This is a genomic window from Mycobacterium sp. (assembly GCF_046330795.1).
Taxonomy (GTDB): Bacteria; Actinomycetota; Actinomycetes; order Mycobacteriales; family Mycobacteriaceae; genus Mycobacterium.
Genome location: NZ_JAXLSA010000004.1, coordinates 114,835 through 172,505, shown reverse-complemented (window position 1 = coordinate 172,505; position 57,671 = coordinate 114,835). Strand labels below are relative to the sequence as shown.

The 57,671-nt window shown below is 68.1% G+C and carries 40 protein-coding genes (2 of these 40 only partly in view); 19 read left to right on the top strand and 21 right to left on the bottom strand.

What is annotated here, in order from left to right:
- Positions 1–5,773, bottom strand: partial view of a hybrid non-ribosomal peptide synthetase/type I polyketide synthase gene (locus U0R18_RS15315; protein ID WP_526369848.1) — the 5' portion only. It extends 986 nt beyond the left edge of the window; 5,773 of the gene's 6,759 nt are visible here — the first part of the coding sequence; its start codon is at positions 5,771–5,773; its stop codon lies beyond the left edge, outside the window.
- A 4-nt stretch (positions 5,774–5,777) separates the two neighbouring features.
- A complete protein-coding gene (locus tag U0R18_RS15310) occupies positions 5,778–9,032 on the bottom strand; it encodes a non-ribosomal peptide synthetase (RefSeq protein ID WP_526369846.1) in 3,255 nt (1,084 codons plus the stop codon).
- A 907-nt stretch (positions 9,033–9,939) separates the two neighbouring features.
- Here U0R18_RS15310 and U0R18_RS15305 point away from each other — a divergent pair.
- Complete coding sequence (locus U0R18_RS15305) at positions 9,940–10,830, top strand: hypothetical protein (protein WP_526369844.1); 891 nt, start codon at positions 9,940–9,942, stop codon at positions 10,828–10,830.
- A gap of 4 nt (positions 10,831–10,834) precedes the next feature.
- Here the strand turns inward: U0R18_RS15305 and U0R18_RS15300 are convergent, their stop codons facing one another.
- The 3 genes from U0R18_RS15300 to kstD all read right to left on the bottom strand — a co-directional run bounded on the left by U0R18_RS15300 (position 10,835) and on the right by kstD (position 14,416).
- Positions 10,835–11,764 carry a DUF1942 domain-containing protein gene (locus U0R18_RS15300; RefSeq protein ID WP_526369842.1) on the bottom strand — a complete coding sequence of 310 codons (930 nt, stop codon included), beginning with the start codon at positions 11,762–11,764 and terminating at the stop codon, positions 10,835–10,837.
- Positions 11,765–11,868: 104 nt separating this feature from the next.
- Positions 11,869–12,729 (bottom strand): enoyl-CoA hydratase ChsH3, encoded by an 861-nt coding sequence (gene chsH3, locus U0R18_RS15295; RefSeq protein ID WP_526369840.1) that lies wholly within the window; start codon positions 12,727–12,729, stop codon positions 11,869–11,871.
- Positions 12,730–12,733: 4 nt separating this feature from the next.
- Positions 12,734–14,416, bottom strand: coding sequence for a 3-oxosteroid 1-dehydrogenase (gene kstD / locus U0R18_RS15290; protein ID WP_526369838.1), 1,683 nt, complete (start codon positions 14,414–14,416; stop codon positions 12,734–12,736).
- A 72-nt stretch (positions 14,417–14,488) separates the two neighbouring features.
- Here kstD and U0R18_RS15285 point away from each other — a divergent pair, with 72 nt between their 5' ends.
- From U0R18_RS15285 to U0R18_RS15260, 6 genes are all read left to right on the top strand, one after another.
- A complete protein-coding gene (locus tag U0R18_RS15285; protein ID WP_526369836.1) occupies positions 14,489–15,274 on the top strand; it encodes a 2-keto-4-pentenoate hydratase in 786 nt (261 codons plus the stop codon).
- 27 nt (positions 15,275–15,301) lie between these two features.
- Positions 15,302–16,219: an acetaldehyde dehydrogenase (acetylating) gene (locus U0R18_RS15280; protein ID WP_526369834.1), complete on the top strand. Its 918-nt coding sequence runs from the start codon at positions 15,302–15,304 to the stop codon at positions 16,217–16,219.
- A gap of 66 nt (positions 16,220–16,285) precedes the next feature.
- Positions 16,286–17,350, top strand: a complete 1,065-nt coding sequence (gene dmpG, locus U0R18_RS15275) for a 4-hydroxy-2-oxovalerate aldolase (RefSeq protein WP_526369832.1) — start codon at positions 16,286–16,288, stop codon at positions 17,348–17,350.
- Between the two features lie 150 nt (positions 17,351–17,500).
- Positions 17,501–17,926 (top strand): hemophore-related protein, encoded by a 426-nt coding sequence (locus U0R18_RS15270; protein ID WP_291016607.1) that lies wholly within the window; start codon positions 17,501–17,503, stop codon positions 17,924–17,926.
- 185 nt (positions 17,927–18,111) lie between these two features.
- Entirely contained in the window at positions 18,112–18,654 is a 543-nt protein-coding gene (locus U0R18_RS15265) for a hemophore-related protein (RefSeq protein ID WP_526369829.1), read from the top strand.
- An 83-nt stretch (positions 18,655–18,737) separates the two neighbouring features.
- A complete protein-coding gene (locus U0R18_RS15260) occupies positions 18,738–21,299 on the top strand; it encodes a helix-turn-helix transcriptional regulator (RefSeq protein WP_526370406.1) in 2,562 nt (853 codons plus the stop codon).
- A 5-nt stretch (positions 21,300–21,304) separates the two neighbouring features.
- Here the strand turns inward: U0R18_RS15260 and U0R18_RS15255 are convergent, their stop codons facing one another.
- From U0R18_RS15255 to U0R18_RS15245, 3 genes are all read right to left on the bottom strand, one after another.
- Positions 21,305–25,105, bottom strand: a complete 3,801-nt coding sequence (locus U0R18_RS15255; RefSeq protein WP_526369827.1) for a cadherin-like domain-containing protein — start codon at positions 25,103–25,105, stop codon at positions 21,305–21,307.
- Positions 25,106–25,205: 100 nt separating this feature from the next.
- Complete coding sequence (locus tag U0R18_RS15250; RefSeq protein ID WP_526369825.1) at positions 25,206–26,528, bottom strand: acyltransferase; 1,323 nt, start codon at positions 26,526–26,528, stop codon at positions 25,206–25,208.
- Positions 26,513–27,892, bottom strand: coding sequence for a cytochrome P450 (locus U0R18_RS15245; RefSeq protein WP_526369823.1), 1,380 nt, complete (start codon positions 27,890–27,892; stop codon positions 26,513–26,515). Before U0R18_RS15245 ends, U0R18_RS15250 begins: the two co-directional genes overlap by 16 nt.
- 236 nt (positions 27,893–28,128) lie before the next feature.
- Between U0R18_RS15245 and U0R18_RS15240 the strand changes: the two genes are divergently transcribed.
- On the top strand, positions 28,129–28,860 hold the full coding sequence (locus U0R18_RS15240) for an ABC transporter ATP-binding protein (protein ID WP_526369821.1): 732 nt from the start codon (positions 28,129–28,131) through the stop codon (positions 28,858–28,860).
- Positions 28,818–31,415: an FtsX-like permease family protein gene (locus U0R18_RS15235; protein WP_526369819.1), complete on the top strand. Its 2,598-nt coding sequence runs from the start codon at positions 28,818–28,820 to the stop codon at positions 31,413–31,415. Before U0R18_RS15240 ends, U0R18_RS15235 begins: the two co-directional genes overlap by 43 nt.
- A gap of 78 nt (positions 31,416–31,493) precedes the next feature.
- Here the strand turns inward: U0R18_RS15235 and U0R18_RS15230 are convergent, their stop codons facing one another.
- Genes U0R18_RS15230 through U0R18_RS15220 form a run of 3 tightly spaced genes read right to left on the bottom strand, consistent with a single transcriptional unit; the run spans position 31,494 to position 35,620 of the window.
- Positions 31,494–32,066, bottom strand: coding sequence for a hypothetical protein (locus tag U0R18_RS15230; protein WP_526369817.1), 573 nt, complete (start codon positions 32,064–32,066; stop codon positions 31,494–31,496).
- Positions 32,041–34,665, bottom strand: a complete 2,625-nt coding sequence (locus U0R18_RS15225; RefSeq protein ID WP_526369815.1) for an ATP-binding protein — start codon at positions 34,663–34,665, stop codon at positions 32,041–32,043. The genes U0R18_RS15230 and U0R18_RS15225 overlap by 26 nt, the downstream gene beginning before the upstream one ends.
- A gap of 52 nt (positions 34,666–34,717) precedes the next feature.
- Positions 34,718–35,620, bottom strand: coding sequence for an IclR family transcriptional regulator (locus U0R18_RS15220; RefSeq protein ID WP_526369813.1), 903 nt, complete (start codon positions 35,618–35,620; stop codon positions 34,718–34,720).
- 120 nt (positions 35,621–35,740) lie between these two features.
- Between U0R18_RS15220 and U0R18_RS15215 the strand changes: the two genes are divergently transcribed.
- The 3 genes from U0R18_RS15215 (at position 35,741) to U0R18_RS15205 (ending at position 38,897) form a co-directional block, all read left to right on the top strand.
- A complete protein-coding gene (locus tag U0R18_RS15215) occupies positions 35,741–36,868 on the top strand; it encodes a hypothetical protein (RefSeq protein ID WP_526369811.1) in 1,128 nt (375 codons plus the stop codon).
- A 1-nt stretch (position 36,869) separates the two neighbouring features.
- A complete protein-coding gene (locus U0R18_RS15210; protein WP_526369809.1) occupies positions 36,870–37,652 on the top strand; it encodes an SDR family NAD(P)-dependent oxidoreductase in 783 nt (260 codons plus the stop codon).
- A 105-nt stretch (positions 37,653–37,757) separates the two neighbouring features.
- The gene (locus U0R18_RS15205) at positions 37,758–38,897 is read left to right on the top strand and encodes a sulfotransferase (protein WP_526369807.1); all 1,140 of its coding nucleotides are present in this window, start codon (positions 37,758–37,760) and stop codon (positions 38,895–38,897) included.
- A gap of 77 nt (positions 38,898–38,974) precedes the next feature.
- Here the strand turns inward: U0R18_RS15205 and U0R18_RS15200 are convergent, their stop codons facing one another.
- The 7 genes from U0R18_RS15200 to U0R18_RS15170 all read right to left on the bottom strand — a co-directional run bounded on the left by U0R18_RS15200 (position 38,975) and on the right by U0R18_RS15170 (position 45,653).
- Positions 38,975–39,457 (bottom strand): hypothetical protein, encoded by a 483-nt coding sequence (locus U0R18_RS15200; RefSeq protein WP_526369805.1) that lies wholly within the window; start codon positions 39,455–39,457, stop codon positions 38,975–38,977.
- Positions 39,454–40,620: a 3-ketosteroid-9-alpha-hydroxylase subunit A gene (locus U0R18_RS15195; RefSeq protein WP_526369803.1), complete on the bottom strand. Its 1,167-nt coding sequence runs from the start codon at positions 40,618–40,620 to the stop codon at positions 39,454–39,456. Before U0R18_RS15195 ends, U0R18_RS15200 begins: the two co-directional genes overlap by 4 nt.
- 117 nt (positions 40,621–40,737) lie before the next feature.
- A complete protein-coding gene (locus U0R18_RS15190) occupies positions 40,738–41,394 on the bottom strand; it encodes a hypothetical protein (protein ID WP_526369801.1) in 657 nt (218 codons plus the stop codon).
- A gap of 69 nt (positions 41,395–41,463) precedes the next feature.
- The gene (locus U0R18_RS15185) at positions 41,464–42,342 is read right to left on the bottom strand and encodes a TIGR03619 family F420-dependent LLM class oxidoreductase (protein WP_526370403.1); all 879 of its coding nucleotides are present in this window, start codon (positions 42,340–42,342) and stop codon (positions 41,464–41,466) included.
- A gap of 5 nt (positions 42,343–42,347) precedes the next feature.
- Positions 42,348–43,526: a thiolase family protein gene (locus U0R18_RS15180; protein ID WP_526369799.1), complete on the bottom strand. Its 1,179-nt coding sequence runs from the start codon at positions 43,524–43,526 to the stop codon at positions 42,348–42,350.
- Positions 43,527–43,562: 36 nt separating this feature from the next.
- Complete coding sequence (locus U0R18_RS15175; protein ID WP_526369797.1) at positions 43,563–44,630, bottom strand: beta-ketoacyl-[acyl-carrier-protein] synthase family protein; 1,068 nt, start codon at positions 44,628–44,630, stop codon at positions 43,563–43,565.
- 24 nt (positions 44,631–44,654) lie between these two features.
- Positions 44,655–45,653, bottom strand: coding sequence for a Zn-ribbon domain-containing OB-fold protein (locus U0R18_RS15170; protein ID WP_526369795.1), 999 nt, complete (start codon positions 45,651–45,653; stop codon positions 44,655–44,657).
- A 67-nt stretch (positions 45,654–45,720) separates the two neighbouring features.
- Between U0R18_RS15170 and U0R18_RS15165 the strand changes: the two genes are divergently transcribed.
- Genes U0R18_RS15165 through U0R18_RS15155 form a run of 3 tightly spaced genes read left to right on the top strand, consistent with a single transcriptional unit; the run spans position 45,721 to position 48,765 of the window.
- Complete coding sequence (locus tag U0R18_RS15165) at positions 45,721–46,761, top strand: LLM class F420-dependent oxidoreductase (RefSeq protein ID WP_526369793.1); 1,041 nt, start codon at positions 45,721–45,723, stop codon at positions 46,759–46,761.
- A 43-nt stretch (positions 46,762–46,804) separates the two neighbouring features.
- On the top strand, positions 46,805–47,539 hold the full coding sequence (locus U0R18_RS15160) for an acetoacetate decarboxylase family protein (RefSeq protein WP_526369791.1): 735 nt from the start codon (positions 46,805–46,807) through the stop codon (positions 47,537–47,539).
- On the top strand, positions 47,536–48,765 hold the full coding sequence (locus tag U0R18_RS15155) for a cytochrome P450 (RefSeq protein ID WP_526369789.1): 1,230 nt from the start codon (positions 47,536–47,538) through the stop codon (positions 48,763–48,765). The genes U0R18_RS15160 and U0R18_RS15155 overlap by 4 nt, the downstream gene beginning before the upstream one ends.
- Positions 48,766–48,803: 38 nt before the next feature.
- Here U0R18_RS15155 and U0R18_RS15150 read toward each other — a convergent pair whose 3' ends face one another.
- Positions 48,804–49,646 (bottom strand): endonuclease domain-containing protein, encoded by an 843-nt coding sequence (locus U0R18_RS15150; protein ID WP_526369787.1) that lies wholly within the window; start codon positions 49,644–49,646, stop codon positions 48,804–48,806.
- Between the two features lie 199 nt (positions 49,647–49,845).
- Here U0R18_RS15150 and fadD19 point away from each other — a divergent pair, with 199 nt between their 5' ends.
- Positions 49,846–51,501, top strand: coding sequence for a medium/long-chain-fatty-acid--CoA/3-oxocholest-4-en-26-oate--CoA ligase (gene fadD19, locus U0R18_RS15145; RefSeq protein WP_526369785.1), 1,656 nt, complete (start codon positions 49,846–49,848; stop codon positions 51,499–51,501).
- Complete coding sequence (locus U0R18_RS15140; protein WP_526369783.1) at positions 51,498–52,616, top strand: NAD(P)H-dependent flavin oxidoreductase; 1,119 nt, start codon at positions 51,498–51,500, stop codon at positions 52,614–52,616. The genes fadD19 and U0R18_RS15140 overlap by 4 nt, the downstream gene beginning before the upstream one ends.
- A 25-nt stretch (positions 52,617–52,641) precedes the next feature.
- Here the strand turns inward: U0R18_RS15140 and U0R18_RS15135 are convergent, their stop codons facing one another.
- Both U0R18_RS15135 and U0R18_RS15130 read right to left on the bottom strand, forming a co-directional pair.
- On the bottom strand, positions 52,642–54,411 hold the full coding sequence (locus U0R18_RS15135) for a sulfatase family protein (protein WP_526369781.1): 1,770 nt from the start codon (positions 54,409–54,411) through the stop codon (positions 52,642–52,644).
- Positions 54,408–55,037, bottom strand: coding sequence for a TetR/AcrR family transcriptional regulator (locus U0R18_RS15130; RefSeq protein WP_526369779.1), 630 nt, complete (start codon positions 55,035–55,037; stop codon positions 54,408–54,410). Before U0R18_RS15130 ends, U0R18_RS15135 begins: the two co-directional genes overlap by 4 nt.
- A gap of 141 nt (positions 55,038–55,178) precedes the next feature.
- Here U0R18_RS15130 and U0R18_RS15125 point away from each other — a divergent pair, with 141 nt between their 5' ends.
- Positions 55,179–56,735 (top strand): acetolactate synthase large subunit, encoded by a 1,557-nt coding sequence (locus U0R18_RS15125; protein ID WP_526369777.1) that lies wholly within the window; start codon positions 55,179–55,181, stop codon positions 56,733–56,735.
- A 63-nt stretch (positions 56,736–56,798) separates the two neighbouring features.
- Positions 56,799–57,671: the 5' portion of a Si-specific NAD(P)(+) transhydrogenase gene (gene sthA / locus U0R18_RS15120; RefSeq protein ID WP_526370401.1), read on the top strand. The gene runs 543 nt beyond the window's last position; the window shows 873 of its 1,416 coding nt (coding positions 1–873); the start codon lies at positions 56,799–56,801; the stop codon falls past the right edge of the window.

Here is a 57,671-nt window from a genome sequence, read left to right as displayed (position 1 = left end):
CCTGCTCGAGTAGCAGCCGGTACTGCTCGAGCCACCGCGCCACCGTCGTGCCGTCGAACAGGTCGGCGTTGAAGTCGCACTCGACCACGATGCGTTCGCCGTCGTCGATCGCGTTGAGGCCCAGGTCGAAGTTGTAGAACGCCTTCGGTGTCTCGATGCCGTCCACGGTGAGCTCGCCGAAATCGATCGGGGCGGCGACCTTGTCCATGTTGAAGATCACCGACACCAGCGGGGTCCGGCTCAGGTCACGGGGCAGTCCCAGCTCCTGCACCAGGGTGCCGAACGTGAGCCGGGGATGCGCGTGCGCGTCCAGGAATGTGCGGCAAGCCGAGCGCAGATGCTCGGCGAACGTCTGGCGGGCGTCGACGTGGCAGCGCAGCGGGACCATGTTGACGCCGTGGGCCACGAGGTGGCTGTTCTCCTGCAGTCCCTGACCCGCGATCGGCACACCGACGACGAACTCGTCGACCGCCGCCAAGCGCGAGACCAGCACCTCGAAAACGGCGAGCAGCATGACGAACGGTGTGGCGCCCTGCTGGGCGGCGCACCGGCGGATGGCCTGGTAGAGCGCGCTGTCCAGCTCCAGCACCCGCCGGTCGGCGGGATAGGTCTTGACCGCGGGCCGGGCGCGGTCCAGCGGCAGTTCGAAGGTCGGCACGCCGGACGCGTACTGCTGCATCCAGAATTCGAGCGCCGCGTCGGACTCCGCCATGGTCTCCGGCGACCGCTGCTGGTCCACGAAACCGCGGAACGACGCGGCCTGCGGCAGCATGGGCGTCACGCCGAAACGGCTGGCCGTGTAGCTGCCGCCCAGGTCGGCGAACACCACCGCCGACGACCACCCGTCGACGACGGCGTGGTGCGCGGTGAACACCAGGCGGTGCCGGACGGGCGCTTCCCGGATGAGTTCCGCGCGCCACAGCGGCGCGGCCCCGAGGTCGAACGGGGTGCGCATCTCGCGGTCCACCAGTCGCGCGATGGCCGCCTCCCGTTCTGGTTCGTCGAGCGCGGCGAGATCCGTGACCGGCAGCTCGACCAGACCGCCGGCGGCGGGGAGCACGCGCTGGGATTCGTCCGTCAGGTCGATCGACAGGCGCAGCGCCTCGTGGCGCCGGACCACCTCGGTGAGCGCGCGCCGCAGCGACTCCACGTCGAGTGGGCCGGTCAGCGTCAGCACGAAGCATTCGTTGTAGGCGCAGTTCGCGTCGTCCCCCATCAGCGTCGCCGCGCAGAGTTCCCGCTGACCCTCCGTCAGCGGGAACGGTGAACCCGCCTCAGGGGTGCCGGTGCGCCGGGGCAGGAAGTCGGCGTCCTGCATCTGTGCGAGCGTGGCGCCGAACGCCGCCACGATGTGGTCGAGGTCGGCGTCGTCGTGGGCGAGTGTCAAGAAGCACGGCCGACCCTCCGAGATGTACACCCCCTTCTCGCGCATCAGCGGGTAGTACATCGGCGCCAGCGGCAGATCGGGCGGGAACGACACCACGAACCACGACGAGAAGTGGGTGATCCGGATCGGCGCACCGGCGTCGTCGGCGACTCTCCTGAGCCGTTCGACCAGTTCGGTGGTCCGCAGGTTGAGGCCGCGCTGCAGCTCGGGACCGTCGCGGCGCAGGCGGTCCAGCACCGCGCGGGCGGCGGCAAGTGCGAGTGGGTGGCGCACGAAGGTGCCGGCGAAGAACGTGACGCCCACCTCCGGTCCGGAGTCGTCCCCGTACCGCCAGTCACCGCCGTCGAGCGCATCGAGGTACTTCGCGCTGCCGGCGACCATGCCGATCGGCAGGCCGCCGCCGATCACCTTCCCGTAGGTGGCGATGTCGGCGCGGACCCCGAACACCGACTGCGCGCCGCCGGGGTGCGCGCGGAACCCGGTCACCATCTCGTCGAAGATCAGGGCGGTGTCGCTCTGCGCGGTCACCGCGCGCAACTCGTGCAGGAATTCGCGCGGCTGCAGTTCGGGGCACCGGCTCTGCACCGGTTCGACGAGGACCGCGGCGAGCCGGCCCGCCAGGGACCTGATGGTCTCCAGGGCCTCCGGCGTGCCGTATTCGAGCACCAGGATGTTGTCGGCCATCGCGGCCGGAATACCGGGTGCGACGGGCACGGCGCGGCCGTCACCGCTCATGGTCGGGCGCACCAGCACCTCGTCGAAGACCCCGTGATACGAGCCCGCGAACGCGACGATCGTGTCGCGTCCCGACACCGTTCTGGCCACCCGGATCGCGGCCATGACGGCTTCGGACCCGGTGCTGCAGAACGCCGCGCGTTCCATGCCGACCATGTCGCAGAGGAGTTCGGCGACCTCGCCCGCCAGCAGTGACTGCGGTCCGATCTCGATGCCGGCCCGGTACTGCTCGCAGACGGCATCCCGGATGAACTCCGGGTTGTGGCCGAACAGGATCATGCCGAACCCGTTGGTCATGTCGACGTAGTCGTTGCCGTCCACGTCCTGCAGGTGGGCACCGGAACTGCCGACGGAGACGATCGGGTAGACCAGCTCCTTCCAGCCCTGCCGGAAGCCGGCCACTGTGCGCGGATCGGCCAGGTGCGCCCGGGCGGCCTGCGTCGCGGCCTTGGACTTCGCGGTTCTGCGGTTGTACCGCTCGATCATTGCCGCGAGGTGCCGGCCCTGGTGTTCGGTCGGCGCTCCGGACGGGCCACGCTTCGGCGGACGGTACGGCCCGAACGCCGTCGTGGCCGGGGTTGTGGGTGCCACCGCCGCCGAAGTCGTCGGGGATCGGTCCGGCGGCGATGGCACCGAGTCGGAGGACAGCGTCGGCCCCGAGTGTTCGGCCAGGAGCTCGGCCAGCAGGTTCAGTGTCGGCGCGTCGGCCAGCAGGGTCCGCACGGAAACCTTGGTCGCGAACTGCTTCTGCAGTGCGTTCGTCGCCTGGGTGAGCAGCAGCGAATCGAAGCCGAGCTCCAGGAAGTTCGCATCGGGTGTGAGGATCGCGGGGTCGACGCCCGAGAGGTCCACGAACAGCGCCCGCAGCCGCGACAGCAGCGCGTCGGCGCGGGTGTCGGTATCGGTCGGCGGTACCTCGGCCGGGACCTCGGCGGCGGGTGCGGGCCCGGCCGGCTCCGGCCGCGCAACCGGCTCGACCCAGTGCCGCTGACGCCGGAACGGGTAGGTGGGCAGCGGCACCCGGCGACGACGTCCCGGGCCGTGCAATCCACGCCAGTCGATGTCGACGCCATGCGCCCAGAGCTGACCCGCGGCCCCGAGCAGGTGCTCGACGTCGGCGTCCCAGTCCTGGCCGGGATTCAGCGACGTGGTGATGAGCTGCGTCGCGGGCCGCCGATCGTGCTGGCGTGCCAGCGTCGCGAGCGCTCCGCCGGGACCGACCTCGAGCAGTGCGTGCTCGTCGTCGATGAGCTCGCCGATCCCGCGGGCGAACTGCACGGGCTCGCGGAGTTGACGGGCCCAGTAGTACGGATCGACGGCTTCCTCGTCGGTGATCGGGCGGCCGGTTCGGCTCGAGATCCAGCGGGATTCCGGTGCGCGTCGCGGGGTCGCGGCGACGATCCCGGCGAACGGCTCGACGACGGGCTCCATCATCGGTGAGTGATACGCGTGCGACGTGTGCAGCCGCCGATGGGCGATGCCGTCCCGGTCCAGGGCCGCCGCGAACGCCGCGATCGCCTCGGCGGCTCCCGAGACGACGGTGAGGTTGGCCGAATTGATCGCCGCGATCGACACGTCCGCGGTCGATGCCGCCGCGACCACGTCGACCGGCGCCCGGACGGCGAGCATCGAGCCCGGCGGCGTGTCCTGCATGAGGCGGGCCCGGCGGGCCACCAGTACCAGCGCGTCGTCCCGCGTGAACGTGCCACCGAGGCACGCGGCGACGTACTCGCCGATGCTGTGGCCGATCATCGCGTCGGGCCGAACACCCCACGACCTCCACAGCTCGGCCAGCGCATATTCGGTGGCGAACAGCGCGGGCTGCGTGATCGCGGTCTGGGTCAGTCGCTGCCGGGCGGACTCGGTATCCGACTCGCCGGGATAGAGCACGGTGCGAAGATCGACGCCGATCTCGGGCTGCAGCACCTCTGCGCATCCGTCGATGACGTCGCGGAAAACCGGTTCGGTCTCGTAGAGCCGACGGGCCATGTTGACGTGCTGTGAACCCTGGCCCGGGAACATGAACGCGACGCCAGGGCCGTCCGCCTCGCCGGTGCAGTCCCGTACGCGGGTGCCGTCGCCGCCGCCGAGGAGTGTGATCGCGTCGTCGCGATCGCGGCAGACGATCGAACGTCGCCGGACGAACCGGCGCCGGCCGGTCTGCAGCGTGAACGCGACATCGGCGAGGTCGACCGTCACGTCCTGCACGAGGTGGTCCCGCAGCTGGAGTGCCGCACGATCCAGTGCCTCCGGATCCCGGCCCGATAGCACCAGCAGCTGCTGGCGGCGTGCGGGCGGGCCGGTCGGTGCCGGCAGCGGGGCCTCTTCGAGCACCACGTGGGCGTTGGTTCCGCCGAGGCCGAACGAACTGACGCCGGCCCGGCGCGGGGTCGGGCCCGCCGGCCAGTCGCGCTGCGCCGCGTTGACGAAGAACGGGGTGTTCTCGATGTCCAGTTTCGGGTTCGGCGACGCGTAGTTGATGCTGGCGGGCAGGGTTCGGTGATGCAGGGCGAGCGCGGTCTTGATCAGCCCCGCGACCCCGGCCGCGACGTCGAGATGCCCGATGTTCGACTTGATCGAGCCGATTGCGCAGAAGCCGTTCCCGTCGGCGCCGCCGGCCCGGAACGCCTGCGTCAGGCCCGCGATCTCGATGGGATCGCCCAGTGCGGTGCCGGTGCCGTGGGCTTCGATGTAGGAGATGGTCGCCGGATCGATCCCGCCGAGCATCTGTGCCATCGAGATCACCTGCGCGTGACCGTCGACGCTGGGTGCGGTGAATCCGACCTTGGCACTGCCGTCGTTGTTCAGCGCCGCGCCCTTGATGACCGCGTAGATCGTGTTGCCGTCCGCGAGGGCGTCGCGCAGCCGGCGCAGCACGACGATGCCGAGCCCGTTGCTGGACACCGTGCCGGCCGCGTCGGCGTCGAACGCGCGGCAGTGGCCGTCCGGCGCCAGGATCAGACCCTCTTCGTGGAGGTATCCCCGCCGTTGCGGGAGTCGGACCGACACCGCACCGGCCAGTGCCATGTCGCACTGGTAGGTCTGCAGACTCTGCACCGCGAGGCAGACGGCCACCAGCGAGGTCGAGCACGCGTTCTGGATGTTCAGCGCGGGTCCCTGCAGATCGAACTTGTAGGACACCCGCGTGGCGATGTAGTCGTTCGCGTTGCTCATCAGGACCGTCATGGGGCCCAGCGGGTCGGTCACATCGCTGCGGGAAAGCAGGTTCTGCAGGTAGTAGCTGTTGGTGGTCGCCCCGGCGAACACCCCGATCGGGCCGTCGAAACGCTGCGGGTCATGGCCCGCGTTCTCGAGGGCCTCCCACGCGGACTGCATGAACAGCCGCTGCTGCGGGTCGAGGATCTCGGCTTCCCGGGGAGTGAATCCGAAGAACTGCTCATCGAACTCGTCGGCCCCGGACAGCACGCCGCGGGCGCGCACGTAGTTCGGGTCCGACCGGACCAGCATGTCCTCCCGGTCGCCGGGCTCGAGTTCGTCGGGGGCGAACCGGGTGATGCACTCGCGGCCCGCGAGCAGGTTCTGCCAGAGCGCGGCGACGGTCGGCGAGTCGGGAAAGCGGCCGGACATCCCGACGATGGCGATGCCGTCGAGAGGGTCGTAGTCGTCGGAGTAGGGCCCGGAGTCGGACATCGGGTCAGCCCCGTCCCGCCGGATTGCGTTGCCGGGCGTAGGCCGCGCGTTGCTGACGGGCCCGCTGCTGGTGACGCGATCGGTCTTCGGACCCGCCGTCGCCGCCTGCACCGGCGAGGTGGCGGGCCAGCGAGCGCACGGTCGGGTACTGCAGGAGGGCGACCATCGACAGGTCCGCGTCGAGCCTTTCGCTGAGCTGGGCGTGCACCCGGATGGTGAGCAGCGAGTCGCCGCCGAGCTCGAAGAAGTGATCGTCGAGGCCCACCTTGTCGACGTGCAATACCCGCTTCCAGACGTCGGCGATCGCTTTTTCGGCCGGGTTGCGCGGCGCGATGTAGGGGCTGCTGGTTTCGGTGTGGGTGGGTTGGGGTGGGGGTAGGGCGTTGCGGTCGAGTTTGCCGTTGGGGGTCAGGGGGAGGTGGGGGAGGTGGTGGTAGTGGGTGGGGTGCATGTAGTCGGGGAGGTGGGTGGCGAGGTGGTGGCGTAGTTCGGTGTGCAGGTTGGGGGGTGGGGGGGTGGTGGTGACGAGGTAGGCGGTGAGTTGGTGGTGGCCGTGGGGGTGTTGGTGGGTGGTGACGGCGACGTGGTTGATGTGGGGGTGGGTGGCGATGGTGGTTTCGATTTCGGCGAGTTCGATGCGGTAGCCGCGGATTTTGATCTGGTGGTCGATGCGGCCGAGGTATTCGATGTCGCCGTTGTCGAGGCGGCGGGCCAGGTCGCCGCTGCGGTACATGTGGCCGTCGTGGAAGGGGTCGGGCAGGAAGCGTTGGGTGGTGAGGTCGGGGCGGTTGAGGTAGCCGGCGGTGACGCCGGGTCCGGCGATGTGGATTTCGCCGGTGACGCCGATGGGGACGGGGTTGCCGTGGGGGTCGAGCAGGTAGAGGCGGAGGTCGGGGATGGGTTGGCCGATGGGGCTGGTGGTGGTGTTCAGGTCGGTGGTGGTGATGGGTCGGTAGGTGGCGTGGATGGTGGTTTCGGTGATGCCGTACATGTTGATCAGTTGGGGGTGCTGGTCGCCGTAGCGCTGGATCCAGGGGGCCAGGGTGGGGGGGTGGAGGGCTTCGCCGGCGAAGATGATGTGCCGGAGTGCCCAGGTGGCCCGGGGTTGGGTGTGGTCGGCGTCGATGAGGCCGGTGAACGCGGTGGGGGTTTGGCAGTAGATGGTGACGTGGTGGTGTTGGAGCAGGGTGTGCAGGGCGGTGGGGTCGCGGCTGGTGTCCTGGGATATGACGATGAGTTGTCCGCCGTGTAGCAGGGCGCCCCAGGTTTCGAAGACGGAGACGTCGAAGGCGTAGGAGTGGAACAGGGTCCAGACGTCGGTGGGGCCGAATCCGAACCAGTGGTCGGTGGCGGCGAACAGGCGTAGCACGTTGTGGTGGGTGACGCGGACGCCTTTGGGTTGGCCGGTGGATCCGGAGGTGTACATGACGTAGGCCAGGTCGTCGCCGGTGGCGGGGGTGGCTGGTGGTGTGGTGGTGGTGGTTGGGGGGAGGGGTTCGTCGAGGTAGAGGTGTTCGATGGTGTTGGGGTCGAGTTGGTCGGCCAGGTCGCGGTGGGTCAGGACGAGGTGGGCGTGGGCGTCGGTGAGCATGAAGGTGGCGCGTTCGGGGGGGTAGATGGGGTCCAGGGGCAGGTAGGCGGCGCCGGTTTTGAGGATGGCCAGGATGGCGATGATGACCTGGGGGCTGCGGGGGAGCCGGATGCCGATGATGGTGCCGGTGCGGGCGCCGCGGGTGCGTAGGTGGGTGGCCAGGGTGTCGGCGTGGTGGTCCAGTTCGGCGTAGGTGTAGGTGATCGGGCCGGTGGGGGTGTCCATGTGCAGGGCGGTCGCGTTCGGGGTGGCCTGGGCCTGGTGGGTGAAACTGTCATGGAGCGTGGCCCGCGCCGTGGTGAACACCGGAGTCTCACCCTCACCCACCAACAACACCCGCTCGGCCTCGTCGACCGGGTCGAGTTCGCGAACGTAGGTCGCGTCCCCGCCCGAGAGCCGCATCAGCACGGTCACCAGATGGGTGAACATCCGCTCGATGGCGGCCTCGGTGAAGCGCTCGGCGGAATACTCGAGGCGCAGCAGCATCTCCTCGTCGCCGTAGACCAGCAGCGCCAGCGGATAGTTGGTCTGCCCGATGTACTCGAAGTGGCGCCCCGGCAGCTGCAGACACGAATCGAGCGTCAAGTAGTCGAACACGACCATGCTCTCGAACAGCGGGGTTCCGCGAGCCACTCCGCTCCACGCCTGGACGGCGGCCAGCGGCGTGTGCTCGAAGGGCCGCCGCGCAGTCTGCTGGGTGCGCTGGGTGCGCAACCACTCATCGATCTGCGCGTCGTCGTCGACCGCGATCCGCACGGGCAGCGTGTTGATGAACAGGCCGACCCGTGCTTCGACGTCGGCCATTCCCGTCCACCGTCCGGTGCGGGTCGCGCCGAACACGATGTCGGATTCGCCGCTGTAGCGATGCAGCAGGTAGGCCCACGCGGCCTGCACCAGCGTGTTGACCGTGACGCCCGCCCGCCCGGCCCCCTCGCGAAGCTGGTCGGATAGCGCACGCGACAGGCGTTGCGCGCGAGCGCCGAACTTCTCGTCGCCCGGCCCGAGGGTTATCTGCGTGTCGACGCCGAACGGTGTCGGCGCCCGGAAGGTGCCCAGTTCAGCGCGCCAGAATGTCTCGGCCGGGGCGAGGTCGAGCTCCCGCCGCCACTCCAGGTACTCCCGGTACGGCCGGGTCGGCGGCAGGGTCAGTGGCTCGCCGCGCTGGGCGGCGTCGTAGATCGCGAACCATTCGCGCAGCACGATGTAGGAGCGGCCATCGCCGAGCAGGTGGTGGAACGTCCAGATGACGCGGTCGGTGCCGTCCGGGAACCGCGCCACGAACAGGCGGTGCAGGGGCGCACGGGACAGGTCGAAATCGCGGTGGCGGTCGGCGCGGCGGTGCTCTTCGAATTTTCTTTCGGCCTCGTCGGGCGCGAGGTCGCGCCAGTCGGCCACCGTGGCCGTCTGTTCGGCCCGCGCCAGCACCTCCTGTCGCGGCTCGTCCACGTCGCCGAAGCGGAACCGCGTGCGCAGGACGTCGTGGCGCAGCACGACGTCGTGCAGGGCCCGTTCGAAAGCAGGTACGTCAAGCCGTTCGTGCAGCGTGACGATGATCTGTTCGATATCGACCCCGGCCCCCGGCGAACTGAGGGCGTGGACGAGCATGCCCTGCTGCATCGGCGACAACTCGTAGGTATCGACCGCGTCGTTCTCGGCAACGTCCCCCATGGCCCATCGCCGCCTACCCCGTCGGGATCCGCGCCGCGCGCGGTAGCCCCGATGGGCCCCGCCGCAGACATCCCCCGACGGGCTCTCTCCTTGCTTCCCACATGGTTCCCCCTCGAGGTTTCATGCAAGGTTTCCTCCCCGTGGCAAACTCTACGAGCAAGCGGTGATTATCGCTAGAACTTGTTTCGCGGGATCATTCCGACGCCCCCGCATCGCCCGCCCGGCGATGGCGCGGCGCCACCGGTCCGGCAACGCACACCCCACGCGCACCGCTCGCGGCCCCGGCGACGTCGGGCGCATCGCGCGGGTCGTCCGCCGGCCACCGGGCCGGCATCGGCCCGCCATCTCGCCCCGGCGGGCCGGGCCGGGCCGGGTCACCGCCGCAGCGGATCGGTGCCGCGACCCGCTCTCGCGGTTGATCGCTCGGGCTTGGACAATGTCGTAAGACCTTCTGCGCCAAGGTAATTCACTTGAATTCGGCAACCGGTGGCGCGGTACGCGGTACCGTCCCCGAGCCCGGATCGCGGCGTCGGGGCGCCGGTCGGCGGTGTGATGAACGGTCGACCCCGGCCGCGGGCGGGTCGGCGGAAACCGACATCACCTGTGCCGCAGGGGTCCTCGGCAATGCGGGTGTTCCACCGAGCCCGGACGGCCACCTGCCGATCCGGACAGCAAACGCCGGATCGGAGCACTGCCCATGGGATGATCGGTCGGCGAAAAATTTGGCCAGCGGCGTCGACGGCGGTGTGACAACCGGCGCCGCGCGGCCCGGATCGAGTACGGACCGTACTCGAACCCGGGGCGCGGCGGCGCAAACTAGGCTGCTTGCCAGAGTCCGGGCGCTGTCCGAGCCGAACCAGAATCAGGAGTCGTCCAGTTCGATGGGGAGTAACGCGGTGATTCGGAAATGACGGTTCCCGACAACCCCGATCCGGGGGCACCGGAGGATTTCGACGACGAGCGGGCCGACACCGACCCCATGATGAATTCGGCCAATCCCTACGGTGCCGGCTGGGGTGCGGGCTGGGGTGCCAGCTGGGCCGACGCGCCGGAGCCCAATGCCACCGCGCCCGATCCCCCGCCCGCCGAGCGGACGCCAGCGCCGACGCTCGGTGAGGTCGAACTTCCCTCGGCGACAGCATCTTTCGCGTTCCCCACCCAGCCCGCTCGCAGTACCGGGTCGGTTTCCGGACGGCAGATCGCGCTGGTGGTCGGTGGACTCGCGGCGCTGGCAGCGATTATCGGACTGGTTTTCTGGTCGATCAATCGCTCACCGTCGGCCACCGAGGCCACGGACGCCGGTGACAGCGGCCAGGTGAACAGCCCCGCCGCATCGACCACCGCCGACACGACCACCAGGGCGGCCCGGGACGCCGGTGCGGAAGCGAGCCTGGTCCGGATGCTGCCGCCCGGCTATCCGCCGGCAGCCTGCCGGCCGGTGGATCCGCAACAGGGGGCCGTCGCCACGGTGACCTGCGACGGAAACGTCGACCCGGGCGGCCCGCCGTCGGCCACCTACCTTCTCCTGCGTGATCGGCCGGCCCTCGATGCCGCGTTTGTGGCCGCTGTGCGCCCCGACGCCGTGGTGACGTGCCCGGGGAACATCCAATCGCCGGGCCCGTGGCGGCGGAACGCGACACCGCAGAAGGTCAGCGGGACCCTGGTGTGCGGAGTGCAGGACGGTGTGCCGACGCTCGCGTGGACCGACACCGAGCGGATGCTGGTCGGCGTGGTCCGGTCGGATTCACCCGGACCCACGCTCGACCAGCTCTACCAGTGGTGGTCCAGCCACTCCTGATCGGTCAGGATGCGGGCGTACCGGAGCTGCCCATTCCGTGCGGGACGCCGACGACCGTGGTGGTGGGCACCGACTGCACGGCGGGGGTGCCGGTGCTGCCCTCGACGGGCGCCGGGGTCCCAGCGCTGCCGGCGGCCGGCGCCGGCGCGACCGCCGGAGTGCCCTCGCTCGCCGGGGTACCGGAGCTGCCCGCGGCAGCGGGCGCCGGGGTGGCCGGGGTTCCCGCGCTGCCGGCCGGGGCCGGGGTGCCCTCGGTTGCCGGAGTGCCCTCGGTGATCGGGGTGCCCGAGCTCCCTGCGGCTGCCGGGGCCGCCGTGGTGCCCTCGGCGATAGGGGTGCCGGAGCTACCCGTGGCCGCCGGGGCTGCCGTGCCGGGCGTGGTTGCCGCCGGGGCGCTCTGCGCGGGTGCGGTCCAACTGCTGCCCGAGCCGCCGGTGGCGACGGGAGCCGGGGGCGCGGGCTTCCAGACCAGCAGATCGTGTCCGCCCGCGTTGTAGACGACCGTGTCCGGCGCAGCGCCGGTGACGTCGAAGTAGACCTTGCCCGAGGTCGAATCGCCCTGGGCGAGCGCTCCGGGGTTGACACCCTGCGGGGTGGCGACGCCGAAGAGCACCCGGTAGTTCTGGCCGTCGGCGGCCCGGGCGTTCAGGTTGGAGACGATCGGCTGGACGGATCCCTCGATGGCTTGGTTGGTGGCGGTCGCCTCCCACAGCGTTCCCTGCGGCGTGTAGGGAATGACGTCGGTGCTGGGTTTCAGTCCCGCGATGGTCCAGCCCTGGACGACGGCTCCGTCGGTCAGCCTGGCCTGCTGCCCGATGGTGGCCGTGGTGACGGCGCCCTCGTCGTCGGCAAGGGCCGCCGGTGCGGCCGCGAGACCGATGGCGGCTGCCGCGGAGGCGGCGATCAGCGCGGTCTTGATGCTGGTGGTGTTCACAGTGACTGCTCCCCTGAGTCCGGCCGCTCGCGGACACGGGCGGCTTACGTAACGCAACTGAAACTAGCAGTCGCGCTCGTTCCTATTGCCGAGCCGGGGGCGGACTAAACCGAGCGGAATTCGACATCGCCGAGGGCGACGGCGTTGTCCCGTGCGGGAACCGTGACATTTCCGACGTAACCGTCGTCGCCCTTCCAGGCCGTCACCCGCAGCGTCTCGCCGGGGAATACCACGCCGGCCATCCGCGCGCCGTAGGACCCCAACGCGGCGGCATCGCCGTCGAGCAGCGTGTCGACGAGTGCCTTGCACGTCATCCCATAGGTGCATAGGCCGTGCAGGATGGGCCGGGGAAAACCTGCGGCAGAAGCGAATTCGGGGTCGGAGTGCAACGGGTTGCGGTCGCCGCACAGCCGGTACAGCAGGGCCTGCTGCGGCAGCGTCGGCACGTCGATCTCCAGGTCTGGTTCCCGGTCGGGAATGGCGACGCCGGCCGACGGGCCGCGGTCGCCGCCGAAGCCGCCCTCGCCGCGCGCGAAGATGGACCGCTTCTGCTTCCACAGGACCTGGCCGGCCGGATCGGTGACGGTGGTCTCCGACCAGATGACCGCCGCCTTGCCCTTGTCCCAGATCTCGGTGAATCGGGTGACGGCGGTGCCGGTGCCCGCCGCCGGAATGGGCCCGGGAGCGCTGATCGCCTCGCTCGCGTGCAGCACCCGCGACAGCTCGATGTCGATGCCGGGGAACTTCACCGCCGGCGGTTCGGTCATGTGGAATGTCTGGGCCACGTTGCCGAACGTCGGCAGCACCTGCGGGGTGTTGTCGGTCAGGTAGCGCAACTCGCGCGGGTCCATCGGGTCATGGCCGGCGCCCAGTCCGAGGTGGTAGAGCTGCACGTCGGAGCTGGTCCAGCTGAACTCGACGGGGGCGAGTTCAGCGCCGATGGCCTCGTCGAGATTGATCGGCACGTGTTCAGGCCTTTCCGGCGATATGCAGTGCGGCGAGGTAACCGAACGTCATCGCGGGTCCGATGGTGCCGCCCGGCCCGGGATAGGTGTGGCCCATCACCGGCGCGCTCACGTTGCCGGCGGCGTACAGGCCCTCGATCACCGAACCGTCGTCGCGCAGCGCGCGGCCGTGCACATCGGTGACGATGCCGCCCTTGGTGCCCAGATCGCCGGGGACCAGCTTGGCCGCGTAGTACGGCGGATGGCTGATCTCACCGAGGTTCGGGTTCGGCTTGTTGGTCGGATCGCCGTAGTAGCGGTCGTAGGCGCTCTCGCCGCGGTGGAAGTCCTCGTCGACCCCGCTGCGGGCGAAGCCGTTGAACCGGTCGACGGTCGCGCGCAGCGCGTCGGCGGGCAACGAGGTCAGCTCGGCCAACTCATCCAGGGTGTCGGCCTTGACGATGACACCCGACTCCATCCACTTCGTGGGGATCCGCTGACCCGGCTGCAGGCCGGCGAAGATGTACCGGTCCCGGTACTGCTGATCGAACACCAGCCACGACGGGATGTTCTCGCCGGGGCCGGCGCCGTGGCCGTACTGACCGCCGTACATGTTGTGACCCGCCTCCACGTAAGGCATCGATTCGTTCATGAACCGCTTGCCCGACATGTTCACCATGATCGCGCCGGGTGAATTGCGTTCCGACAGGGCGATCCACGGCGCTCCCACCAGCGGCACCGTCGGGATCCACCAGGCGTCCTCCATCAACCCCAGTGCGGCGCCGAGCTTTTCGGCGGCCAGAATGCCCTCTCCGGTGTTGGCCGTCGCGCCCACGGTCCACTCTGCGTTGATCGGCGCGCGCTGATACTTGACCCGCATCTGCTCGTTGCGCTCGAAACCGCCCGAGCCGAGGATCACACCCCTGCGGGCCCGGATCAGTTGGGGCTCAGTGCTTTCGGAGTCTCCCGCACCCTTTGCGTAGATGCCACGCACCACGCCGTCCTCGACGTACAGGTCGGTCATCGCGGTGTTGAGCTGGACGGGGACGCCGGCCTCCTGGAGGCCGACGCGCAGTGGGGCGATCAGCGCCCGGCCCATGCCGACCAGATTCTTGCCGGTGGCCTGCGCCCACATGGTCCGCGCGCCCACCTTGAGGCTGCGCAGCACGCCGCGCGGGTGCCGCTTGAGCTGATTGAGGCGGACGTAATCCTGCTGCATCACAACCACATTGAGCGGAACCTTGCCGTACGGCGGTTCCAGACCGGCCAGGTCGCTGCCCAGCTTCTTGGCGTCGAAGGGCTTCGGTTCCACCGAACGTCCGCCGGCCCGACCGCCGGGGCTCTCCGGGTAGTAGTCGGAGTAGTTGGGCACCCAGCACAGCTTCAGCGGCGAATTCGCGAGGACGAACGACAGCATCTCGGGCCCGCGCTGCAGGTAGGTGTCGATGCGCTCGGCGGGCACCACGTCGCCGATGATCGAGTGCAGGTAGGTGCGGGCGGCCTCGGGGGTGTCGCTCACCCCGTCGCGCTCCAGAATCTCGTTGTTCGGGATCCACACGCCTCCGCCGGACCGCGCGGTGGAACCGCCGTAGTGCGGTGCCTTCTCGACGACTACTGTGGAGAGGCCCTGGTGAGCGGCGGTCAGCGCGGCCACCATGCCGGCGCCGCCGCTACCGACCACGACGACGTCGTACTCCTGAACGGTCATGTAGAACACGTTATAGAATTGCCCCGGTGCTGGACAACTGCGCCGGTCAAAGAAGTGAGGGGACTTCACGGAATGTTGGACGATGCGATCCGCGCCGAACTCGCGGCCGACCTGGCCGAGGCCGAGCGCAGCCGGGTGCCGATCGACCCCCTGACCGACGGCAATCCCGGGATCGACGTCGTGGACGCGTATGAGATCCAGTTGCTCAACATCCGGCAGCGGGTGGCCGAGGGCGCCCGGGTGGTGGGGCACAAGGTCGGTCTCTCCAGCGAGGCCATGCAGAAGATGATGAATGTCGACGAGCCCGACTACGGGCATCTGCTGGCCGACATGGAGGTCTTCCAGGATGTGCCCGTCAAGACGTCCGACTACCTCTATCCGCGGGTCGAGGTCGAGGTCGCGTTCATCCTCGCCGAGGACCTGCCCGGGGCGGGCTGCACCGAGGACGACGTGCTGGCCGCCACGGCCGCGTTCGCGCCGTCGATCGAACTCATCGACACCCGGATCAAGAACTGGCAGATCAAACTGTGTGACACCATCGCCGACAACGCCTCGTCGGCTGGGTGGATCCTGGGCCCGGAGCGGGTGTCCCCGAAGGATATTGACATCCGCGCCATCGACGCCGTGCTGAAGTGCAACGGCGAGACGGTGGCCGAGGGCCGCAGCGATGCGGTGCTGGGGAACCCGGTGACGGCCGTCGCCTGGCTGGCCCGCAAGGTGGACGGTTTCGGGGTGCGACTCAAGGCCGGCGACGTCGTGTTGCCGGGCGCCTGCATGCGCGCGATAGATGCACGCCCGGGGGACAGTTTCCTTGCGGAGTTCACTGGATTAGGTTCAGTCCGACTGTCTTTCGAATAGTCACGCCTTGGAGTAGGAGCACGACACATGCCAGAGAAAGCGTCCGTCGCGATCGTCGGGTCGGGGAACATCAGTACCGACCTGTTGTACAAACTGCTGCGGTCGGACTGGCTCGAGCCGCGCTGGATGATCGGCATCGATCCGGAGTCCGAGGGCCTGGCGCGCGCCCGCAAGCTCGGGTTGGAGACCAGCCACGAGGGTGTGGACTGGCTGCTGGCGCAGTCGGAGAAGCCGGACCTGGTCTTCGAGGCCACCAGCGCCTACGTGCACAAGGCCGCCGCGCCGCGGTACGAGGAAGCCGGAATCCGCGCCATCGACCTCACCCCGGCCGCCGTCGGTCCGGGCGTCATCCCGCCGGCCAACCTGCGCGCGCACTTGGATGCGCCCAACGTCAACATGGTCACCTGCGGCGGCCAGGCCACGATCCCGATGGTCTATGCCGTGTCCCGCGTGGTGGACGTGCCCTACGCCGAGATCGTGGCGTCGGTCTCGTCGGCCTCGGCAGGGCCGGGAACCCGGGCCAACATCGATGAGTTCACCAAGACCACCAGCGCCGGCGTCGAGGTCATCGGTGGCGCGAAGCGGGGCAAGGCGATCATCATCCTCAATCCCGCCGACCCGCCAATGATCATGCGCGACACGATCTTCTGCGCCATCCCCGAGGACGCCGATCGCGACGCGATCACCCAGTCCATCAAGGATGTGGTGGCCGAGGTGCAGACGTATGTGCCCGGTTACCGGTTGCTCAACGAACCGCAGTTCGACGAGCCGTCGGTGGTCAACGGCGGCAACTTCGTCGTCACCACGTTCGTCGAGGTCGAGGGTGCGGGTGACTACCTGCCGCCGTATGCGGGAAACCTGGACATCATGACCGCAGCCGCCACCAAGGTCGGCGAAGAAATCGCGAAGGAACGGGCCTCCGCAGGAACGGGAGCGCAAGCATGAGTCGCGCCAACTGGGATGCCGGGCGAAGCCGAGCGACGGGCACGAGCGATGAGGAGGAGTGGCGCCATGAGCACTGAAGTTTGGTTCGACGCGAGCTGGGACGTCCGGATGACGGACACCTCCCTGCGCGACGGCAGCCACCACAAGCGCCATCAGTTCACCAAGGACGAGGTCGGTGCGATCGTCGCCGCCCTCGATAGCGCGGGCGTCCCGGTCATCGAAGTGACCCACGGTGACGGGCTGGGCGGCTCGAGCTTCAACTACGGGTTCTCCAAGACTCCCGAGCAGGAGCTGATCAAGCTCGCGGCAGAGACGGCCAAGGAAGCCAAGATCGCCTTCCTCATGCTGCCCGGTGTGGGCACCAAGGAAGACATCAAGGAGGCCCAGGGCAACGGCGGGTCGATCTGTCGCATCGCCACCCACTGCACCGAGGCCGACGTGTCGATCCAGCACTTCGGGCTGGCCCGCGAGCTGGGCCTGGAGACCGTCGGGTTCCTGATGATGAGCCACACCATCTCGCCGGAGAAACTGGCCGCCCAAGCCCGGATCATGGCTGATGCCGGCTGCCAGTGCGTCTACGTGGTGGATTCGGCCGGCGCCCTGGTGCTCGAAGGCGTGGCCGACCGGGTGGCCGCGCTGGTCGCCGAACTCGGTGACGACGCGCAGGTTGGTTTTCATGGGCACGAGAATCTCGGCCTGGGCGTGGCCAACTCGGTCGAAGCCGTCCGCGCGGGTGCCAAGCAGATCGACGGGTCCTGCCGCCGGTTCGGCGCCGGGGCCGGCAACGCGCCGGTCGAGGCGCTGGTCGGGGTGTTCGACAAGATCGGCGTCAAGACCGGTATCGACTTCTTCGAGATCGCCGACGCCGCCGAGGAGGTTGTCGCGCCCGCCATGCCGGCAGAGTGCCTGCTGGACCGCAACGCACTGGTGATGGGCTACGCCGGGGTGTACTCCAGCTTCCTCAAACACGCGGTACGCCAGGGCGAACGCTACGGCGTGCCCGCCCATGAGCTGTTGCTGCGCGTCGGCCAGCGCAAACTGATCGGCGGCCAGGAGGACCAGCTCATCGACATCGCCCTCGAGATCAAGCGCGAGCAGGCCGGTAACCAGGCTGGCGCCGCCGCCGGCTGATTTTTTCTCGACCACCCGGTTTCCTCGGCGTGTCCTGCGCGGATACCGCCCGCGACACGCCGGTGCGGTCACCGGCGGTGTTTAGGGCAGGTGCGGTTCGGGTTAGGCCTTTGGGCGCGATCAACATCGCAGACCGAAGGAGAAATTCGAATGGTTTCGACCAATACCCGCATGACCGCCGTTCGTCGCGGCCTGTACAGCATCGGGGCCGGCGGCCTGCTCGCAACCGCGGCCGCGGGAGCTTCCCTGGCCATCCTCGCGCCCACCGCCAACGCGGCGCCCGCGCCGGCGACGCCGGATCAGTGCTCTGTCAGCGGCATCGCCACCACCAACAGCTCGGTGTCGGCGTCGATGGGGTCCTACCTGCAGGAGCACCCGGAGACCGACAAGGCGCTCACGGACATCTCGAAGCAGTCCCCGGACCAGGCCCCGCAGGCCTACCGGGTGTACTTCACCGAGAACCCGCAGGTCGCCAAGGATCTGAAGCAGATCCAGCAGCCCGTCTCGGCGCTGTCGGAGTCGTGCCACACCCAGGTGGGCACTGACGTGATCACCGACGCGCTCGGCGCGGTCTGACCTCGCATGGCGTTCGGCCCTCCCCTCGCGGGAGGGCCGAACGTGCGGTTTCGTCGACAACACTCCGGCCGGGCCGTGCTTTCCGTACGCCGGCGCCGAATCGTGTGCTCATCCGCCTCATCCGTAACGCGCGGCGTCGCCGACGCGAAGTCACTACCAAGTTGCCCCCGAACCAGGAGTAATCCATGAATCGCGACAAGACGGTGCGTGGCGCCGCATTGACCCTGCTGGCCGCCGGTGCGGCCTGCTCCGCGCTGGCCCTTCCGCTGGCCCAGGCCGAGCCGACCGCGCCCGAACCCGCCGCGCCGGTGGAGCCGGCCACGCCGTCCACCCCCGCCCCCGCACCCGGCGCCGACGCCCCGGACGCGACTCCGCTGGCCGATGCGCCGGAGCCTACCGCGCCCGCGGAACCGAGTGAATCCCCGGCCGCCGTACCGGCCGCCTCCGCCGACGGCTGCACCGCAGCCGGGCTGTCGAGCACCATCAACTCGGTCACCGGCGCGCTGTCGAAGTACTTCGAGAAGAACCCCGACGTGAACGCCGCACTCCTCGACGCCACCCGCCAACCGGCATTCGTTGCCGTCGGCCAGATGGACAGCTACTTCGCCGACCATCCGCAGCAGGCCGACGAGGTCCGTGCCATCAAGGCCCCGCTGAACGATTTCCAGAACCGGTGCGGACTGCAGGTCTCACCCGCGGAGGCACTGGTCGCGCTGTCCGACCTCTGAGCGAGTCACCCGGGTAGCCCCGGTCCAGGGCATACGCTCTGTGGGTGCACGCCACGTGGCCGCTGACCGGTCGCGCGTCGGCGATGGGGGACATCGACGCCGCGCTGTCGGATCCGGACGTCTCGGGGGTCGCCGTCTGGGGGTCCGCCGGCGCCGGCAAGAGCCGCATCGCCCGTGAGGCGATGCAGCGCGCGGCGGCACGCGGATCGGACACCCGGTGGGTGGTCGGGACGTCCGCGGGACGGTCGATTCCGCTGGGCGCGTTCACCGCGTGGACCCAGCCCGGTGTCACCGACACGGTCCAGCTGGTGCGCCGGGTGATCGAGTCCCTGACGGCGGCGGGACCGGCCACCGTGATCGTGGTCGATGACGCGCATCGATTGGACGACCTGTCGGCCTTCGTGGTGAATCAGATCGTCCAGCGGCGTACCGCACAGGTGATCCTCACCCTCCCCGACGGCGAACCGATTCCCCCTGCGGTGCAAGAGATCACGGAGGCCGGCCGGTTCACGCGAGTGGACCTGCCAACGCTCTCGCCCGCAGAGACCGAGATGCTTCTGTCGGCGGCGCTGGACTCGGCGATCGATCCGGATGCGGCGCAACGATTGTGGAATCTGACCCACGGCAACGTTCTGTACCTGCGCAACATCGTCGAACAGGAGATCAGCGACGGCCGTCTGGTTCGTCAGCGGGGATTCGTCCGGTGGCTCGGGGATCCCGTTCTACCGCGGGGACTGGTCGCGTTGATCGAGTCGCGGATGGGCGGGCTGCCGGATCCCGTGAGTGACGTGGTCGACACGCTCGCGGTCGGCGAGCCGATCGACCTCGCCGCATTGCAGCGCATCACCGACCCGGCCGCGATCGAGGAGGCCGACACCCGCGGATTGATCGTGCTCGACTCCCTGGCCGGGGGCGTGCAGGTGCGGTTGGCCCATCCACTGTTCGGACAGATCCGCCGCAAACGCGCACCCGCGACCAAGCTGCGTCGGCTGCGCGGGCTCGTCGCCGCCGAACTGGCCGGGTCCGACGACATCCGGATCGTGGTACGGCGGGCGACCCTCACGCTCGAGGCCGACGACGCGCCGGACGCGGATCTCCTGCTGCGGGCCGCACACGGAGCGGTGTGGCTGGCGGACCTGCCGCTGGCCAACCGGCTGGCCGAGGCGGCGACCCGGGCCGGAGCGGGACCCGAGCCGAACTTCGTTCGCGCGCACGCCCTTTCCTGGCTGGGCCGTGGTGAGGAAGCGGAGTCCGTGCTCGCGGGAATCCCCACCGATGGGCTGACCGACGGCGAGTGTGCCCGGCTGGCGTTCCTGCGCGCCAGCAATCTGCTCTGGGCGATCGGTGATCCCGCACGCGCAAAGGCCGTCATCGACGACGCGGCCAGGGTCGCACCCCCTGGCGCACGCACGTACATCGACGCCTTCTACACGGTGTACTGGTTCGCGACGGACCGGCCGGATCTCGCCGCCGAAGCTGCTGAACCCCTTGTCCTGCACGATCTTCCACCGGTTGTGGGTGCCGAGATCGGGTGGGTACTCACGGCCATCGCGGCGGACGCCGGCAGGACGAGCGTAGCCGTCGAGTATGCGAAGGCGGGGTACGACGCCGCCACCCGGTCCCTGGACGCGCCGCACATGCGGTTCAACATCGCCGACGCCCACGTCGGTGCGCTCCTGGTGGCCGGCTCGATCCCCGACGCACTCGAGGTGGCCGATTGGGTGCGCGGCCAGGCCGCCGACCTGCCGGGTGCTGCGCAATCGTTGGGCGCCGGAATTGCCGGCCGGGCCGCGCTCGGCGCCGGTCGCCTCGACGACGCGCGCGTGCTGTTGGAACGTGCGTCGACCGGACTGACGGCAGCCGGGTACGGCGCCGGCTGGGGTTTCCGTTACCGGGTCCCGAATGTGATGGCCCTGGCGATCAGCGATTCGACCGGCCCGGCCGTTGAAGCGCTCGCCGAACTCGACCGCGTTCGGCGGACGTTCCGTTCCCTGGATCACGAGCAGAGCCTGGCCAGGGCCTGGGTGTCGGCCGCCCAGGGGGCTGTCAGCGAAGCGATTGCCATCGTGCGTAGCGCTGCCGAAAGGGCTTCGAGCAAGGGGCAATTCGCGGTCGAGGTGATGTGTCTGCAGACTGCGGCCCAGTTCGGCGACCCGACGTGCGCGCCCCGGCTTCGTGAGCTGGAATCGGTCGTGGAGGGTCCTCGCGTCGGCCTGGCGGCGCGATTCGCCCGAGCGCTTCGGGACGGTGACGCTGCCGAGATGTCTTCCTTGTCAGAGGAATTCGAGAGCATGGGGGACGTGGTAGCGGCCACCGACGCTGCCGCTCATGCCGCGGTCCGTTACCGCGCTCAGGAACTGCGCGGATCGTCGTTGACGTGTTCGGCGCGGGCCAGTGCGCTGGCCGAACAGTGTGGTGGGTTGACCACTCCCGTGCTCTACCGAGCGGTGGAGTCATTGCCGTTCACCGACCGCGAGCGCGAGATCGTGAGCCTGCTCGCCGCGGGTCTGTCCAATCGTGAAGTGGCCGAGCGGCTGACGCTGTCCGTCCGCACCGTCGAGAGTCATATCTACCGGGCGATGAACAAGACCGGCACGGGTAGCCGCGAGGAACTGGTGAAGCTGTTGTCCGGCGGATCCACGTAGATTCCCTACGCCAGCCGAAATATCGACTGCAGGGTTTTGCCGCTGTAGTTCACCGGACCGTAGGTGTACAACAGCATCAGCTTGCCGTCGGCGGACATCACGGGGTAGTTGATCGGTCCGGGGATCAGTCCGATGGTGCTGCCGATCTGGGTTCCCGTGGTGGTGTCGATGGCTACCAGCTTGGTGGACATCGGCTCGCCGTAATCGTAGGAGACGAGGGCAACACGGTCCGTATCGGCGCTCGAAACGAGATCCAGTCCGCCCGTGGGCAGGATCACGTTGGTTGTCGTCACAATCTGGTTGAGCAGGGTGTCGACCCTGACCACTCGGACGACCCGGTTGGGTGAGGCCGGGTCCAGGACCGAGGTTACATAGATGGCGCTGCTGCCATCAACGCTGAGAGCCTTCTCGGTGACCGCGCCGGTGAAGGTCACGACGCTGCCGAGGGTGTTCTGCTGGCCGGTGAGGATGTCGGTCGCCCAGTGCTGCAGGGAGGTGGTCCCGGTCGCCGCATCGTAGGTGTTGGTGAAGGTCAGGATCGTGGTGGCGTCGGTGTTGAATCGGGTGGTGTCGGGGTCATTGCCGATGTTCAGCAGAGTGCTGATCCGCGCCCCGGTGGTCGTGTCGAGCACCAGCGCCTGGGTGTCCATGAGAATCAGGGCACGCACTCCGTTCGCGCTCATGATGACTGCATTCGCGGCTTCGGGAAGCGTGAGAACGGGACCGATCTGGGTGCCGGTACCGATGTCGATCACCGCCGCCCGGTAACTCATGCTGTACTGCGATTCGCCCTGCCAGTCGACGTTCGAGGTGGTGATCACGGCGCGGGTGTGATCGGGATTCTGGGTCAGCCGGCCCGGCGAGCCGGTGAGGCGGATGGTGGTGCCGGTCTGGGTGCCACTGGCGATATCGAGCACCGACAGATAGCCGATCGCCTTCTGGGCGGTCGGATCGTAACCCACGGTCGAGATCAGGACCTTCGTGCTGCGTGCGACGAATTGGGCAATGGCCTCACCGCCGCTGAGTGCAACCGTGGCGCCGACCTGTTTACCGGAGGCGGCGTCGATCGACAACACCTGGGCGGTGTTGGTCGCAGGAAGGTCGCCGAGGTTGCGGAGGACGAGAACCCTTGTGCCGTCGGCATTGAACTTTGCCCAACCGTTGCCGACGACCGCGATGGAGGTCCCGATCCGGGTCCCCGTGCGGGTGTCGATGATCGCTGCCGATTTCGAGGTGGTGACTGCGACCCGGTTCTCCGAGGCGTCGACATCCATCGACTCGGCGGTCCCGGAGAATATGACGGTGGCCCCGATCTGAGCACCCCTTTCGGTATCGATGACCGCCACGTCGAGCGACTGGTCGAGACCGGTTCCGGTACCGGTGGTGATCAGCGCCCGGGAGTCGTTGGCGATCAATCGAATTGTCGGAGTGGACGTACCAGCTCCCGGCACCGTGACGGTGCTGCCGATCTGGGCTCCCGTTGCGGTGTCGATGACCGTCACACCGAGTGATTGGTTGGCCGTGGTGCCGGTGGTGGTGGTGATCAGCGCGCGCGAGCCGCCGGAGATCAGTTGCAGGGTCGGGCCGCTGGCGCCGGAGTCGATTCGGGTGGTGCCGATCTGCGTGAGGGTGACAGTGTTCAGCACCATGATCGTGGCGGTGTAGCCGGTGGTGTTCGAATAGGTGGACGTCGAGACCACCAACCGGTCGCCGGTGGCGTTCAGCTGGACCGAGTGAACGTAGGCCCCTACCGTAGGCACGACACTGAGCTCACGACCTGTGGTGGTGTTGAGGATCGACACCTGCACGTTCCCGCTGACCTCCGTGACGATCACCGCGCGAGTGCCGTCGGCGTTGAATTCCGCGCTGCCCTTGCCGTTGAAATTGAGTGTGCTGCCGAGCTGCGCTCCGGTGGTGGTGTCGACCACCGCCACCCGGGTGATGGACTTCTGGGTCCAGAAATCGGTCTCGACCGTGGTCAGGAGTGCCCGGGAACTGTCGGCATTCAGCACGGGTCGCACATTCGCGGGGTACCCGTCGATTGTCGTTCCGCCGACGAGCGAGATGCCGGCGAGGGGCGGAGCAACTGCCAGGGTGAGTGGCGTCGTGGTGGTTCCGCCGAGACTGTCGGTGACCGTGACGGTGAAGGCGTCCGCCTTGGCGGTAGCAGATGCACCCGCTGCGCCGGCGGCGGTGCGTGCGGTGAATGTGGGTGTGTAGGTGAAGCTTCCGTCGGCGGTGAAGGTGATGACGCCTTTGGTGGGGGTGGCGGTGTAGGTCAGTGGGTCGGCGTCGGGGTCGGTGGCGGTCAGGGTGCCGGTGACGATTCCGGTGACGGGGTCGGGTTTGCCGATGGTGGGGTTGGGGGCGACGGTCGGTGCGGTGTTCTTCGGGCTGATGGTGACGGTGATGTTCTTGGTGGTGGTGCCGCCGTGGCCGTCGTTGACGGTGATGGTGAAGGTGTCGGTCTTGGCGGTGGCGGGGGCGTTGGTGGCTGCGGCGGCGTGGCGGGCGGCTGCGGTGGGGGTGTAGGTGAAGGCGCCGGTGGAGTTGTTGAGGGTGATGGTGCCCTTGGTGGTGCTGGTGGGTGCGGAGTAGGTGAGTTTGTCCCAGTCGGCGTCGTTGCCGCTGACGTTGCCGGCGATGGCTCCGGTGTTGGGGTCGGCCCAGCCGGTGGCGGCGTTGGCTGTGGGGGCGGTGTTCTGCGGGGAGATGGCGACCTTGACGGGTTGGCTGGTGGTTCCGCCGTGGCCGTCGGTGACGGTGACGGTGAAGGTGTCGGTCTTGTCGGCGGCGTTGTCGGTGGCGGCGGCGTGGCGGGCTGTTGCGGTGGGACCGTAGGTGAATGCTCCGGTGTTGGTGTCGATGCTGACCCAGCCCTTGGTGGCGCCGGTGGCGGTGTAGGTCAGTTGGTCCTTGTCGGTGTCGGTGGCGGTGACCTTGCCCGAGACCCAGCCGAAGAACGACGGGTTGGGGTCGCCGACCGTCGTCGCGGTGATCACCGGCGCCGAATTCACCGGAGCCACTGCGGCATTCGACGCGGCAAGAAGTTGGCCGGTGGTCTGCCCCGAACTGGTGGCGGCCACTTCGTTCTCGGTGTCACCCAACTGACGCCGGGCCGCGGCGGCCATCACCCAGGTCGCCGGCGAATCGGTGACTCCGCCCGTCCCGCCACCGAACAGGCTGTGGGACACCGCGGCCGCGACGGACTCCGACACAGTCGCTTGTTCGGTGGCCGCGGATGCGGCAGCCGGCGTGCCCGCCGGCGCGATCTCGGAGTTCGCGCCGACCGCGACAGCGGCGGCGACCACTTCGGTCTTCGCGCGGGCATCGGGGAGTGCGGCAGGTGTCCGGTCGGCGGAGCCGGTTTCGTCCGGTTGCTCCGCGCGTGCGACGGCCCGGGCCGGGTGCGTACCCGCAGCCTCGGCACTGTCGTCGTCCCGTGCCGGGCGCTCTGGTGCGGGCGAACCCTCGCTGTCGTCGCGATCGGCCCGGTCCTGGGATCCGCGGCGCTTCTTCGGCGGGGTCCGGTGCTCGTCGGCGGTGTGCGTCGTCGCGTCCGGGACCGTATCCGTCGAGGCGGATTGCTGGTCCGGATCCGGCGCACCGGGCGCAGCACTGTGCTCCGGTGATGAATCCGTTTCGCCGTCGGCGGGTGCCGAATCACGGGTCGGGGATGTCTTGGATGCGGTGTCAGCGGCGGTCTCGTCCGCCCACGCGGTGGGCCCGCACAACGAGAGCGCGACCCCGACGCCCAGCGCCGCAGCCAATCCGCCAACACGTCCGACATGATGCTTCGACCTCATGACATCCCCCTGTTGTAGGTGACCTGCAGTGATCGTCACGCGCGCTTCCGGTTCGGGATGCAGTGTTCCCGTACTGCAAGTTCTGCCGTCCGGTACTGAGCTACGTAACGTTGATCTCCCGGTGCGGACCGGGGATCGGGTGGGCGCCGCTGCGGAATCGGTGCAGGAGCCGGTGAACGCCGGGCTCTGACATGGCGTGGAATTCCTTTGGTGGCAACGACATCTGGAACACAAGGCCCCGGCCACCCGGTCCGTCCATCAGCGCCCCGAGTCCCGCAACGGGTAGTTTCATCAACGGCGTGTAGTAGGAGGTGAAGGTGTCTTCGAATTGGATGCGATAGACCCCGAAGCCGCTCCAGTTGGAGACGAGCGGGTTCCACCGGGCCGCATCGAAGGCAGTCGATACACAGCGTGCGGCCCGCCATGCACCGGCGTCGTCCAGGAACCGTTGGTTGATACGCATGTCACAGTGTTCGTCGGCGAAGTGGTCCACCTTGTGACGGATGCGTTCGGCAATGGCACTGGCCGCCTCTCCACGTCGCAGGTCGACGTTCAGCGTTGTGATGATGTTGCCGACGAGCATCGGATCGAGCCCACAACGATTCCGCGCATTCACGGCGATCGCGAGGGTACGACGATCCACCGTGGGATCCGTCTTCATGAGGGCTTCCGAAACATGCGCGCACACAGCGTCGTTCGCGGACACGGGGATCCGACTTCCGTAGGCGTCGCGCATACTGGCGACTTCGTCTTCGCCGAAGCTGATGCTCAGCGTCCGCTGCTTTCGCGCGTCCTTTGCCAGGTAGAGCAGGCCACGAGCAGTCTCGCCGAGTCCGAGACAGCGCACTCCGGGCGTCCGAGCTCCGTCGGCGGGGAGATGGCTGTCGAGGTAGCCGGCGCGGTCCTCGACGAGCACGGGCTCAGCGAGTGGCTTGCCGGCAGCGGCGGCGGCCCACGCGTTCATGAAGTGCATCCCGGTCTGCATGTCGCCGATCGAGTGGTGCCATGAGAGACCGATCGCGGTCGCGTCGTCCGCGAGATGAGTGACACGTACCTTGCACAACGGCCCCAGACCCCATCGAGCCGTGGCACCGTTCACCGGGTCGATGAGCCATAGTCCCTGGTCCTCCGACGCCGAGCGGATCGCCTGACGGAGTGTGCGGTCGGACGACGCCGATGTGAAGGGCACGCCCTGCCCCTCACATCGGATTCGCATGCTGCCGTGGTGCACGGTCATTCGGCCCGCGAAGATGGGGAGATTCGTGAGCGCGTGCGCAAACGCGCGGGTGAGCGCCCCGGTGTCGAGATGCCGCTCGAAGAAGAGGACGATGTGCACCGCCAGGTTCGCGACCATGACATCGCCGACATTGCAGCGGATTTCGAGCCGCTCCGGCTCTGATGGCCTGATCAGCTGGGTCGACACAATGGCCTCTTTTCTGCGGGCTGCCTTCGGCGGTTCACCACGATGCGCCCGCCACGTTTCGGGATGTGGGCGACTCCCCGGAAGTACGACTTCTCGTCGGCGGCGCCATCGGTCCGGATCACGAAGTTGCGCAGCACCGTTCGCAGCACGATGTCGATTTCGGCGATCGTGAAGTCAGCGCCGATGCATCGCCGTGTTCCGCCGCTGAACGCCAGCCATGCTGGTGCCGCCGGCTTGGTTGCGCGGAAGCGAGATGGATCGAATCGTTCGGGATGAGGGAAGGCTTCCGGATTCTCGTGAAGGTCGGCAATGCGCACGAACACCGTGCGGTCCTGCGGAATCCGCCACGCGCCGAGGTCGAAACCGGGCGCTGTGACCCGGCGGCCGATCACATCGACGACGCTGCACACTCGCAGCACCTCGAAGATCGTGGCGCGGCGGAAGTCGCTTCCCCCTTCGTCGAGTTCTCCGACCAGTTCGGCCAGCACGTCCGGGTTGCGCCGCAGCCGCTCGAACGTCCAGGCCAGAACTGCGGCGGTGGTTTCGTGGCCCGCGCACACGAGGGTCAACAGTTCGTCAGACAGGTCTCGCCGTGGAATCGTCGTTCCGTCGTCGTACCCGCTGCGCAGCAGGGATGCCAGGACGTCCGACCTCTCGCCGAGATCTGGATCGGCGCTGGCCCTGTCGATCAGCGTGGAGACGATCCGGTCGAAGGCGTTGCGGAACTCGTCCAGCTTGCGCCACGGGCGGTAGCGCCTGGCCCAGAATGGCGGCGCCGGTACGAACGCCATGACCTGTGCGAGCTTCATGAAGGGCGGGATGATCTCCCTGAGCTCTTCGAGTTCGTTGCATTCCGCACCCGCGGAGCCGAACACGGTCCGCAGGATCACGTTCAGTGTGATCCTGTTCATCGGTTCGAGGGTCCGGAACTCGTTGTCCTCGGGCCAGTTCGCGCTCTCACGCAGGGTTTCGTCCTCGATGATCTTCTCGTAGTTCTCGAGGCGCTGCCCGTGGAACGCCGGTGCGAGCAGCCGGCGCCGATCGCGATGCCGAGGGCCGTCGAACCCGAATACCGACCCGGGCCCGAACAGATTGTTGAGATTCGGCTGGATGTTGATGAGCTGTTCGGTGCTCGTCGTGCACACCGACTTCACCAGAGTCGGGTCGGAAACGACGACGGATCGACCGAAGATGGGCACGTTGATCTCGAAGATGCGGCCGTGGCGCTCGATCCACGTGTGCATCGCCCGGCGACGGAAGATCGCGAACTGAACGCCCTGCACGAGCCGCGGTGTGCGGACCACTGGGGGGTTGCACCGCGGGGTGGATGTCGCGCGGGGAGTGGCCGGGCCGGATGCGGTCACTGCGCCCTCCAATCTGGGGTGTTCCTCGGCGCCATCGCCTGGGCAATCGTGATCCGAGCACCGCGGGGTGGTTGCAGTGTTGTGGCACTGCAATTTCGATCGCGTCGACGCAAGTACTACTGCGTCCGAGCGGCACCGGACCGGGCCAGATCGCAGTAGTGCCCTACTGCAGTACTGCGGCCGCGGCCGGGCGACGATCATGCGGTCGCAACACTCCGTGGACGTGGAGGCGTGAGGTGTCCGAATTGGATGTGCCGGCCGTTACGACCGAGCCGGTAGTGCAACTCCACGGCGTGGGCAAGACGTACCGCCGGGGCGGGGAGGACGTTCGGGTGCTCGTCGACTTCGATTTCACCGCGTACGCAGGCGAATTCGTGGTGGTTACCGGTCCGTCGGGGGCCGGCAAATCGACCTTGCTGCATGTCGCCGGGGGACTGGACGCCCCGGACCGCGGCAGCGTGATCGTCGGCGGCCGGGACCTGTGGACGATGAAGAGTGGCGCGCGGGCCGCATTCCGGCGCCGGCACCTCGGGTTCGTCTTCCAGTTCTTCAACCTGGTGCCCATGCTGAGCGCCGTCGAGAACGTATCCCTTCCGCTGGTGGTCGACGGGGTGCCGGCCCGTGCCGCGGACGCCCGGGCCGCCGAGTTGCTGGAGCGGGTCGGGCTCGGCGACCGGGCCGGGCATCGGCCGGCGGAGCTGTCGGGCGGGCAGATGCAGCGGGTGGCGGTCGCGCGGGCGCTGGTGGCCCGGCCGGCCGTCGTGCTGGCCGACGAGCCGACGGGAAATCTCGACAGCCACTCGTCGGCCGAGGTCCTCGAACTGCTCAGGTCCCTGGCCGACGAGGACGGGACCGCGGTGGTGATGGTGACCCACGATCCGGCCGCGGTGCGGTACGGGACCCGGGAACTGCATCTGGTCGACGGATGCGCCCGGTCCCCCGAAGCCACGCCGAACCGGACACGCTGATGCGTCGGCCGGGTGCCGGGTGGTCGACCTTCCGGCGAATCCACCTCTCGGCATTGATCGGCGATCGGCGCCGGACACTCCTGAGCATCATCGGCGTGGCCGTCGGGGTGAGCGTGGTTCTCGGCACCCTGGTCCTGAAGGCCGAACTCACCCGGCCGTTCGACGCCTTCGGGCCGGCGCTGACCCACGCCGCCGGCAGCGGCGTCCTGGAGGTCACGCCGAATGTCAACGGCCGGTTGCCGATCGATATCGTCGAGCGGCTACGCGACGAGGTGCCGGGTGCCGAGGCGGTCATCCCGGTCGTTGCGGGACTGACGCCCGTCGACAGCGGATCCGGGAGTCACGGCTTCTTCCTGCTCGGTGGCACCTGCCAGATCGAACTGCTCGTCGGCACCTTCGGCTGCGACGACCGGGCTGCCGCGAATCCCGCTGCCGGACCGGGTATTCCGCTGCAGATGCCCGCCGTCATCGCCGCCCGCCACGGCCTGGCGCTCGGTGACGAACTGCGGATCCCGGGCCTGCCCCGCGGCTCGGCGCACCTGGGCTGGACATTCCCGGAGTTCGACCGCGTCGAGGGCATCAACGACGGATACGTCCTGCTGGCCCCGTCGCCGGAGGTCGCGGCCACGATGCTCGCCACCCCGGGGTTCGTCACGTCCGCGTTCGTCGTGCCGCGACCCGGCGCCGAGGTGAGCGCCGACGTCGATCGTGCGGTCCAGGGCGTCGCCACCGCCGGCCCACCACACCCGCATCGGCCCGCGATATTCGAAGGGGCAACGCAGGCACTGAATCTGACCGTCCTGGCGGGCATCCTGATCGGGTTCCTGGTGGCGGTGAACACCATCCTGCTGGCGGTCGAGGATCGGCGTTCGGTGATGGGAACCATCGGTGCGATCGGGGCGAACCCGGTCCGGCTGTTTTCCGGGATGTTGGCCGAAGGCGCCGTGGTCGGCGTGCTCGGTGGTGTGTTGGCGGTGCCCAGTGGGTTCCTGCTCGGGGCGTTCCTCGTGGATCGGTTCGGCAGGTCGATGTTGGCCGGGTCGGGCGGCAGCGTCATCACGCATTTTTCGCCGAACCTGTTCGGCATTGGAGCGGCGGCGGGACTGGTGTCCGGGGTGCTCGCGATGCTGGGCCCGGCGCTGAGACTGGTCCGGGAAGGACCGTTGGCATCGATGGCCACGGCCGGCGGCGTGCAGCGCGCCAGACGAATCCCGTTGTGGCCGATCGCCGTCGGACTGGCGATCCTCTCGGCGTCGATCTATGTGCTGAAGATCTTCGAACGGGGTCCACTCCCGCTGAACGTGGGCATCAACACGATGACCGCGGGGCTGTTCGGGGTCGATCTGGTGACGATGTTCGCCGCACCGCTCCTTGCGCTGTGGTTGATCCCTCTGCTCACCGTCGCGCGCCCCGCCGTAGGCCGGTTGCTGCGCGCCGATGTCCAGCGGTATGCGCTACTCTTCGGCATCTCGGCGGCGGTGTTGGTCAACGGAACCAGTTTGGCGATCGGCTCACAGAGCATGCAGTTCCTCGGCACCGACCAGGTGGCCGCCGAGAAGAGCGACCGACTGCCGGCCTCGGTGTTGATTGCCGCGCAGTCGGTGCTCGATCAGCGTGACGGCAGCATCGCCGATCCGACCTTCGCGCAGATCACGGCCGCCGCCGGTGGTCGCAAGGTGTCATCCCGGTGGCGTTCGATGATCTCGTCGGGCATGTTGTCCCGCGTCGTGATCGGGGTTTCCCCGGGTGACGAGTTCGGGCGGGCGCTCTACGCGCCGACCGCCGACGACGACCGATTCTGGCAGGGGCTGCGCGACGGGGACATCGCCCTGAGTCAGATCGCCGCGAGCCGACTGGGCGCCCGGACAGGTGATTCCGTCCAACTGCCCACCGTCACCGGGCTCGAGAACTTCCGGGTGGCCGGCGTCTTCCGGCCGACGATGATCGACGACGCCGCGGTGGGGGACATCGTCCTGGCGTCCGACGCGCTGGCGCGCACCGACTGGGCGGCCGTCCGGGATCAGGTCTCGGTCGCCTATTCCTCCGCTGCCGAAGCCGCCTCCCACCGTGACGATTTCGTTGCCCTGGGGGCGGGCCTGACCGTGTACGACGATGCGCAGTGGCGCACGGTCGCCACCACCGGCATCACCCGATTCCTGTCACCGTTCACACTCTCGGGGTACGTCGTGATGATCTCGGCGGGCCTGAGCGTCCTGAACGTCTTCATCCTCGGATTGGTGCAGCGTCGGCGGGAACGCGCCGCGTTGCGGGCGATCGGTGTCACCCCGCGGCTCGAACAGGCGGTCGTCATCGCGCACGCGGGGTTGTTGACCGCGACGGTCGCGGCCTTCGGCGTCGCCGGGGGCATCCTGATGACCTATCTGTGGTCACTGGGTTCGCCTGTTTACTACGGCATCTCGATCGAGTGGGGTGTGCTCGCGGCACCGTTGCGGACGGGTGTGGCCGTGGCGCTCGTACTGGTGTCGGTGGCGGCGCTGTATCCGGTGATCCACGCCCGCCGGCTGGAAACCGCCGAGATACTGCGGAGCGCGTGAGCGGACCGGGCCGAATCGCGGTGGTGCGCTGGCCTTCTCTTTCCCGGCCACGAACACGGCTACCGGGCACGGCGGTCGTCAGTACTCCACCAGCTTTTCGGCCCAGGCGATATGCCCTTCGAGGGCAAGTGATGTCGCCATATCGCGATACCTGTCCAGCAGTGCGGGGTAGGCGTCATCACCACGGGCGCGGGCCAGCAGTGTGCGCAGCCGCAGCACGGTGATGTCGAGAATGGCCCCGGCGGCGGCGGGCAGACCGGCCAGCAGCCGGATCCACTGCTCCGCCTCGGCGAGTTCATCGCCGGTTGCCCGGTGCAACAGCGCCTCGACGAAAAATGCCGTCCCGCAGACGCACCACCCGAAGCGGCCTTCCTCGAATAGATGATCCGCGGCAGCGCGCATCACCGGCAGGGCTGCCTCGCGATCGCCGCTGCGCGCCCGCTCGCGGCCGACGAACAACTCGACAACCGGAACCAGTGACGGCATGCGCTCCGGCAACCACGTGTCGTGGATCTGCGTGAGGATCTCCGCACCCCGCAGTCGGTCGGCCTCGGCGTCCCGACACAGGAGTGCGCCGCCGAGCGCGAACTGGGCGCCGCTGAGCGCGAGATCGTTGCCGTCCCGTTCAGCGGTCTGCGCCGTCTCGTCCATCGTGTGGAGCATGGCGTCGTCGACGCGAAACACCCCGAAGGCCGCCCCCATTCCGTACGTCCATGAGATCACCAGTGAGCGGCTGGTTCGATCGCCGTTGCTGGACATCGCCAGTGCGTCGTCGACATCGGTCCGCCACCCGGGGAGTCCCAGCCACCAACGGGCCAGGCTGCGAAACGCGGTCGCCACGGCCAAGGGCGTTCCGAGCCCGAAGCCGGCACCCGCGGTGGAGTCGCTCCCGGCCAGGTCGATGACGTTCTGCGACCACCGCCGAATTTCGCCGATGTCGCCACTGTTGAACCCAGTTCACGAAGGCCACGAACGACAATCCGATGGTGAGATTGGGGTCACCGATCGACTCCAGCAGCGTCATCTGTTCGGATGCGAGCCTCGAGCCGGCACGGGATTTGCTGCTGTAGATGAGCTCGGTGGCCAGCCCCGTCATGCCGATTGCCAACGAAACCTTGTCTCCGGCCGCGTCGCACAGGTCCCGCAATTCGTCGAAGTGGCCCCGGCGTTCGGCGACGGCGGGCGCCTGCCAGTCGGTGGTGCACAGCATGGTGAGCGGCGCGATGAGCATCGACAGGCGCCGGGGCTCGTCGGCGGGCAATGCGTCGGCAATCTGCTTGGCACGTTGCCAACCGAGCCGAGCGGCGTCGACGTCGCGACCGGCGGACCAGCCCGCGGCGCGCAGGTGCCAGTTGTAGGCCGCCTGCAGATCGCCGGCGGCGCGCAGGTGCTCGGCGATCAGAGCGGCGTTCTCGTCCACCTGGTCGGGCGCCCGTTCCTCGATGGCGGCGGCGAGGCGCCGATGCCACTGCGCGCGATCGGATCTCAGCTGCGACTCGTAGGCCACCGCGTGGATCAGTGGGTGATGAAAGGCGTACTTCGGGCGCGGCGCGAACCGGACCTGGTCGATCAGCTCGACTGCGAGCAATTCGTCGAGCACCGCGGTGATCCCGAGGGCCGCCAGTAGTTCCGCCTCGAAATGCGCACCGATCACAGATGCGGCGGTCAGGGTCCGCTTGGCCGGGGCGCTGAGCCGGTCGATGCGGGCCTCGATGGTCGCCTGCACCGTCGCCGGGACCCGCAATTCGTCCACCTCGGCGCGGCACACATAGTTCCCGCGCTGACCGGTGAGGACTCCTCGCTGGGCGAGTTCGCGAACGATCTCCTCGGCGAAGAACGGATTGCCGACGGTTCGCTCGGCGATGACGGCCGCGAGGTCGGCCACCGACGGATCCGTGCCCAGCAACTCCGCCAGTAGCGCAGCGACATCCGAATCGACCAGCGGTGCAAGGACTATCGCCTGAGCTGCCGGGGCATGGCGTAGTGCGCCGTCGTACTCCGGTCGCGCGGTGATCAGCACTATCGCCCTGGTCCGGTGGATGGCCGCGAGGAGCTCGGCGAGCAGCGACTCGCTGCCCACGTCGATCCAGTGGGCGTCCTCGACCACCAAGAGTGCAGGTTCGTCCTCGGCGAGCAGCAGGGCGGTGATCAGCGCCACGACCCGCCGCCGCCAGGCGTCGGGATCGATCTGGGGCGCCGGCGTATCCGGATCGGTGACGCCGAGCAGGCCGTCCAGCAGCAGGAGATCCTCCAGGTCGGCGACCGGGAGGCGTTCGCGGATACGCTCGCGGGCCGTGACGTCGTCCAGGCCATCCACACCGGTGACCGAGCGCAGCAGTTGGGCGATGACGCCGAAGAGAACGTCGCGAGAATGTGCCTCACAGAAGGCCCAGTACACGTTCGTGTGGCGCTCCGCCGCGCGCGCAGCAGCCTCCCGGGCCACCCGGCTCTTCCCGATGCCAGGCGGCCCGATCACCCGTACGACACCGCCGCGGCCATTGCCGGCCCGGTCGAGAAGAGCTCTCAGGGTCGCCATCTCCAGGCGCCGGCCGACCAGCCTGATCTCCGTCCGCCCGCGCAGGGCATTCCGCGGGCTGATCGCCACGAGTCGACGGGCACACACGGGATCGTCGAACCCCTTGATACGCACCTGCTCCGGATCGCCGAGTGCGGTGAGATGCTCGACCAGGCGGGCGGTGGACTCCGACAGCATCACCCCACCTGGCGGGGCGACGGATTCCATCCGCTGGGCCATCCCGACGTCCTCACCGGTGGCGGCGTACCCCAGCGAGCCCGAGCCGATGTCGCCGGCGATCACCTGACCGGAGTTCAGCCCGACGCGCAGCTGCACTGCCGTGCCCTGGCGCGCCACGGTACCGGCCATCAGGCCGGCCTCACGCTGGATGTCCAGTGCGGCCAGGCAGGCGCGAAACGCGTGGTCCTCCAGAGCGATCGGCGCACCGAACAGCGCCATCACGCCGTCGCCGTTGTATTCGGCGGTGCCGCCGTAGCGGCGGACCACGGCCGCCATTCGTTCCACCACATCGGTCATGAGGGTGCGCAGCTGTTCTGGATCCAGTGCCGCCGCGATGTCCATCGACCGGACGACGTCGGCGAACAGAACCGTCACCTGTTTGTACTCGGCGCGACGGGCGGACGGGACCACCCGCGAACCACACGAATCGCAGAACTTCGCACCGTCGCGCAGCGTCGTGCCGCACGCGGAACACGTCACCCCCGCTGACGTCATACGCTGAAGAATAGGTCCCGGGCGCGCGCGGCGGAACGATAATCGGCGGCGATCAGGGTCGCCGCCCGCCCAGCTGTTCGGTCAGTGCATCCGCTGCGGCCACCAAAGATGTTGCTCGCGTGTCGATCTCATCGTCGGTGAGTGCCCGGCCGACGTGCAGCGAGACCACCATCGCCTGGCGGCCGTGGTGGTCGTACACCGGCGCGGAGATCACGCTGATGTCATGGCGCCGGCGGTCCCCGTCGGGACTCTCCCCCGGCAGCAGCACCCGCTCGCCGACGTCCGACACGAGCTCGCCGAGCAGGGCCCGTAACTCCTGGGGCAGGGTGCTCGACATGCCGGCCATCAATGCGTACAGCCGACGGCCGGCGGCGGTCTGCCGTTCGGCGAGATACCCGGCGGCGCGGCACTCGGTGATCACCTGATCGAGCCGGGCGCTGTCGGTCCGCGACGGGATCGTGGGTTCTTTGGCCAGCCAGGCCCGCAGCGCGTCGTCGTCCCACAGCACGAACATCAGGCCGACCGGCGGCGCGAACGGGTAGCTCTGGCCGGCGCCGACACCCGCGTCGTTCCCGGTGGGCGACACGACGTCCAGCACGGTGATGCGGTCGTCCACCACGGCCGAAAGTGCCGCGGTGGTGTCGAAGGTGGCCGACAGCCGCCGTAGCTCCTCGCGCGCGGCGGGACTGACACGCAGCGACTCCTGGGCGGTGTGACCCAGGGCGATCAGTGCGGGCCCGAGCCGATAGGTCCGGTCGACGGAATCCCGGATCAGGTAGCCCGCGTCGGTCAGGGTGGTCAGGATTCCCAGACACGTCGGCTTGCTCAGAGTCAGCCGGCGGGCCAGCTCGGAGAGCCCGAAGGTGTCGTGCGGATGGCGAGCCAGGAAGTCGAGCACGGCGACGACGCGTGCGGTGGGTGGTGACGATCGGCCGGGAGGTTCCGGGGTGGGCATGGTCGGGATCCCTCCTTGAACCAGTCGACCGGCATTGACTCGAATTGGAACGCGTTCTACTGTCGACGGTAGCAATCTACCACTACGGTCCAATATTGGACCGAGGAGGCCTGTCCCGCGATGTACTCCCAGCCACTGGCCGACGCGATCGCCGAGGCCGAGGCCCTCGTCGCTGCCGCGCCGTTCATCGAGTCCGATGCCGATCTCTTCGAGGGCCTGCAGTACCTGGCCGGCTGCATCTCCGCCTGCACGCACCTGGCCTTCGACTACGACCGCGATCACCCGTTCCTGCAGTCGGGCACGGGCCCCTTCACCAAGATGGGCCTCGACAATCCCGACACGCTCTACTTCGGCACCCGCGTCCAGCCCGGCCATGAATACGTCGTCACCGGAACGCGCGGAACCACCACCGACCTGAGTTTCCAGATGCTCGGCGGCGAGTACACCGACGACAACGTCCCGGCCAGCCAGGCGGCGTTCGACGACCGTGAGCTGGACATCGCCGCCGACGGAACCTTCGAGTGGCGCGTCACCCCGAACACCCCGTCGCAGTTGCTGGTCCGTGAGGTCTACAACGACTGGTCGGCGCGGCGTGGATTCATCAGTGTGGCCCGCACCGACACCGCCGGCACCGCCCCACCGCCGTTGACGCGCGAGCTGGTCGAGAAGCGCTACGCGGTGGCGGGAAAGCAACTGGTGCAACGGGTCAAGACGTGGCTGCAGTTCCCGCAGTGGTTCTACAACACCCTGCCCGTCAACACGATGATCGCCCCGCGCCTCACGCCGGGCGGCCTGGCCACCCAGTACTCGTCCGTTGGCCACTTCGACCTGAATCCCGATCAGGCGATCGTCATCACCCTGCCGGTGAGCGACGCGCCCTACGTCGGGTTCCAGCTCGGCAGCCTGTGGTACATCTCGCTCGACTACATCAACCATCAGACCTCGCTGAACGGCACACAGGCGCAAGCGGATCCGGACGGCAAGATCAGGATCGTGGTGTCCGACACCAACCCCGGTGTCACCAACTGGTGCGAGACACTGGGCCACCGCAAGGGTTACCTGCAGTTCCGCTGGCAACGGCTGTCGCGGGAGCTCACCGCGGCCGACGGCCCGACCGCCGAGGTCGTCGACGCCGGTGAAGTGCGCAAGGTGCTTCCGTATTACGAATCGAACAAGATCTCCGACGAGGACTGGCGCGCGCGGATCGCGTTGCGCCAGAAGCAGATCAGCGACAGGATGGTGGGTTGAGATGTCAGGTCTACTCGACGGCAAGGTGGTCGTCATCAGTGGTGTGGGACCCGCGCTGGGAACGACGCTGGCGCGTCGCTGCGCCGGCGCGGGCGCGGACCTGGTGCTGGCGGCGCGCACCGTGGACCGCCTCGACGACCTGGCCAAGGAGGTCGCCGGCATGGGCCGGCGCGCCGTGGCCGTCGGCACCGACATCACCGATCAGGACCAGGTGGACAACCTGGTCCGCGAGGCGCTCGCGGCCTACGGCAAGGTGGATGTGTTGATCAACAACGCCTTTCGGGTGCCGTCGATGAAGCCGTTCGCGCAGACCAGCATCGAGCACATGCGGGACGCCATCGAACTGACCGTGTTCGGGGCGCTGCGGCTGATCCAGGGTTTCACGCCGGCGTTGTCGGAGTCGAACGGATCGGTGGTCAACGTCAACTCGATGGTCGTGCGGCATTCGCAGGCCAAGTACGGCGCCTACAAGATGGCCAAGTCGGCGCTGCTGGCGATGTCGCAGACCCTGGCCACGGAGCTCGGCGAGCAGGGTATCCGGGTGAATTCGATTCTGCCCGGCTATATCTGGGGTGGCACGCTGCAGTCCTACTTCGAGCACCAGGCCGGCAAGTACGGCACCACCGTGGACGAGATCTACCAGGCGTCGGCCGCCGGCTCGGATCTGAAGCGCCTGCCCACCGAGGACGAGGTGGCCTCGGCCATCCTGTTCATGGCCAGCGATCTGTCCAGCGGTATCACCGGTCAGGCGCTGGATGTCAACTGCGGGGAGTACAAGGCGTGAGAACGAGGAGTTCTTTTCTTCGCGAGCGTGCATCCTTGTGCAGATCCCGCCAGACGGGATGCATAGGGCTGCACGTTCGTGCAGGGGGGACGGACGGAGCGATCGATGAGAACTGATGTCGGCACCGTCGAGGACCTGCACGCCTCGGCGGTAAAGGCTTGCGGGCTCGATGATTTCGGCGGTGATGACGACAACTACATCGAGGCCCTGACGGTCCTGCTCGACGCGTACCGGACCGAGGCCGATCTCACCGAGTTCGGCAGCAAGATGCAGCGATTCTTCGCCCGCAACGCGCTGGTGGCCCGCCTGGTGTCGGAAGCGGCCTTCACGCAGTACCCCCAGCATGTCGACGTCGCGATCGAGCGACCCATCTTCGTCACGGGTCTCCCGCGCACCGGCACCACCGCCGTCCATCGGCTGCTCGCGGCCGATCCGCGCCATCAGGGTCTGCAGCTCTGGCTCGCCGAGTTCCCGCAGCCCCGGCCGCCACGGGAAGCCTGGTCGCAGAACCCGGTCTTCCAACAGATGCAGGAGCAGTTCGCCAAGGCGCATGCCGCGGATCCGGAGTACACCGGCCTGCACTTCATGACGCCGGACGAGGTGGAGGAATGCTGGCAGCTGCTCCGGCAGTCACTGCACTCCGTCTCGTACGAAACGCTGGCGCACGTGCCCTCCTACGCGCAGTGGCTGGCCGGGCAGGACTGGACCAGGTCGTATCAGCGGCACCGCAAGAATCTGCAGTTGATCGGTCTCAACGACACCGAGAAGCGTTGGGTGCTCAAGAATCCCAGCCATCTGTTCGCGCTGGACGCGTTGATGGCCACCTATCCCGACGCGCTGGTGGTGCAATGTCACCGCCCGGCCGAGACCATCATGGCCTCGATGTGCTCGCTGGCGCAGCACACCACGGCGGGGTGGTCGAACACCTTCACCGGCGCGGTGATCGGTGCGGACTCACTCGAAACCTGGTCGCGTGGGCTGCGCCTGTTCAACACCGAACGGGCCAAGCATGATCCGGCGCAGTTCTACGATCTGGAGTATTCGGCCCTGGTGTCGGATCCGGTTGCCGCAGTGGCGGATATCTATCGGCACTTCGGTATCGAGCTCACCGACGAGGCCCGGGCGGCCATCGTCGACACCGACGAGCAGAGCAAGCAGGGACCACGCGCGCCCAAGCACACCTATTCGCTGGCCGACTACGGTCTGACCGCGGATCAGGTCAAGGACACCTTCGCCGGGCTGTGACATACGCCGAAACGTACCTACGGGCGGGAAAGTTCGAGAAGATCCCGCCCGTTCGTGCGTTTCGGCGTGGTTGGCCGTCAGCCGTCGCCGGGGGAGGGGGCTGACGACACGGCCTCGAGGCAACCCTCGGCGACTGCGTGCTTGATGCTGTCCCCCAGTCGCGGACAGGACCGGGCGCGACTGCTGTCGCCGCCGCCGGCCCGGATCTCGGCGAAGTAGGCACACCGCTGCGAGGCATCCGAATTCCACTGAACCGCAGTGTATTCCGGACCCAGTTTCTTGACGTTGACGGTGGCATGGCAGAACCGGCAGTCGACCGGTGTCAGGCCCGCGGTCAGGTATCGCTGCCGATCGGCCTCGGTGGCCGCGTGCACGGCGGCCGCCCGCTGCGGATCGGAGGCGAAATCCGGTGCCTTCGACCACGATCCACCAGCGTGCCCGTCCGTGCCGTGGTGGTGGTCGTCCTGGTCGTCGTGGCCGCCGTGCAGGAGCACCATCGACCGGGCGAGCCGGTCGACCAGAGGCGTGTCGCTGGGTGCCTGCTTCTTCGGCGGCGTCATGTCGCGGGCTGCTGTTCCTTCGGTTCAGCGGGCTTGGCCAGGTTCGCGAGATTCTCCTGAACCTCGACGTTCCACTTCTCGACGGCCGCGGTGGTGTCGACCTCGAGTTCGAAGCGGTCGGTCATCTCCGCGGTCACGTCGGCCACGTCGACATAGAACTGCTGGTACCAGCGGCGCATCTGGTAGACGGCGCCGTCCTCCTCCACCAGCAGCGGGTTGTCGATGCGGGTCTTGTGCTTCCAGATCTCCACGTCCTGCAGGAAGCCCTTGCTGACGCCCTCGGTGAAGGCGACGGCCAGCTTCTCGGTGGTGGCGTCGTCGAGCCCCTTGGGCTTCTCGACGATGACGCCCCACTGCAGCACGAAGCTGTTCTGGTTCACCGGGTAGTGGCAGTTGATCAGGATCGACTCGGCCTTGAAGTCGCCGTACTTGTTGTGCAGCCAGTTGATCATGAACGACGGCCCGAAGTACGACGCCTCGGAGTCCAGGCTGGCCTCGCCGTACGCGGTGCCCATGTCGTTGATGTCGGGCCGGCCGACGTTGTGCAGGTACTGCGACGCGATGTGGCCCTCGAAGACGTTCTTGAAGTACGTCGGCAGGCCGAAGTGGATGTAGAAGAAGTGCGCCATGTCGGTGACGTTGTCGATGATCTCGCGGCAGTTGCTGCCCTCGATGAGCATCGTGTTCCACTTCCAGTCGGTCCATTCGCCGCCGGCCCATTCGGGGATCTCGGGGATACGGACGTCCTCGGTGGGCGGGTTGCCCTCGTGGTCGTGCCAGACGAACAGCAGGCCACCGCGGACGTCGGTGTGCCAGGCACGGGTGCGGGCCAGCCGGGGGGTGCGTTTGGCGTAGGGCACCAGCTTGCACTTGCCGTCGCCGCCCCAGCGCCAGTCGTGGAACGGGCAGGCGATCTCGTCGCCCTTGATGGTGCCCTGGGACAGGTCGCCGCCCATGTGCCGGCAGTAGCCGTCGAGAACCTTGAGCTCGCCCTGGGAATCGGCGAAGACCACCAGCTTCGTGCCGAACGCCTCGATCGAGTGCGGTTTGCCGTCGCGGAAGTCCTTGACGGTTCCCAGGCAGTGCCATCCTCGCGCGTACCGATCCGGCAGTTCGCCGGTGTCGATCTCGCGAACGCCGCTGTGGGCTGTATCAGTCGTCACTTCGCGCCTCCATCAGTGCTCTCTAACTAGAACACGTTACAGTTTTGCTCGGCGGCGGCGCAATGTAATGGCGTCTACCTGCGATGAATTGTGACCAAGGTCCCTGACCGCCGGTGCTCAACTGCCCGAGTCCGGCATACCCACTCTGAGCGCGATCTGCTGCATCTTCGCGACGTCGGTGACGAACCGGTCGGTGGTGGGGTCGCCGGTCGCGCTGTCGAACTCGAGGCGGGCCAGCACCGGGCCATGGGTGAACAGCACCAGCGTGACGGCCTTGGAGCTGTCGGGCGCGTTGCCCCGGATGACGGTGCCATCGGTACCCACGCCCAGCGGCGCCGGAGCCCCGCCGGTGACCACGGTGTTCGCGGTGTCGAGCGTCTGCTGCCGGGCGGCGGAGGCCGCCGCCGCGTTCGGGAAGCCCGCCAGGGTCACCGAGATGGCGCGGGTCTCGTCGGCGTTGACGAACAGCGCGCTGGCACCCGGGTGCCCGTTGAGATCGGGCTTGGTGGAGGCCACCGTGAAGGTGTCCTGGTCGTCGCTGACATCGCCGGCCTGCAGGAGCAGCGGGCCGAAGTCGATGCTGGACGCCTCCGTGGTGGTGGTCGGCTGGAACGGGGACGCCGGTGACGTGGCGGCGCCGGTCGGTCCGGTGGTCCCGGCCCCGGTGGTGCCGGTGTGACGGGTGTCGTCGCCGGTGGCGGCGCACCCTGCCAGGGACAGCGTCAGGAGAACCGCGGTGGACAGTGTTGCCACCCGGGTACTGCGAGAAGACATGAAAGAACCTGTACGTGATCGGATACGTGCGCCATCCAACGTACCGACCGCCGCGCGGTGAGCCGCGTCTCAGTCCTGCCAGCCGGAGTGGATGTAGGTCTCGGCGAACCGCTTCATCGAGTCGATCTTCTTCTCCACCGGGGCGTCGAAGCCCAGACCCTCGAACACCCACGGGATGCCGATGTAGTCGGTGACGCCGGCCGCGGCGATGTCGCGATGGCCGTCGAGACCGAACTTGTCGATGCACACGGCCTGGTACTCGAACGGGTCGTCGGCGCGACCGGCGTCGGCCAGCAGCTTCTTCAGCTGGCCGATTGTCTCGGCCAGCTGTTCGCACGTCATCATCGCGCTGGTCCAGCCGTCGCCGATCCGGACGGCGCGCTCCAGCGCGACGTCGGTGTGTCCGCCGACGTAGAACGGAACGGGCTGTGACGGCGCCGGGCTCATCTGCAGCCGGTCGAAGTCGTAGAAGTGGCCGTGGTACTCGACCATGCCGCCGGCGAGCACCAGCTTGATGACGTCGATCATCTCATCAACGCGCTTGCCCCGCTTCGCGTAGGGCACCCCACACCACTCGAATTCCTCGGGAGCCCAGCCGATCCCGACGCCGAAGCCGAATCGGTTGTTCGTCAGATTCGCGACCGAGCCGACTTGGCGGGCCAGCAGCAGCGGGTTGCGCGAGCCGAGCTTCATCACGTTGGTGTAGAAGCGCAGCTTCGATGTCACCGCGCCCAGGGTGCCCGCGAGGATCAGCGGATCGACCCAGGGCGAGTTCTCGTCGAACATCCGCTTGCCGTCCGCGGTATAGGGATAGTCGACGGACTGCTTCTCGAAATAGAAGATCGAGTCGGGCAACGCGATGTTGTCGAAGCCGAGTTCCTCTGCCGCCCGGGCGATTTCGGTCAGTTGGTCGAGTGGGCTGAACGCGATGCTGATGGTGTATTGCATGCGGGTCATTTGGCCGCCGGCTTGTCGCTCGAGACCACCCACATGGAGTAGTACTGCGCGCCACCGCCGTAGGCGTGTCCGAGCGCCTTGCGAGCGCCCTCCACCTGATGTTCGCCGGCCTTGCCCATCACCTGGATCGCGGACTCGGCGAACCGGATCATGCCCGATGCGCCAATGGGATTCGAGCTCAGCACGCCGCCGGAGGGGTTGAACGGGATCTTGCCGCCGATCGCGGTCTCCCCGGCCTCGGTCAGCTTCCAGCCGCCGCCCTCGGGTGCGAAACCGAGGCTCTCCAGCCACATGGGCTCGTACCAGGAGAACGGCACGTACACCTCGGCGACGTCGATCTCGTCGATCGGGCTGGTGATTCCGGCGGCCTTCCACAGCGCCGCGGCCGCGTCCCGGCTGGCCTGCGGGTTGACCTGATCGCGTCCGGCGTAGGCCAACGGCTCGGTTCGCAGCGCGGTCGCGTGGATCCAGGCGACCGGATGTCCTTCGGCGACACGGGCATCCGCGGCGGCCTCGTCACCGATCACCAGGGCCGCTGCGCCGTCCGACGATGGGCAGGTCTCGTCGTAGCGGATCGGATCCCACAGCATCGGCGACTCCATCACCTTCTCGACGGTGATGTCGGGCTGATGCAGGTGTGCCAGCGGGTTCTTCGCACCGTTGAGGCGATCCTTGACCGCGACGATCGCGCCGATGTTGTTGGGCGCGCCCGACCGGCGGATGTAGGCACGCACGTGCGGGGCGAAGTATCCGCCCGCGCCGGCACCGACTGGTTTGGTGAACGGCACCGGAATGCTCAACGCCCACATGGCATTCGACTCCGACTGCTTCTCCCAGGCCATGGTCAGCACGCGGCGGTACTTGCCGGACTGCACCAGGCTGGCCGCGACGATCGCGGTGGACCCGCCGACCGACCCGGCGGTGTGCACCCGGATCAGCGGCTTGCCCGTCGCACCGGTGGCGTCGGCCATGAACAACTCGGGCATCATCACGCCCTCGAAGAAGTCCGGTGCCTTGCCCACCACGACCGCGTCGATATCGGCCATGGTGCAACCGGAATCGGCCAGCGCCCTGTCGATGGCTTCGCGCACCAGGCCGTTCATCGACACGTCGTGACGCTTGGCGACGTACTTGGTCTGCCCGGTGCCCAGCACCGCTGCCAGCTGCTTAGCCATCTGCGCCACTCCTCCTCATCGCTTCGCTCTGCATCGTCATCGGCGCGCGTCCCGTCCTTCCAGAACCGCAACCAGGTTCTGCTGCAACGCCGGCCCGCTGGTGGCATGCGCCAGCGTCCGCTGCGCGGAACCGTCGAAGATGTGTTGGGCGGCAAAGCCGATCCGTTCCAGCCCGGCCGAGAACATCGGATTGGCGGCCAGCGCGCCGCCCGACGGGTTGATCCTGGTCGACGAACCCAGTCCGATCGCCTCGGTCAGGATCAGCTGCTGATGGGTGAAAGGTGCGTGCAGTTCGGCGATCTCGATGGACCCGGCGTCCCCGCCAGTGGCCGCCGCGGCCGACGCCGCAGTCGAGGGCGAGGTGGTCAGGTCCCGCGCCCCCAGGATCGGCGTCTCGATGCGGTGTTCGATTCCGGTGATCCAGGCCGGCCGTTCCCGCAGCTCGCGGGCGCGGTCGCCGGAAGCCAGCACGATCGCCGCCGCCCCGTCGCTGATGGGGGCAATATCGTGGCGGCGCAATGGATCTGCGAAGAAGGGCCGCGACAGCAGGTCCTCTACGCTATCGGCGGGCTCCACCCGGTCGGTGCGCTGCGCCACGGCGAACGAGTCCAGCGCCACCTGCGCCATCTGCTCGGCGGTCCAGGTACCGGCGTCCAGGCCCGCGCGGGCCTGCAGCCCGGCCATCGACACCGAGTCCGGCCACAGCGGCGCCACGGTATAGGGGTCGGTCTGCAACGCCAGGACACGGCGCAGGATGCCGGCACTGGATTTGCCGAATCCGTAGACCAGGGCGGTCTCGATCTCGCCGGTCAGCAGCTTGATGTAGGCCTCGTACAGCGCCCAGGCGGCGTCCATCTCGACGTGTGACTCGTTGATGGGCGGCACCGCGCCGATCGAGTCGATTGCCGAGATGAACGAGAACGCCCGGCCGGCAAGGTAATCGGAGGATCCCGAGCACCAGAAACCGATGTCGGTCTGCTTCAGTCCGAGCTCGGCGTAGATCGAGGCGAAGCATGGCATCAGCATTTCGACGCCGTTGGTGGTGCCCTCCGTGCGGCGCACGTGGGGCGCGTGGGCGAAGCCGACCACAGCTACATCAGTCATCAGGAGGTGTCCTCTTCCGCGGATCTAGAGGTGGTGCTTGTAGGTGTCGTACTCGGCGTCCGGTTCGCCGGTGGGCCGGAAGTAGTCGATGTTGTCGATCCCCAGGCCCCACTCCTCGCGGGGCTTCCACACTGCCTGCACCCGCATGCCCATCCGGACATCGGCCGCGTCGATCTCGGTGACCAGATGCAGGAACGGGATGTCTGCGCCGTCCAGGAGGATGTAGGCCGCGACATACGGCGGTTTGATGCGCTGCCCGGGGAACGGGATGTTGATGATCGCGAACGTCGTGACGGTGCCGGTGTCGCCGAGTTCGACGAACTGGTCCAGTTCCCGCCCGGTCGCCGGGTCGGCCTCCTTGGGCGGGAAGTAGACCTTGCCGTGGTCGCCGGTGCGCGCGGCCAGCAGCTTGCCCTGCTCGAGCGCGCGCAGGAACCGGCTCTCCGGCGCCGATGCCGTGTGCTGGATCTCGATGGACGACGGCACCACCAGCATCGTGACCGGATCCAGCCCTTCGGCGGGGGCGGGGACCTCCTCGGCCCGGTCGCCCGGCAAGAAGTAGGCGATGTCGGTGATCGCGCCGACGGTCTCGTCGGCCCAGTGCACGTGCACCCGGTCGCCCGTCCTGATCCCAGCGGACCCCGCGGCTCCAACATCTACGGCGTGCAGGATCGCGGTGTCCGCGCCGTCGAGCTTGATCAGTGCCCACGCGAACGGACGATCCAGCGGCTGGCCCTCCAGCGGCTCGGGCTGCCACGTCCAGGACTGCACCGTGCCGACGCTGGCGACGTCGACCACCTCGGTCAGTGCCTCGTAGGTCACGGGGTCATACTCAGCGGGCGGAACGAACACCCGGCCGTCGGATCCGCGGGTGCCCACCACGCGCCGGTCACGCAGCGCGGTGAAGAACTGGCCGAGGACCGGACCAACTGAACGGGTGTAGTCGAATGCGAGTTTCAGCGGGGCGGAAAGCGGCGGCTCATGCTGATCGATCAGGGCCGGGGTGCTCTGACTGGCGTTCACGGCATCGAGTAGAACAGGTTCTAACAATGGTCGCAAGGACCCGTCATCGACAGGGAAAGGCAATCTGATGAAACTGGGCCTTCAGCTCGGATACTGGGGTGCGCAGCCGCCCACCAACCATGCCGAACTCGTCGCCGCGGCCGAAGCGGCCGGGTTCGACACGGTGTTCACGGCCGAGGCCTGGGGTTCGGACGCCTTCACGCCATTGGCCTGGTGGGGCCGCGAGACGACGCGGATGCGGCTGGGCACATCGGTGGTGCAGTTGTCGGCCCGCACACCGACGGCCTGCGCGATGGCGTCGCTGACACTGGATCACCTCTCCGGTGGCCGGCATATCCTCGGTCTCGGTGTGTCGGGTCCGCAGGTCGTCGAGGGTTGGTACGGCGCGAAGTTCCCCAAGCCGCTGGCCCGCACCCGGGAGTACATCGACGTCGTCCGGCAGGTCTGGGCGCGGCAGGCGCCGGTGACCAGCGCCGGGCCGCATTACCCGCTGCCGCTCACGGGCGAGGGCACGACGGGCCTGGGCAAGCCGCTCAAGCCGATCACCCACCCGCTGCGTGCCGACATCCCGATCATGCTGGGCGCCGAGGGCCCCAAGAACGTCGCGCTGACCGCCGAGATCGCCGACGGCTGGCTGCCGATCTTCTACTCGCCGCGGATCGCCCCGATGTACAACGAGTGGCTCGACGAGGGCTTCGCCCGGCCGGGCGCGCGGCGGTCCCGGGAGGACTTCGAGATCTGCGCGACGGCGCAGGTGGTGGTGACCGACGACCGGCCGGCCATCATGGAGCTGATGAAACCGCACCTGGCGCTGTACATGGGCGGGATGGGTTCGGAGGACACGAATTTCCACGCCGAGGTGTACCGGCGGATGGGCTACTCCGAGGTGGTCGACGACGTCACTCGGCTCTTCCGGACGGACCGCAAAGAGGAAGCGGCCAAGGTGATTCCCGATGAGCTGGTCGACGATTCGGCGATCGTCGGCAACCTGGACTACGTGCGTGAGCAGATCGTGGCCTGGGAGGCCTCGGGTGTGACGATGATGGTGGTCGGTGCGCGTTCGGTCGAGCAGATCGATGATCTTGCTGCGCTGGCCGACAGTCGGTAGACACTTCTTGCAGTCTGTTCACTTCGGACTCTAGATTGGCGTGATGGCCGCCACAGGGGAGCTGTCCCAACACACCATCGCCGGCACGGTGCTGACGATGCCGGTGCGGGTGCGCAAGGCGCAGCAACACATGGCGATGTTCGCTGTCGACGCCGATGCGGCCCAGCAGATGATCGACTACAGCGGTCTGCGGGTTTTTCGGCTGCGGCCCAACCGTGCGGTGGTGGTGCTGATGCTGATGCACTATCTCGACAGCGATCTCGGCCAGTACTACGAGTACGGCACCAACGTCATGGTCAACCCGCCGGGCGAGAATCACGTCGGACCCCGGGCCATGCAGTCGGCGGGCGCCTTCATCCACCACCTGCCCGTCGACCAGGAATTCACGCTGGAGGCCGGCCGTACCATCTGGGGTTACCCGAAGGTGTTGGCGGACTTCACCATTCGCGACGGCTGCCAGTTCGGGTTCGACGTCAGCCACGAGGGCCGGTTGATCGCGGGGATGGAGTTCCGTCCCGGTCTGCCGATCCCGGGCCGGTTCACGTCGGCGCAGCAGGAATACCGGACGTATTCGCACACCGGCGGCATCACCCGCGAGACCATCGGCGAGTCGCGGCTCACCGGGGTGCGCTATCGCCCCGGCGGCGCGCGGATCTGGCTCGGGGACCACCCCTACGCCCGTGAGCTGGCCGCCCTCGGGCTGCCCAAACGTCCCTTCATGTCCGGCTCGGCCGACAACGTCGAGATGACCTTCGCTGACGCACAGGAGATCGCATGACCCAGACACTGGCCGCCACCAAACCCGACGTCGACCTGACGGACGGCAACTTCTACTCCGACGGCAATGCGCGCGCGGCCTACAAGTGGATGCGCGCCAACCAGCCGGTGTTCCGGGATCGCAACGGCCAGGCCGCGGCCACCACCTACCAGGCGGTGCTGGACGCCGAGCGCAACCCGGAGGTGTTCTCCAACACCGGCGGCATCCGGCCGGATCAGCCGGGCATGCCCTACATGATCGACATGGACGATCCGGCGCATCTGTTGCGCCGCAAGCTCGTCAACGCGGGGTTCACCCGTAAGCGCGTGATGGACAAGGTGCCCTCGATCGAGCGGCTCTGCGACACCCTGATCGACAACGTGATCGAGCGCGGTGAGTGCGACTTCGTCCGCGACATCGCCGCCCCGCTGCCGATGGCGGTCATCGGCGACATGCTCGGCGTGCTGCCCGAAGAGCGCGACATGCTGCTGAAGTGGTCCGACGACATGGTGTGCGGCCTGAGTTCCCACGTCGACGAGACGGTGATCCAGATGCTGATGGACACCTTCGCCGCCTACACCGGCTTCACCATGGGTGTCATCGCCGACCGGCGGGCCAACCCGCGCGACGACCTGTTCTCGATCCTGGTCAACTCCGAGGTCGAGGGCCAGCAGATGTCCGATGACGAGATCGTCATGGAGACCCTGCTGATCCTGATCGGCGGCGACGAGACCACCCGGCACACACTGTCCGGCGGGACCGAGCAGTTGCTGCGGCATCGCGACCAGTGGGGTGCGGTGGTGGCCGACCCGGAGCTGCTGACCGGCGCCATCGAGGAGATGCTGCGCTGGACCTCGCCGGTGAAGAACATGTGCCGCACCGCGGTCGTGGACACCGAGCTGCACGGCACCGAGCTGAAGGCCGGCGAGAAGGTCATGCTGATGTTCGAGTCCGCCAACTTCGACGAGACGGTGTTCGAGGATCCGGACAGCTTCCGCTTCGATCGGAATCCGAACAGCCACCTGGCTTTCGGTTTCGGCACCCATTTCTGCATGGGCAACCAGCTGGCCCGCCTCGAGCTGAAGATCATGCTGACCAAGCTGCTCGCCCGGATCCCGGATCTGCGGCTGGCCGACGAATCCCGGCTGCCGCTGCGCCCGGCGAACTTCGTCTCCGGGCTGGAGGCCATGCCGGTGGTGTTCACCCCGGGTGCCCGCGTCCTGGACCGAGAACGGCGCCGAGCGTGAAACCTCTGCGAAATCCGGCCGGATAATTCGCACACGTTTCACGTTCGGTGCGCGAATGCCGCCTCGACCCGGCCGAGGATGCTCGCGTCGCCGTCCTCGGCGGTCACCCGAATGACTTCCCAGCCCATCTCGCGCAGCAATTCGGTGCGCCGGATGTCCCGGGCCAGCTGCTGCCGATCGGTCCAATGGTGGTCGCCGTCGTATTCGACACCGATCTTCAGCTCGGGCCAACCCATATCGAGTCGCGCGACGATCTGCCCGTAGTCGTCGAGCACCCGGATCTGGGTTTGCGGACGCGGCAGTCCGGCCTTGATCAGTAGCAGTCGCAGCCACGTCTCGCGCGGCGATTCGGCGCCGCCGTCGACCAGGGCGAGCGCTCTGTGCGCGTTCCGGACACCACGACGGCCGCGGTGGCGGGCGAGCAGGATCTCAATCTCGCCGCGGTCCAGCCCAGTGGCCCGCAGCAGGGCGTCCATCTCGGCGACCGCTTGCCGCAGCGGGGTGCGACGGCACCCGATGTCCACCGCCGTCCGTGCCGCAGACGTGACCGGGATGCCGCTGATGGTCTGCACTTCGTCGTCCGCGATGGCGTCGCACCAGGTCCATATCCCCCGCGGCGGATGGCGGTTGTGGTGGATCAGTTCTGCGGGCCGGCCACCTTCGACCCACTTCGCACCGTGCAGCACCGCGGCGGAGCGGCCGGCGACGATGCCCCGACGCCGGGACCACAGCCAGGCCGCTTCGGCCCGGAGAGCCGCTGTCACCGGACTGTTGCGGGCAATGTGTACGCCCGGGTAGATCGCGGTATATCGGCTGCGCAGCGCATACGGTGTCAGCCGGCCGGCGGCGACGGCCTCGGCGCCGAGAAAAGGTGCAGTCATCTCTGGCCGACAGTGTGACGATTCGCGGGGCCGAGGGCACTTCACCGAGCGAGCGTGAAACCTGTGCGAGAAATCGGGCGGGAATTCGCAGCCGTTTCACGTTCGGCACTGAGCACCGTTAGCTCGGTAGGCGATGGACCCGAACTGGGCGTTCAGCTTCGCACTTGAACTGAAATGGAACACGTTCTAGTTTGTTTCCGTGGCTCTGAACATCGCCGATCTCGCCGAACACACCATCGACGCCGTGCCGGACCGTGTCGCCCTGATCTGCGGCGGCGAAACGCTGACCTACGGCCAACTCGAGGAGAAGGCCAACCGGCTCGCGCACTACCTCATCGACCATGGCGTCAAGAAGGACGACAAGGTCGGTCTGTACTGCCGCAACCGCATCGAGATCGTGATCGGGATGCTCGGCATCGTCAAGGCCGGCGCCATCCTGGTCAACGTCAATTTCCGGTATGTCGAGGGCGAGCTGAAGTACCTGTTCGAGAACTCCGACATGGTGGCGCTGATCCATGAGCGGCAGTACTCCGACCGGGTCGCCAACGTGCTGCCCGAAACCCCGGAGGTCAAGACCGTCCTGGTGGTCGAGGACGGATCCGACAAGGACTTCAGCAGTTACGGCGGCGTCGAGTTCGAGGCCGCACTCGCAGAGGGTTCACCCGTGCGCGACTTCGGTCCGCGCAGCCAGGACGACATCTACCTCCTCTACACCGGCGGGACCACCGGCTTCCCCAAGGGCGTGATGTGGCGTCATGAGGACATCTACCGGGTGCTGTTCGGTGGCACCGATTTCGCCACCGGCGAGCCCATCGAGAGTGAGCACACGCACGCCGAGCGGGCGATCGCGAACACCAGCCCGATGGTGCGCCTGCCGATCCCACCGATGATCCACGGCGCCACCCAGTCGGCCACCTGGATGGCGTTGTTCGCGGGCGAAACCGTGGTGCTGACACCGGAATTCGACGCCGATCAGGTTTGGCGGCTGATCCATGACCACAAGGTCAACCTGCTGTTCTTCACCGGTGACGCGATGGCCCGGCCGCTGCTGGACGCGCTGCTGGCCCACCAGGACGCCGGGAACACCTACGACCTGGGCTCGCTGTTCCTGCTCGCCAGCACCGCGGCGCTGTTCTCCACCAGTCTCAAGGAGAAGTTCCTCGAGCTGCTGCCCGACCGGATCATCACCGACTCCATCGGCTCCTCCGAAACCGGTTTCGGCGGAACGAGTGTGGTCGCCAAGGGCCAGTCGCACACCGGCGGCCCGCGGGTATCGATCGACAAGAACACCGTGGTCCTCGACGACGACGGCAACGAGGTGGTACCCGGTTCCGGGGTGCGGGGCATCATCGCCAAGCGTGGCCACATCCCGGTCGGCTACTACAAGGACGAGAAGAAGACGGCCGAGACCTTCCAGACCATCAAGGGCGTGCGTTACGCGATCCCCGGCGACTACGCCGAGGTCGAGGCCGACGGCAGCGTGACGATGCTGGGCCGCGGCTCGGTGTCGATCAACTCCGGCGGCGAGAAGATCTACCCCGAAGAGGTCGAGGCCGCGCTCAAGGGACATCCCGACGTGTTCGACGCGCTGGTGGTCGGCGTGCCCGACGAGCGGTTCGGCCAGCACGTCGCCGCCGTGGTGCAGGCGCGTGAGGGTACCAAACCGACACTGGCCGAACTGGATTCGTTCGTGCGCACCGAGATCGCCGGCTACAAGGTGCCGCGCAGCCTCTGGTTGGTCGACGAGGTGAAGCGCTCGCCGGCGGGCAAACCCGACTACCGGTGGGCCAAGGAACAGACCGAGATCCGCCCGGCCGACGAGGTGCACGCCAAGCACGCGGGAGCCAAGGCGTGAGGACCGAGATCTGCGAGCGGTTCGGCATCGACTACCCGATCTTTGTCTTCACCCCGTCGGAGAAGGTGGCCGCGGCCGTCACGCGGGCCGGCGGACTCGGCGTGCTGGGCTGCGTGCGGTTCAACGACGCCGACGACCTCGAGAACGTGCTGCAGTGGATGGACGCCAACACCGACGGCAAGCCGTACGGCGTGGACGTCGTGATGCCGGCGAAGGTGCCCACCGAGGGCAGCGCCGTCGACATCAACAAGCTGATCCCGCAGACCCACCGCGACTTCGTCGCCAAGACGCTGGCCGACCTCGGCGTGCCGCCGCTGCCCGCGGACGAGGACCGCAACGAGGGCGTGCTGGGCTGGCTGCACTCGGTCGCCCGCTCGCATGTGGATGTCGCACTGCGGCACCCGATCAAGCTGATCGCCAATGCGCTCGGCTCACCGCCGAAGGACGTCATCGACCAGGTGCACGCGGCCGGTGTTCCGGTGGCGGCGCTGGCGGGCAGCGCCAAGCACGCGCAGCGACACATCGAGAACGGTGTGGACATCATCGTCGCGCAGGGCCACGAGGCCGGGGGGCATACCGGTGAGATCGGCTCGATGGTGCTGTGGCCCGAGATCGTCGATGCCGCAGGGGACACCCCGGTGCTGGCGGCGGGCGGAATCGGCACCGGCCGGCAGGTGGCCGCCGCACTGGCCCTTGGCGCACAAGGGGTTTGGATGGGGTCGGCGTTCCTGACCGCCGCCGAGTACGACCTGGGCGTGCGTAGCGAGGGCGGCACGTCGGTCATGCAGGATGCGCTGCTGGCCGCCACGTCGGCCGACACTGTGCGCCGCCGGATCTACACCGGCAAGCCCGCACGGCTGCTCAAGAGCCGCTGGACCGAGGCCTGGGACGCCGAGGGCGCACCCGAACCCCTACCGATGCCGCTACAGAACATCCTGGTCAGCGAGGCGCATCAGCGGATGAGCGAATCGCACGATCCGTCGGCGATCGCGATGCCCGTCGGCCAGATCGTCGGCAGGATGAACGAGATCCGCCCCGTGGCCGACATCATCGCCGAACTGGTCGCCGGCTTCGAGGCTGCCACCGAACGGCTGGACGGCATCCGGGAGAGCTGAACCGCGCTGCGCCGCGGACCCGAAGTCAGAGGTCCATCCGGTCGATCTGCCAGTCGATGTCGCCGAACTTCGGCATCTCCCGGCCGTCGTCGACACCGATCTCCGCCTTGATCCGGGCCTCCATCTCCGAGCTCCGGCCGAGCACCAGTTCGGCGTTATCCCCTTTGTTCGCAGCCAGATTCGTCATCTCGTTGGGGTCGGATCGCAGGTCGTAGAGCTCAACATCGTTGAACCGGTAGAGCTCGTCGAGGTCGGTCGGTGCGTTGCGTTGATCCGGGGCGAAGTACCGGGAGAACTTGTACCGGCCGTCGAACATCGTGCGCAGACTTCCACGCTTGTCCAGATCCGGCCGAAAGCCGCTGGCCTGCATCAGCTGTTGCGGGTTCTTGCCCGCGGCCTTGGCCTCGGCGAACATCTTCACCGCGGCACTGTCGTTGGTGGCCAACCCGCTGTAGGTGAACAGCACGCTGTCGCGCACCGCGTGCAGGTCCGCCTTTCCCGGGTCGGAGAGTGCGCCGCTGAAGTCCTTGCCGGGCAAGGCCCGTCCCGCATACTCGGCGGCCGTGGTCGGCGCGACACCGGCCATCGACAGCAGGCTCGGCACCAGGTCGATGTGGCTGGTCAGTGCGTTCAGGTGCTGTCCGCCCCGCACGTCCGGATGCATCACGTACATCGGCAGGTGGATCGACTCCTGGTAGGCGAACGGGCCCTTGCCGCGCAGGCCGTGTGCGCCGGCCATCTCACCGTGATCCGAGGTGAACACCACAATGGTGTTGTCGGTCAAGGCAAGATTGTCCAACTCGGTGAGCAGCATCGTGAGCTGCTGGTCGACGGTGCGGATGCTGTTGAGGTAGAAATCGGTGAATCGTTGCCACCGCGCTGGTTCGGGCGGAATGTTGCCCAATACGTAACCCCAGGCCTTGTCGAACTCGCCGTGCGCGGCGGGCCGTCCGGGTTCGGTCATCGGCTGGGCGAGGTTCGCCGGCAGGGAAGTGTTCCACTTCTGTTGGTAGACGGCCTGTTCCGGGGCTCGCGCGGCCTGCATCAGCAGCTTGCCGGTGTCCTGGACGTGCTCGCCGGGTTCGTCGGTGTTGAAGTACATGATGTCGTGCGGGTTGATCAGGCTGACGAACAACGCCCATGGTTTGCGCTCGTCGGCCATCGGCCTGCCGGTGTCGCGCAGCCAGGACTGCGCGGTGCCGCCGATCACCGCGTCAGTGGTATAGCCGCCCAGGTCGTGCGCCAGTGAGTCCACCGGGAAGCCGAAATCGGAGAAGCCGTAGGCGTCCATCCGCTCTGTCAGTACGTGCGTCACGGGCTCCCTGTTGAACTCCGCGTCCAGGTGCCACTTGCCCTTGTAGGCGGTGTAGTAGCCGGCTCTTCGAAGCAGGTGGCCGATGGTGGGCACCGAGGTGCTCATGGCCTTCACGTAGGGCATGTCGGCGTTCTCGAACATGCCGTTGTCGGGTGTCTGCAGCCCGGTCAACATCACCGCCCGCGAACTGGTGCACATGGTTGCCGCGCAGTAGTGCTGGCCGAAGCTCACGCCCGACGTCGCCAGCCGCTCATGGCCCGGCAGTGATATCCCGGCCGGCCAAGCGTCGAAATAGCGCTCCTGGTCGGTGAATACGAACACGATGTTGGGTCGCGATGACGCCGGCGGTGCCGGCGGCATGGTCAGCGACGGTCCCGCGGCCGGGTGCGACGCGTTCTTGCCCGGCCCGCAGGCCGCCAGGGCCGTCGTGGCCGCGGCACCTGCGCCGGCCATCGCAAGAAATCGGCGTCGTGAGGTCATGGATCGGTTCCTTCCGGGGAGAGTCGCATGGCGGCGTCGTAGAGCATCTGGGCATGCAGGCCGAACATGGCGGGCAGATCGATCGCATCACCCTCGATCTGCTGGGCGATGAACAGGCCATCGGCGCCGGCGAAGGCATGGCTGGTCAGCAGACGCACCGCCGACTCGTCGAGCTTCGGCGCGAAACCGCGGATGGTCGAGGCGATCTCGCGTGCGGCGCGTGCTCGCGTCTCGAGGTACATCGCCCGCGCCCGGGGCTCGACGGGCCGCCGTTCGAGCGACAGCATCAAACCAAGCCGGATGAATTCGGGGGAGTCGAGCATGGCCTTGGCGACATTGCTGGCCAAGGTGGCGAACCGGACCCGGTCGTCGTCCCCCGGCGGCATCTCCCAGGCGGTCAGCCATCGGTTGAAGCTGCGTTCGATCACCGCGGCGATCAGATCGTCCTTGTCCTTGAAATGCCAGTAGATCGAACTGGCCGGCAGCCCACACCGGCTGCTCACCAATGAGATCGACGTGCCCTCGTAGCCACGTTCGCCGGCGATCTCGGCGGCGGCATCGAGTATTCGGGTCCGCGACTGTTCACCGTTGGCCCGCCGGCGACGTGCGGTCGGCTGCTCCGGCATCGGCGTCGACTCCCTCGGTGACTCTCGGTGGCCCTCCGCGAGAACCTTATCGTAACGATCATTACAGGAAGAGCGTCATCGCCGCTACGGATTGGCGGAAGTCGTCACCGGCCGGTGGGGACGAGGTGACAAGGTGGGCATATGAACGGTGCCCACTCGCTGCTCTCGACATTGGTCGCCAACGGCGTCGACGTCTGCTTCGCCAACCCCGGCACCTCGGAGATGCACTTCGTCGCCGGGCTGGACAGCGTGCCGCAGATGCGCGGCGTGCTGACCCTGTTCGAAGGAGTAGCAACCGGCGCCGCCGATGGGTACGCCCGGATCGCCGACAAACCCGCCGCGGTGCTGCTGCATCTGGGTCCGGGTCTGGGCAACGGGCTGGCGAACCTGCACAACGCGCGTCGCGCCCACACCCCGATGGTGGTGGTGGTCGGCGACCACGCCACGTATCACAAGAAGTACGACGCCCCGCTGGAGTCCGATATCGACGCCCTGGCCGGGACGGTGTCGGGGTGGGTGCGTCGCAGCGCACGGCCGCAGGACGTCGGGGCCGACACCGCTGACGCCATCACCGCCGCGGGCACCGGGGTGATCTCGACGCTGATCCTGCCCGCCGATGTGTCGTGGTCCGACAGTGACCAGCAGCTGGTCGTGGCCGATCCGCCGCCACCGCCGGCCACCGACGGCGACGGGCTGCGTGCGGCGGCCAAGACCCTGCGATCGGGCGAGCCGACCGTGATCCTGATCGGCGGCGACGCCACCCGCGGCCCGGGACTGTCGGCGGCCGTGCGGATCGCCGAGGCCACCGGGGCGCGCGTGCTGTGCGAGACGTTCCCCGCCCGCCTCGAACGCGGCGCCGGGGTGCCCGCGGTGGAACGCCTGGCCTACTTCGCCGAGGGAGCCGCCGGTCAGCTGGCCGGCGCGCAGCATCTGATCCTGGCGGGCGCGACATCGCCGGTGTCGTTCTTCGCCTATCCGGGCAAGCCCAGCGACCTGGTGCCCGAGGGTTGCGCGGTGCACCCGGTCGCCGGATATCGCGGCGCCGCAATGGCTCTGGCGCAGCTGGCCGATGAATTGGCGCCGGGGACGCGCGCGCCGGTCGCCGCCCTGGCGCGTCCCGAGCAACCGTCCGGCCCGCTGAATGCGGTGTCGGCGGGTGCGGTGATCGCCGCGCTGCTGCCGGAGTCGGCCATCGTGGTCGACGAATCCAACACCGCCGGGGTCATGCTGTCGGCGGCCACCGCCGGTTGCCCCGCGCACGACGTGCTGACCCTGACCGGCGGTGCGATCGGCTACGGCCTGCCGGCCGCGGTCGGTGCGGCGCTGGCCGCCCCCGATCGACCGGTGCTGAGCCTGCAGGCCGACGGTTCGGCGATGTACACGCTCTCCGCCCTGTGGACCCAGGCCCGCGAGAACCTGGACGTGACGACCGTGATCTTCAACAACGGTGCCTACGACATCCTGCGGATCGAGTTGCAGCGGGTGGGCGCCGAGAATGCCGAATCACCCGGGCCGAAGGCGCTCGATCTGCTCGACCTGGGCCGTCCCACAATCGATTTCGTGAAGATCGCCGAGGGGATGGGGGTGCCGGCGCGGCGGGCAGTCACGGCCGAGGAGCTGGCCGCCGCGCTCGTCGACGCCTTCGCCGAGCCTGGACCGTATCTGATCGAGGCCGTGGTGCCGTCCCTGGTGGGATGAGCCCATCCGGCTTTCGGCGTGCGAGATGCCCCGCGGGGGCGTAGACCTCTACACGTGGACTCGATGCAGGAGTACGACCTGGTCGTGATCGGCTCAGGACCCGGGGGCCAACGGGCGGCCATCGCGGCCGCCAAACTGGGCAGATCGGTCGCCGTGATCGAGCGCGGCCGGATGCTCGGCGGCGTGTGCGTCAACACCGGCACCATCCCGTCGAAGACGCTGCGCGAGGCCGTCGTCTACCTGACCGGCATGAGCCAGCGCGAGCTGTACGGCGCCAGTTACCGGGTCAAGGACAAGATCACTCCCGCCGACCTGCTGGCCCGCACCCAGCACGTGATCGGCAAGGAGATCGAGGTGGTGCGCTCGCAGCTGATGCGCAACCGCGTCGAGATGTTCACCGGGCACGGCCGCTTCGTCGACGAGCACACCGTGGTGGTGGAGGACCCCAATCGGGCGGAGACGATCTCGGTGCGCGGCCGCCACATCGTGCTGGCCACCGGCACCGTGCCGGCCCGGCCCAACGGCGTGGCGTTCGACGACGACCGCGTGCTCGATTCCGACGGCATCCTCGAACTCAAATCGCTGCCGGCATCGATGGTGGTGGTGGGCGCCGGTGTGATCGGGATCGAGTACGCCTCGATGTTCGCCGCACTCGGCACCAAGGTGACCGTGGTGGAGAAGCGCGACACCATGCTGGAGTTCTGCGACCCCGAGATCATCGAGGCGTTGCGCTTCCACCTGCGCGACCTGGCGGTGACGTTCCGGTTCGGCGAGGAGGTCACCGCCGTCGACGTCGGTGCGTCCGGCACCGTCACCAGTCTGGTCAGCGGCAAGCGGATCCCGGCCGAGACCGTGATGTACTCGGCCGGGCGGCAGGGTCAGACCGAGGGACTGGGACTGGCCGCCGCCGGCCTGGTCGCCGACGACCGGGGCCGG

Excerpts from the sequence above, each read along its gene's own strand:
- U0R18_RS15310 (WP_526369846.1), bottom strand. The coding sequence starts at position 9,032 with ATGGGGGACGTTGCCGAGAACGACGCGGTCGATACCTACGAGTTGTCG.
- U0R18_RS15305 (WP_526369844.1), top strand. The coding sequence starts at position 9,940 with ATGACGGTTCCCGACAACCCCGATCCGGGGGCACCGGAGGATTTCGAC.
- kstD (WP_526369838.1), bottom strand. The coding sequence starts at position 14,416 with ATGACCGTTCAGGAGTACGACGTCGTCGTGGTCGGTAGCGGCGGCGCC.
- U0R18_RS15285 (WP_526369836.1), top strand. The coding sequence starts at position 14,489 with ATGTTGGACGATGCGATCCGCGCCGAACTCGCGGCCGACCTGGCCGAG.
- U0R18_RS15280 (WP_526369834.1), top strand. The coding sequence starts at position 15,302 with ATGCCAGAGAAAGCGTCCGTCGCGATCGTCGGGTCGGGGAACATCAGT.
- dmpG (WP_526369832.1), top strand. The coding sequence starts at position 16,286 with ATGAGCACTGAAGTTTGGTTCGACGCGAGCTGGGACGTCCGGATGACG.
- U0R18_RS15270 (WP_291016607.1), top strand. The coding sequence starts at position 17,501 with ATGGTTTCGACCAATACCCGCATGACCGCCGTTCGTCGCGGCCTGTAC.
- U0R18_RS15265 (WP_526369829.1), top strand. The coding sequence starts at position 18,112 with ATGAATCGCGACAAGACGGTGCGTGGCGCCGCATTGACCCTGCTGGCC.
- U0R18_RS15260 (WP_526370406.1), top strand. The coding sequence starts at position 18,738 with ATGGGGGACATCGACGCCGCGCTGTCGGATCCGGACGTCTCGGGGGTC.
- U0R18_RS15255 (WP_526369827.1), bottom strand. The coding sequence starts at position 25,105 with ATGAGGTCGAAGCATCATGTCGGACGTGTTGGCGGATTGGCTGCGGCG.
- U0R18_RS15235 (WP_526369819.1), top strand. The coding sequence starts at position 28,818 with ATGCGCCCGGTCCCCCGAAGCCACGCCGAACCGGACACGCTGATGCGT.
- U0R18_RS15230 (WP_526369817.1), bottom strand. The coding sequence starts at position 32,066 with ATGGACGAGACGGCGCAGACCGCTGAACGGGACGGCAACGATCTCGCG.
- U0R18_RS15225 (WP_526369815.1), bottom strand. The coding sequence starts at position 34,665 with ATGACGTCAGCGGGGGTGACGTGTTCCGCGTGCGGCACGACGCTGCGC.
- U0R18_RS15220 (WP_526369813.1), bottom strand. The coding sequence starts at position 35,620 with ATGCCCACCCCGGAACCTCCCGGCCGATCGTCACCACCCACCGCACGC.
- U0R18_RS15215 (WP_526369811.1), top strand. The coding sequence starts at position 35,741 with ATGTACTCCCAGCCACTGGCCGACGCGATCGCCGAGGCCGAGGCCCTC.
- U0R18_RS15210 (WP_526369809.1), top strand. The coding sequence starts at position 36,870 with ATGTCAGGTCTACTCGACGGCAAGGTGGTCGTCATCAGTGGTGTGGGA.
- U0R18_RS15205 (WP_526369807.1), top strand. The coding sequence starts at position 37,758 with ATGAGAACTGATGTCGGCACCGTCGAGGACCTGCACGCCTCGGCGGTA.
- U0R18_RS15200 (WP_526369805.1), bottom strand. The coding sequence starts at position 39,457 with ATGACGCCGCCGAAGAAGCAGGCACCCAGCGACACGCCTCTGGTCGAC.
- U0R18_RS15190 (WP_526369801.1), bottom strand. The coding sequence starts at position 41,394 with ATGTCTTCTCGCAGTACCCGGGTGGCAACACTGTCCACCGCGGTTCTC.
- U0R18_RS15185 (WP_526370403.1), bottom strand. The coding sequence starts at position 42,342 with ATGCAATACACCATCAGCATCGCGTTCAGCCCACTCGACCAACTGACC.
- U0R18_RS15180 (WP_526369799.1), bottom strand. The coding sequence starts at position 43,526 with ATGGCTAAGCAGCTGGCAGCGGTGCTGGGCACCGGGCAGACCAAGTAC.
- U0R18_RS15175 (WP_526369797.1), bottom strand. The coding sequence starts at position 44,630 with ATGACTGATGTAGCTGTGGTCGGCTTCGCCCACGCGCCCCACGTGCGC.
- U0R18_RS15165 (WP_526369793.1), top strand. The coding sequence starts at position 45,721 with ATGAAACTGGGCCTTCAGCTCGGATACTGGGGTGCGCAGCCGCCCACC.
- U0R18_RS15160 (WP_526369791.1), top strand. The coding sequence starts at position 46,805 with ATGGCCGCCACAGGGGAGCTGTCCCAACACACCATCGCCGGCACGGTG.
- U0R18_RS15155 (WP_526369789.1), top strand. The coding sequence starts at position 47,536 with ATGACCCAGACACTGGCCGCCACCAAACCCGACGTCGACCTGACGGAC.
- U0R18_RS15150 (WP_526369787.1), bottom strand. The coding sequence starts at position 49,646 with ATGACTGCACCTTTTCTCGGCGCCGAGGCCGTCGCCGCCGGCCGGCTG.
- U0R18_RS15135 (WP_526369781.1), bottom strand. The coding sequence starts at position 54,411 with ATGACCTCACGACGCCGATTTCTTGCGATGGCCGGCGCAGGTGCCGCG.
- U0R18_RS15130 (WP_526369779.1), bottom strand. The coding sequence starts at position 55,037 with ATGCCGGAGCAGCCGACCGCACGTCGCCGGCGGGCCAACGGTGAACAG.
- U0R18_RS15125 (WP_526369777.1), top strand. The coding sequence starts at position 55,179 with ATGAACGGTGCCCACTCGCTGCTCTCGACATTGGTCGCCAACGGCGTC.